We start from the raw sequence: 55884 nt of genomic DNA on the forward strand, positions 1-55884 counted from the left end.
CAGTGCGGAGCCGGAGTCCACATACGCATAGCCCTGTGTCTTCAGGTCTTCGACCAGATTGCGCTCGTCGGTGCGGCGGCTGCTGGCATACACCGACTTGGGCAGGTAGTTGCGCCAGCCGCCACCGAGCATCACATCAATGCCGTTCTTCAGGCGCGGGTTGAACTCGGGGTAGCCCGGCACGGACTGTTCGGCAATGGTGTTGTAGGCATTGCGGTTGCAGACGTGGGCGTAGGTGGTGGCAGGCGTGGCATGGCCCAGACGGGTGTTGGAGACCACGCCGGTGGAGCGGCCCTTGTCGATGGACAGCTCCAGCAGGGTTTCGGCTGCCTGGCCATTGCCTGTCGGACAGGTGGTGTCCTCGCCGCTGATGTACTGCGAGCCATCAGGGGCATAGGCCAGGGTTTCTGCGGACATGGAGATGACTTCGTTGTTCATCTTCACGCCGGTCATGTAGGCGGCCATCGACGGGGCACTGTCGGTGGTCTGGCCGTCGCGCGAGAAGGTCTTGATGCGACCGGCATGGCCCAGGTTCTGCATCGCCAGCTTGGCGCGTTCGGGCGATTCCAGGCTGGCTCCGTTGGCGAGTTCCTTCTCGCCCTTGTAGATGCGCGAGGCGGTGATGGTGACCGGCCCCATGCCGTCGCCCAGGAAGAAGATCACGTTTTTGGCGGTGGCGGTGTTCTGTGCCAGGCTGCCGGTGGCCGTGCCCAGCAGGGCCAGGCCCAGTGCCAGTGCCACGGAGGTCTTGCGGGTGTTGGTGTTCATGTCGAAATTCCTTGGTGTGTGAAGGTGTTGGCGGTTCACTTCAGGTCGATGGCGGTCTTGACCAGGCCGAACACGTCGGTGTTGGTCAGCGTGCCACGGAAGTTGTCCGCACCCAGGCCCTTGGCTCCCAGGAACACATCGCCGCCACCGTGGGTTTCCACTTGCAGCGGAATCACGGCTTCTTGCAGGTAATTGGGGTTTTCCATGTCGGCGGCGGTGAGCGGCGCGCGTGCATCAGGGCGATTCGGGCCGTTGCCGAAGCCCAGAATCGTGTAGCTGTTGCCGCTGATGTCCTTGGACTCGCTGCCATTGACGTAGTTGTTCACCAGGCCCAGCACACCGGGCTTGCCCGGCTCGGTCTTGCCGGTGCGCGCGGCATAGCCGTTCATTTGCAGGGTGTGGTCATGGTCGGCAGTCACCACCACCAGGGTGTTTTGCAGGCCGGGGTCGATGGTTTCCAGCTTGGCCAATGCGGTCTTGATGGCTTCGTCAAAGGCCACGGTGTCCTGCAATGCCCGGCGGGCATTGGTGGCGTGCAGCGCGTGGTCAATGCGCCCGCCTTCCACCATCAGGAAAAAGCCCTTTTTCTGGGCCGCCAGCACGTCGATGGCCTTGGCGGTCATCTCGGCAATGCTGGGTTCCTTGGTCGGGTCGCGGTCCAGGTCGTAGCTCATGTCGCTCTGTGTGAACAGGCCCACGACCTTGCGGCCATCGGTGGGCAACTGGTCGAAACCGGCACGGTCGGTGGTGACCGTGTAGTTGGCTTTCTTCAGCTCTTCGAGCAACTGGCGTTTGTCGTTGCGGTGGCCGCCTTCTTCCTTGGGCACGAAGTTGCGGATGCCACCACCCAGCACCACGTCGATGCCGTCGGCCAGCTTGGCGTTGTAGCCCTGGCCACCGGGCACGAGGGCTGCGGCAATCGTGTTGTAGGCATCACGGTGGCACACATGGGCGTAGGCGGTTGCCGGGGTGGCATGGGTCACGCGGGTGGTGGTGACGATGCCGGTGCCGTAACCGGCGGCTTTCATCTGCTCCAGCAGGGTATCGACGGGCTGACCATTGCCGGTAGCCGGGCAGGTGCTGTCGCTGTCCTGTACATAGGCCTTGCCCTGGGCATCGACCGCGCTGGTGTCGGCGGACATGGAGATGACCTCGTTGTTCATCTTCACGCCGGTCATGTAGGCGGCCATCGACGGGGCACTGTCCGTGACCTGACCGTCGCGCGAATAGGTGTGGACGAAGGCGGTTTCCGGCAGGGTGTCGATGGTCAGTTCACCGTCTTCGCCTACGGCGTAGATGCGCGCAGCGGTCAGTGTGGTGATGCCCATGCCATCGCCCAGGAAGAACACCACGTTTTTCTGTGGGGCAGGGGTGCTGGCATGGTCGTCGTTGCTGCCGCAGGCGGTCAGTGCGATGGCCGCACCCAGCAAGGTGGGGTAAAACAGTTTCTTGTGCATTGGAACTCCAGTAATTGAGTTGATGGCAAGGGAAACTCCCTCATCAAAACGGACTGGAATTTAAAAAATACCAATGACAGGGCCATGACAGAGGCTGCGGGAAAATCCCCGATTGGGGTTATCTCCCATCCATGCGGTGTATTTTGTGAACGATTTTTTTGGATTATTTTTGATAATGAAAAATCAAATATTGGGGTGTCGTATTATTGATTTTTGAAGATCGTTAATATCCTGCACTATTTCATTTTCGGTTCTGGCCCAGCGCAACGGGCAGCAAGACCAGAATGCCGGTGAAGAAAAAGGCCATGCCGGTCGAGAAAGCCACAGAGTGTTTCTCCACTTCGACATAGCCATCCCCAAAGATGGACGAGAGAATCGAGTAGCAGGCCATCACGCCACCGATGCCCGCACAGAGCAAGGCGTTCGAGACGGCTGGGTGTGGGGAGCGCAGGGCCGCCAGCAGCAGCAGGGGGGCCGCCGCGAACACTGCGATGAAGCCCCAAAGGGAACTGTGGGGGTTCCAGTCGTGGAATCGCTTCAGCATGTAGGACGTGGAGGTCTGCTGTGCCAGGGCCAGCGTGGCAGCATCGACAACGGCCCCCTTTTCCTGATAGCCCAGGTTTTCCGGGTAAAACGGGTACAGCTCCCGCATTCCCTTGACGAAGGGCCGCCAGAATGTGCCGGGGTCAGTGGCAAACAGCGGCAACAGTTTGGCCCGGCTGACGTGGGCGATTTCCGGGCAGACATCCCGGATGGATATTTCGGTCGCATACCAGTTGAAGCCAATCGCCTGTTCGCATCGTTCGGGCAGATTCAGTATCTTCAGTGCCTGCTTTTTGTCCTGGGCTTCGGGCAGCACCGTCCACATGAAGGTGTTGGTCTTGTTCGCATAGCTGATGCCGGAATTGTTTTTGGCCGAGATATTCGAGTATTCGGTATAAATGAACGGCAGCAGCACGGCCAGACCGAGCAGGGAGGTCGCAAACTTCCATTTCCGGTACTGGAAGTGGTACACGGCCGCGCCCAGCACGGCCAGAAAACAGGCCAGCGGCATGTATTGCTGCTTGGCCAGGCCCAGTGCCACGATGGATGCCATGAACAGCAGCCACCAGCGCGGCCCGGAAAATCGCTCGTGGCTGTTGATGCTCAGCAGCACGCCCACACTGAAGAACGCTAACATCAACACCTGAAACTCCAGATAGAGGGTATTGACGTAGAGCAGGTTGTAGAAATCGCTGAACACCAGCAGGAAGGCGATCGACAGCAGCCAGCGGGTGGGGAGCAGGTTGCGCTTGAGCAGGAAAATCGCCATGGCAAAAATCGCCAGAATCTTGATGGCCGACACATAGCGAATATCCAGCGGGCTGCCCAGGCGGGTGGTCAGTGCGGCCAGATGGACAAATGAATTGCCTGTCGAGCGCAGGCAGAGGTCCTTGCGCCTTTCGCCATCATTGACGAATGATTTGACGAAGGACTCGTGATTGCCGTCGAATTTTTCCTTGCCCTCGTACTGAATCCAGATTCCAGTGCAACTGGACTGGCGGATGAAATCCCAGTTGTTGCCATAGCCCATGGCGGACGAGCCAAAGACCACAAAAAAGACTTTCCATGCCACCGCCGCAAAGGCAAGCACGAAAAATACCTGGAATATCTTGGGATGCAGCGATTTCATGCCGGTTCGGATTCAGATATTGGTTTTGTGGAACAGAAAGCGCGGCATCAGCTTGATGACCGCCATGATGAACCGCCACTTGGCCGGGGTGTACCGCACGGGGGTGCCGTGGTCGATGGCTTGCAGAATGTCGGCGGCCACCTGTTCCACGGGAGCCAGTGCCGGGCCTTTGCCCTGGAGGTGCGCGGTCATCGGCGTTTGCGTGGGGCCGGGCTTGATGAGCACCACCTTGATGGCGGTGGCTGCGAAGCGGTGCTGCATGCCCTCGGCATAGCGGCTGACCAGCCCCTTGGCGGCACCGTAGCTGTAGTTGGACTTGCGCCCCCGGTCGCCTGCCACGGAGCCGATGATGGCCAGCGTGCCCTGCTGCTGTTTTTCCAGGTGCAGGGCAAAGGCTTCGGCAAACAGCACGGGCGATACGCCATTGATCTGGAGGGCCGCATTGCAGATTGCCAGATCGGTCTGGCATTGCTGCTGCTCGGGCAGTGTGCCGTGCGCGATCAGCACAATGTCGATGCGACCCCCGGAGGCAATCGCATGGGCCGCATCGCCAATGGCCTGGGGGTCCAGAAAATCGCAGGTGCGCACTTCCACCTCGGATTGGGGGCTGCGCACGCGCAGGTCGTTGGCAATGCGTTCGAGTTTGCCGCTGTCGCGGCCCAGCAGCACCAGTTGTACCGGTGCGCGCTGCACCCACAGGCGGGCACAGTGTTCGGCCATGGCAGAGCTTGCGCCGACGATGACGATTCTTTGGGGGGAATTCATGGAAGCTTTCTTCAGTCGATGAGTCTGCGCGAGAGGCTGGAGCCGATGCCGGGGTCGCGCAGGGGCAGAAATTCGGGCAGGCGCGGGTAGCCCGTCTGGAACAGGGCGCGGGACATGCGCGCATCCTTGGCCGGGTAAATGCGACCCCCGGCTTCGCGCACGATGGCATCCAGCCGCTCCAGCAGGGCCAGGGTCGGGGTATCGTGATTGGGAAAGTCCAGTGCCAGGGTGGTGGCACCGGGCAGTGGAAAGCCCAGCATGCCCAGCGAGGCTTGCGGGCCGAAGGTCTTGAGCACAGCCAGGAAGGAGCCGCTGCCGCTGCGGGCAATCTCCTGCAACATGGCGTGGGTGGCCGCTTGGGCGTGTGCGGCGGGAATGGCACTCTGGTACTGGTAGAAGCCCTTGGGGCCGTACATGCGGTTCCATTCCAGCAGGCCATCGAGCGGGTAGGAGTATTGCTCGTAGTGAACGATGCCGATGTCCGCCCGCGCCTTGCGGGCATTCAGGCGGTAGTACATCTCGTTGAAGGGTTTCAGCGACAGCCCATTGACCAGCGAAAACGGCGGGGTGAAGGGCAACCGGCGTTCCCTGGGGTGGGGCAGTGGCACATCGGGGCGTGCCTGTTGCAGTGGCCGCGCGCGCATGAACAGGCCACGCTGCTGGCTGGAGAGGCAGTCGATCCAGGATACGGTGTGTTCCCAGTCCTGTTCGGAGTCATGGGCCAGCCGGAAGAATTCGTCCAGCCCGGCATAGGGAACCGTCTGCGCTTGCAGCCACGGCCCGGCCACGCGCCGCAGGCGAATGGTCGCTTCGGTGATGACCCCCGTCAGCCCCATGCCGCCGACGGTGGCCGCAAACCATTGCGGCGTGCGCTCCCGGCTGCATTCCAGCACCTGCCCATCGGTGCGCACCAGGGTGAAAGATTGCACATGGTGGCCGAAAGAACCCTGAACGTGGTGGTTCTTGCCGTGTACGTCATTGGCAATCGCGCCGCCCACGGTGACGATCTGGGTACCGGGCGTGACGGGCAGCATCCAGCCCTGCGGGACGAACACGCGCTGAATGTCGCGCAGCAGCACACCAGCTTCACAGCGCAGGTCGCCGGTGGCGGCATCGAAGGCCACGAAGCGATTCATCCCGCTGGTCTGCCACAGGGTGCCGTGCGGATTGAGGCCCACATCGCCGTAACTGCGCCCCATGCCGAAGGCCAGACCCGGCAGGGAGCTGTGGCCGATGTACCGGGATGCAGTGGCGGGGTCGTCCAGAGCCACACACTGGTGCGGCATCGCCCACAGGCGGCCCCAGGAGGTGACGCTCTGTACCTGTGCTGCCATGTCACGCTCTTTCATGGTGTATTGGTTCCCAGAATGAGATGTCCGATGACATAGGTTGCATCCCCGCCTTCGGCCACGATGCGCAGGCGGTCAGCCACCGGAGTGCCGGCGGGCACTGACAGTCGGTGGCGTGCCATGCCAGCAGTGTAGGCCGGTTCCATGCGTGCCACGACATGCCATCGGCCAGCCGATTCCACCAGGATGGTATAGCGGTCGTTGTTGTCGAAACTGACGTCGATGCTTTGGAACGCCTGTGGCTGCTCCAGCAGCACGTCGAGGCTGTGCTCGAACCGGTGGTTGCCCGGCGCGTTGTGCGGTGTGCCGTCTTCCACGATGTGGGTCAGATCGCTCAGGTGCAGTGAATCGCTGGCGGGCAACTGCGGGATGTAGCCATGCACATATTCATGGAAATCCGGCTGCTTTCTGGCGGAAGTGTGGATGTTCCAGATTTCCCGCAGGCGTGACATGTCGTTCAGCGGCGCGCGGGTGATGGTGCGGATGGGTTCGTAGAAATCCCGCATGGCAGGCTCGTCGAGCAGGTTCTGGTTGGCCTGAATGCTCTGCATATACCCCGTGGGAACCTGCCGATTGAAATGGCCGATGCGCCAATGGGGATTGAACTGGGCGGGAATGCGCGACAGCAGAGGGTCTGACAGGGCACAGATGTCGATGAAATGCGTGCCCGGCTCGCGGATGCCGCTGAAGCCCAGTCCACCGCAGATCAGCTTGACTTCCTGGGGTGTAGCCGGGCGTTCGTGGCTTTGGGGATAGTGGCGGGTCATTTCCGTCAGGGCGGCAAAGTTTTTCTGGAATCCCAGCAGTCCATACAGGTGGTAGTAGTGGCCGCGTTCGTCGGTAATGCCGTTGGCATCGATGCCGCCATTGGAATAATCTGAATTGCTTCGCAACGTGGATTGCTCCACGCCCAGCAGCCCCAGCCCCAGAATGGCCGCGAGCAGGCCAGCGGTTTGCGCCTGGGTGAGGCGGCACTGAATCAGAATCATCAGGGCTGCGAAAAAGGGCACGGTGAGAAAGCGGCCTTCCATGAAGTCGCCCCCAATGCTGGCCACATAGAACAGGTAGAGCACGATGCCCAGTGCCAGCAACTTTCTGTCGAGCGATTGCCACAGGCCAATGCACACGCCGCAGAAGATGACGAACAGCGTCAGCGGATCCCGGTCGAGGCTGTGGAGCAGATAGGTGATGCCCTGCGCAAAGCGTTCATCCAGGGCAATGCCAGCGCCCAGCTTGGCATACGCGGTATTGGGGAATGGAAAGCCGTAGTAATACATGGAGAACAGCGTCCAGACCACGACTGGCATGCCCCCGGCCACCACGGCCAGCCAGAATGGCCTGCCTGCCCACAGGTGGCGCAGCAGCAGGGCCGTGCCCAGCGGAGCCAACATCACCAGCAGGTCAGGGCGGTTCAGGTAGAGCAGCGAGCAGCCAGTGAAGAACATGGCGGCATGGCGGAAATCGGGCTGCTGCCAGGACCGCAGGAAGAACAGGTAGCACGCCAACACCAGCAGGTGGGAGAGTGGGTTCTCCAGCCCGGAGGTGGAGTAATCGATGAACGCCCGCGAGAGAATCAGGCAGGCGGCGGCCACTGCCACTGCACCTGCGCTGGCATTCAGACGGGTCAGCAACGCCCATGCGGCTGCCAGCGACACACCGATGGACAGCACGAATGTGGCCACGAACACATTCTTGAAAACCAGCGCGCACAGCGACAGCAGCAGGAACCAGACGGGGTGCGTGTAGGCCTGAACCCGCTCATCCATGTTGAAGCGCGCACCGTGCCCGTGCAGGAAGTTCAGCACCGTGCGCAGTGTGATGGCGGCATCGTCCGAAATCCAGGCGGTGCGCAGTACCACCAGAAGATAAACCCCGAGGGCCACGAGCAGCAGCAGGTATTTCTCCGGATGGGCCTTGCTGGCCCGGCCGTCATTTCTGTCGGAAAACATACTTCTTGTCGAGGTGGTACTTGATCCAGTAGCCGATCGCCAGACCGATCACGCCGCCCAGATAGCGCATTTCCTTGCTCTCGAATGCCAGATGAAAGCCCCACTCGAAGCCCCAGAAGATGGCTGTGGTGAGCAGGCCCATGATGGTGTAGAGCACGAAGGTCTGGCCATCGTGGGCGGCATTGTGGGCGCGGAAGTGGAAGATGTAGCGTTTGTCCAGCAGGTACTTGACCACCAGACCCACTGCTGTGCCCACCAGTATGGACAGCGGCACGGCGTAGGGGCCGCTGTACAGGCGCAGCAGCCCATCCTGCGCGCCGATATTCGTGACCGTGGCAATCAGTGCGAGAATCGCATAGGTAATGGCGAGCTTCATCTCTTGAAGGCGATGCCGCGCACTGGACAGAACTGCAAAGCACCAAAGGAATAAAAGAATGGATGATACCCGCAACCGCACGGTTGCCACGCAAACGAGAGGGATGCTCCAGCTGATGCGTCCCCGGCAATGGGTGAAGAATGGTTTTGTGTTGGCTCCGCTGGTGTTTTCCGGCCTGTTTCTGGATGCGCAATCCATTGGCAATGCCCTGCTGGCCATGGTGCTGTTCTGCGTGGCATCCTCGGCCACCTACATCGTCAATGACCTCAAGGACATCGAGGCCGACCGCCGCCACCCGAAAAAGTCCCGCAGCAGGCCGCTGGCATCCGGCGCGGTGAGCGTGCCGGTGGCCTTGGCGGGGCTGGTGGTGTTGTACGCCATCCTGATTGTGGGCTGGTTCCACATGCCGCAGGTGGTGATTGTCATCCTGGGCTACCTGCTGATGAACCTGGCCTACACCTTCGTGCTCAAGCACCAGCCGGTACTCGATATCTTCACGATTGCGATTGGCTTTGTATTGCGCGTCTATGCCGGTGCCATGGCCCTGACCATGCCGGTCTCGGGTTGGATGTTCATCACCACGCTGTGTCTCGCGCTGTATCTGGCCGCCGTCAAGCGTCGCCAGGAACTGGTCTCCAGCGGTTCGGATGGACGCAAGGTGCTGGAGCGTTATTCGGTGTCGCTGGTGGATCGCTATGCCGAGATGTCGGCCACCGGCGCGCTGGTGTTCTACAGCATGTTCGTCATGGAGGCGCGGCCCGAGCTGGTGCTGACCGTGCCGCTGGTGCTGTTTGGCCTGTTTCGCTACTGGTATGTGGTGGAAAAGCTCGATGGCGGCGAGTCTCCCACCGATGTACTGCTGTCCGATTGGCAATTGCTGCTGACCGTGCTGCTGTGGGTGCTGGCCTGTGCCTGGGCGATTGTCTCGACAATGGCGTGAAGCCAAGCAGCACAAATAGCAGAAAGCAGATCATGGATTTATCCTACGCCATCACTCCATTCGCGGCCTGGCTGGTTGCCGGCATCAGCAAGTTCGCCATCAACAGCCTCAAGGCGGGAAAACCAGCCTTCGGGCTGATTGGCTATGGTGGCATGCCCAGCAACCACAGTGCCATTGTCAGCAGCATGGCGGCCTTGATTGCCCTGCGCGAGGGCATCGATCACCCGGCCTTTGGCGTGGCCCTGACACTGGCGTTCATCGTCATGCTCGATGCCAACAGCCTGCGCCGCCAGGTGGGCAAACATGCCGAAGCGATCAACCGCTTGCAAACCCATACAGTCAGTGCGGGCCAGTCCACCGCCCAGCCGCTGCGCGAACGCATGGGACATAGCCGCTGGGAGATTCTCGCGGGTGTGGGTGTGGGGGTGCTGGTGGCCTGGGTGGTGCATGCCGTGACAGGCTGACGGTTCGGTTCAGTATGTCCCAGTCGCCCGGAAACGCCTGCGCAGCCAGGCGATGGGCGGGCCGACCAGGGGCAGCTTCTGGAACAGTTCTTCGGCAGCATCCCAGTAGTCGCGGTGGCAGCAGACGCGGCCATCGGCGGCAAAACCGAAGCGGGTTGCGCCTTCGATGCAGTAGTCGTGGCCACGCAGACCGAAATGAAACCGCCAGGTGACGAAGGCTGTGGCCCCGGCCAGTTGCTGTTCGGTGATGACGAAACGCGGCTGCTCGCTGGCGGCGAACATGTGAGCGAAGATGGCGCGAATGGCCGCCTGCCCCTGCACGTCGTGGAACGGGTCTCTGAACCGGGCATCGGGGGTGTAGCACTGCACCAGGGCATCCAGGTTCGTGGGTGCGAGGGTGGCATAACAGGCCAGCAGTTCGGGCAGTCGCGGAGCAGTCATGGTGCGAAGGAAGTCGGGGTTCAGGGTTTCAGGGCACGGGCCAGAATGGCGAAACGCCAGCGATAGGGCAGGTATTGCAGCAAGCGCAACCAGCCGGTGAAGCGACGCGGAAAGCTGATTTCAAACCTGCCACGCGCCATGCCGGCCAGAATGGCCTGTGCAGCCTGTTGCGGGGTTTGCAGGGCGGGCATGGCAAAGGTGTTGCGTGCCGTCAGGCGGGTGCGCACAAAGCCGGGATTGACCAGGTATACGCCCAGTCCGCGTGGGCGCAGTTCGCAGTACAGCAGTTCCGCCAGATTGATGAGCGCGGCCTTGCTGGGGCCGTACACGGTGGCACCGGGCAGCCCCAGGTAGCCTGCCACGCTCGCCAGAATCACCAGCCCACCATGCCCCTGTTGCAGCAGGCTGGGCAACACCTGTTGCAGGCCATAGTAGATGCTGGCGACATTGGTCTCCAGGGTCTGGCGGGTCTGGTGCGGCTCCAGCTCCCAACTGCGTTCGGGGCGGTAGCTGGCGGCACAGAAGATCACGCAGTCCGCTGCGCCTTTCCAGTGCCGCAGCAACTGCTCGTGGCAGTCCTGCCAGGCAGCGGGGTCGGTGGCTTCCAGCGGCAGCACCAGGGCTTGCGGGTGCGAGCCTGCGCTGGCCTGCAAGCCGGCACGGGAGCGGGCACTCAATGCCACCTGTGCTCCCTGCTCCAGCAGCGCCTGTGCCAGTGCCGCGCCGATGCCGCTGGACGCGCCGATGATCCAGACCTTGCGGCCTGCCCAGTGGGAGATGCGGGGGTTGAGTGGTTGGAACATGGCAGGTCTTTCAGGGCGTGGGGCTTAGAGGGGCTGTTGATCGTGTTTTTCCTGTAGGGCCAGCGGATGCAGGCTCCACAGTGCCCACAGCTTGCAGGCACAGGGCAGGCCGGCATACAGCCAGCCCAGCCACAGGGTGCGGCTTTCCGTGTCGTTGCCGGGCTGGTAGCCCAGTGCGGCCAGCAGCGGCAGCGCGAGTGCAGAACTGGCCAATGCCAGCTTGCCCAGCAGGTGGCTGAGGCCGTAGTAACTGCCAGGCTGGGCATGGGCCGGAATGCGGCGTGCCAACAGTACCGGCGGCAGCACCAGATCGGCCCCCAGCGACCAGCCGGTGAGCAGGCACACCAGGGCGAAGACCCAGGCCGTGTCTGGCCCCAGCCATGGGGTGATGGCAAACCCCAGCACTGCCATCCGCATGCCGCTCTGCCATGCCCGCACCATGCCGTGCCGCCGTGCGAGTCGGTTCCACCAGGGCAGGCTGGCGGCTGCCGCCAGGAAGTACATGGCCAGAAATGCGCCCGCCCAGCCCGCAGCCTGAAGCCGGTCTTCAATGAAGAACAGCACCAGCGTGGCGGGCAACGCCGCCGACAGCGCGTTGAGAAAGTACGGCAGCAGCATGTGCCGGAACGGGGCATGGCTCCAGGCACGCCGCCAGCCCGTATTGCGGGCCTGCGCCATGGAATGCCACGGCGGTGCATGGCGCAGCAACAGCCACAGGCCCAGGCCCAGCAACAGCGCGAACAGCAGGGCATAGCCCGGCAAGGCCCATGCCTGGGTGTGCTGTTGCACCAGCCACACGCCCAGGGTGCTGGCGCAGACGACTCCCGCCAGGCCCAGCCCTTCGCGCCAGGCGGCGGCGCGCTGTTGCAGTGCGCGGGCGGCTGCGGTGGCCAGGGATGCCTGTGGCTGTGACCAGCCTTCGGCATCTGGCGCGTGAGGCGACGCCAGAGAGGCCGTGTCAGGGCCAGGGCCAAGGCGTGCGCCCCAGCACAGGTGGGCAATGTGCAGCACGCTGTGGGCCGTGCAGGCCAGTATCAGCATCGCACCCAGCCAGAGTGCCAGCCCGCCGGTGGGCAGTGCAGGGGGCAGCCACAGGCCGGCAAACGAGACGGCCAGCAGGGTGGCGGCCAGCCACAGTGCGACGGGCAGTTGCCGCCTTTGCGCCCAGGTGCCGATCCAGCGACCCAGCCACGGGTCTTGCACGGTGTCCACCAGTCGGGCCAGAAACAGCACCGCACCGGTCAGTGCAAGCGGCAGGCCCAGCGAACCGCTGTAGTGGCTGGGTGCTTGCAGGTACACCGGCATGGCCGCCATTGCCAATGGCCAGCCCAGCAGCCCATAGGCTGCCATGTGCCTGCCCTGTACTGCCAGGGAAGGGGGCGCGGCAGTCATGCCACCAGTCCCAGCAACTGGCGGCGCAGTGCCGCATCGCGGGTGCGCGAGTGCAGCCAGATGGCGAAGAAAGCCTGCGCAAAGTGGGCATCGGGGATGTCGGCCAGGTGGCGGTGCCGGCTGTAGAAACGGCAGCCCTGACCGGGCAGGTGCAGGCCACAGAGCTGGTCGCCCGGCTGCACATCCTGCCAGGCCTGTTGCATGGCCGCTTGCCAGGCCAGTCGCTGGCTGGCAGTGGAGGGCGGCTCGCCAATGCGGGCGATTTCCTCCAGGCTGGCATCGACGAACTGATCGCGCCGAATGCGCCGGTGGTAGTCCAGGGCCAGCACGAAGCGATGATCTTGCCACGGGGCAGTGGTCATGGCCGGGCTGTGCTTGGGCCAGTCTGCATCCACCCACAACCGCGCGGTGTAGAGGCGCAGCCCCAGCCAGCGAAAATCTCCCTGCCCCAGCAGGCGGGCATGGGGCAGGGCCTCGTGCCAGGCAGGAGCGACCTGGGCCGGGCCATTGGCGAGTGCGGGCAGTGCCGCATGCCACAGAGGCAGGGACGAGAGCGAGAGCAGCAGGGTGCGGCGTTGCATGGGCGGGTCTCCAGGGAGTGGGGGAGCGCGTTCACAATCTCTGTGCGTATCCGCTGGGCGGAAACTATCAGGCCGTGGCAGTACCAGTGGTGCAGGCCGCCCTGTCAGGCTTGCAGCACGAAGTGGCATACATCGGTGCGGCCTTCGTCGAAGCCCGCTTCGCAATAGCACAGGTACAGCAGCCACAGGCGCAGAAACGATTCATCAAACCCCTGGGCGGCAATGGCATCGCGTTGTTGCACAAAAGCGGCGCGCCAGCGTCGCAGGGTCTGGGCATAGTCGGCCCCGAAGGCATGGGTGTGCAGGTGCTGCAAGCCCTGCCACTGCGCGGCCTCCACCAGGCGTTGCGGGCTGGGCAGCATGCCGCCGGGAAAAATGAACTCGCGGATGAAGTCGCTGCTTTCGCGGTAGCGCGCAAAATGCCGCTCATCGATGGTGATGGACTGCACCACCGCCTTGCCACCCGGTCGCAACCGCTGGCGCAGGGTCTGGAAATAGCCCGGCCAGTAGGCCTGCCCGACGGCCTCGAACATCTCGATGGAGACAATCGCATCGTACTGGCCTTGCAATTGGCGGTAGTCGCACAGCTCCAGTCGCGCCAGATCGTCCAGCCCATCGGCACGCAGGCGTTGCTGTGCCCATTGCAGTTGCGCTGGCGAAATGGTCACGCCATGCACGGCAATGCCCTGGCGCGCTGCATGGTGCGCAAAACCACCCCAGCCGCAGCCGATTTCCAGCACGCGCTGGCCGGGCTGCAAATCCAGCAGATCGATGATGCGCTGGTACTTGGCCGCCTGTGCCTGTGCCAGTGGGCGGCTGTGGTCGCCATCGAAGCAGGCGGCAGAATAGGTCATCGACTCATCCAGCCAGAGCCGGTAAAAGGCGTTGCCCAGATCGTAGTGGGCGTGGATGTTCTTGCGACTGCCTGTGCGCGAATTCGGGCGCAGGCGGTGTTGCAGCCAGAACCAGCTGCGGGCCAGCCAGGTGCCGAACAGGGCCTGTTGCAGCACCGCATCGTTGCGGATGGCCAGGCGCAGCAGGGCCGTGGGATCGGGGCTGTCGATCTGGCCGTCGCGCCAGGCATGGGCCAGGCCAATGTCCCCGGCCGAGAGAATCTGCCCGCAGGCGCGCCAGTCGTGCAGGTGCAGTTCCGCACACAGTCGATCGGCTCCGGAAGAGCCGAATTCCAGCCAGCGGCCATCGGGGGTGCGCAGACGCAGATGCCCGTGCTGCAAACGCTCCAGCAGCGAGAGGAATACCCGCGCAGCGGCAGGAATGCGCCGCGTGGCGGCAATGGCAGAGGGGGGCAAAGTCTGGGTGCGGGTCACGGCAGTTCCTTCGATGGGGCGGTGGCAATGGTTTCGGTCTGGCTCAGCAACTGCGCAGGCGGTGCGGGTTTGCGCAGGAATGGCACTTTTCGCAGCCACAGGCGCAGGGCTTGCCAGTGAATGCGTGCCACCACCCCCAGCGTCAGCAAGGGCTGGCGCAGCAGGCAGCGGCGCAGGTTGGTGGCCGTGAAAGGCAGGCAGCGGCCTCCAATGCTGGTGCGCATCAGCAGGCCCTGGGCATCGTGGTAATGGATGCTGGCAAAGCGTGTCGAGCCGCTGTCCCGAAAACGGAACCGGTAGTGCCCTTCCACCGGGCAGAACGGCGACACATGAAACACCTTGCGGCATTGCAATTCGCTGTGCGCGGTGATGGCAGTGCCGTCGCTGGTGTGCAGCAGGTACAGATGGTGCTCGCCGAATGTGTTGTTCACCTCTGCCAGCACCGAGCGCAGCGCACCCTGGGCATCGTGGCAATGCCAGAAGCTCACCGGGTTGAAGCCATGGCCGAAGACGCGCGGAAACGTTTGCAGGTGCACGGCAGCCCCGTCGTGCGGGCGGCCCGCACTGTGCAGCAATTGCCGAATCCATGCCAGCAGATCGCCGCCATCGCGCGCGCCGTGGTCGGCTGTGCGCAGGCTCAGGGGCCGCCAGCGGTCGATGCCGAACCAGCGGCCTTGCAGCTCGTCCAGACGCGCCAGATTCAGCCGCAGGCAAAACACCGGGTAGTGAAAGCGGTGCAGGCAGGGGCGCAGGCGTTCGTGCACCACCGTGCCGACAATGATCTCGGCGGCAGACTGCATCGTCATGGCCTGCCCCAATGCGGCAACACCCCGAAGTCACGCGCCACCTGCAAGGCCGAGCGCAGACCATCTTCGTGAAAGCCATAGCCTGCCCAGGCTCCCGCAAACCAAGTGCGGCGTTGCCCCTGCAAATCGGGCAGGCGTTGCTGTGCGGCAATGGCGGCGGCATCGAAGACCGGGTGCGCGTAGTGGTGCGTGGCCAGCACCGTATCGGGGCGGGGTGCTGTGATCGGATTGAGTGTCACCACCACAGGCGTCTGGAATGGCAGCGGTTGCAGGCGGTTGATGAGGTAGCTCACGCACACGGGCCGCTGACCGTCGGCATTCTGGCAGCCCAGGTAATTCCAGGCGGACTGCACCGCCCGGCGTTGCGGCAGCAAGGCCGCATCGGTGTGCAGCACAGCGGTATTGGGCTGGTATTGCACCGCACCCAGCACCTGCCGCTCCAGCGCGCTGGCATCGGACAGCAGTGCCAGCGAATCGGGGGCGTGGCTGGCCAGCACCACCGCATCGAACACCTCGGAGCCTGCCGCAGTCTGCACCATCACGCCTTGCGCCTGCCGCTGCACGCTCTGAACCGGGCAGGCCGTGCGCACATCGGCCAGGCTGGCGGCAATGCGCTGCACATAGCTGCGCCCGCCGCCTGCCACCGTGAACCACTGGGGCCGGTCGTTTACCTGCAACAGCGCGTGGTTGGTGCAAAAGCGCACAAAGGTGGCGGCTGGAAACGCCAGAATGGCAGCGGGCGTACTCGACCAGATCGCCGCTGCCATCGGCAACAGGTAATCGTCCCGGAAGGCCCTGCCATAGCCACCCTGTTGCAGCAACTCACCCAGCGAAAGGCTGCTTGCGCCACCGCCTTGCTCCAGCCACTGCACGGCTTCGCGGTGAAAACGCAGAATATCGCGCAACATGCTCCAGAAACGCGGCGAAAACACATTGCGCCGCTGCGCAAACACCGTATTCAGATTCGTGCCAGCCCATTCCAGCCGCCCGCCATCCAGCGACACGCCAAACGACATCTGGCTGGCTACGCTGGCCACGCCCAGTTCGGCCAACAGGGCCAGCAAATTCGGATAAGTGCGTTCGTTGAACACCAGAAAGCCCGTATCCACCGGGGCCGTGCGGCCCTCCAGCGTCACATCCACCGTGTGCGTGTGCCCGCCCAGCCGGTGCTCGGCCTCGAACAGGGTGACGCGGTGCTGGCGCGCCAGCAGATAGGCTGTGGCCAGACCGGCAATGCCTGCGCCGACCACCGCGACACGCTGGCCAGGAGGCAGAACAGGGGCCGCGCCGGGGGCAGCGGAAGTGGATGCAGCAGGGTTCATGCGCAATCGTGCTCAAACAAAGGTGGAAATAAAACCGTGAATGCAGTAAATTTACTCATTCGGAAAATAGTTTACTACACAGTAGCATACCTACCAATGAGTATTTTTGCCAAATTGAGCTTCAAGGACCAAGCCTTTCGCCTGCGCGAAGATGCCATCCTGGATGCCACCACCCAGCTTTTCGCCAGCAAAGGCTTTGACCTGATGACCATGGACGATGTCGCACTGGCCGTCGGCATCTCCAAGCCCAGCCTGTACAAGCACTTCAAATCCAAGGAGGAACTGGCCGGAGCTGCCATGCTGCGCCTGCTGCAAGAAGCGCAGGCCTTTCTGGATGGCCTGGATGCCGCCCTCAGCCCGCTGCAACAACTCAGTGCCCTGCTGGAGTGGGCCATGCGGGTGCGCCTGGATGGCGGCCTGCCATTCCTGCCTTCCACCAGTGCCCATGTGCGCGACATGCTCACGCGCAACCTGCGCTACGTTGCCGCTGCCCTGCAACTGAACATGCGGTTGAAGAAAATCGTCCAGGCCGGCAAGAAAGCCGGGCAACTGCGCCACGACCTGCCCGACGATGTCATCCTCTACAGCTACTACGCACGCACCTGCGACCCGGCAGTCGAATACCTGCGCCTGTACGCCAAAATGCCCGATGAGGACATCATCGGGCACATGCTCAGCGTTTGCTTCGAGGGCATTCGGGCTTGAAGCCACTCCATGCCAATGACCTTCGATTGCCTCTGGCCTATGCCGGTTTCGGACGGCTTATGGCACGGTCTGCATGTGGTTGGAAAACCCCGTTTCCGTTTCGCAACGCCAGGTGGCCCAGAGTTTGTGGCTGGGAGTGTCGCCGCCTTCATCCAGCTCCAGGGCCAGCCAGTTGCGTGCAGCCAGAACGTAGCGACTGTGCCCTGGAAACCGCATCATCTCGATGCGGTACTGTGCATCCTGCTGTGCCTTGGCCGCCGTGCTCTCCAGCATGCGCAGAAACAGGCGTTCGAGCACATTCATCAACGAAGGATGCACCACCCCGGATGAGGTGAACTGCTGGATCGGCCCTGTGGTTGCCGCTGCCGCTGCATCCTGGTGCGAGGCCAGCCCCCAGGCGGCCACATGCACGTCGCCAGACAGAATCGACACGCGCAGTTTCCGGGTCTGGGCGGTGCCGAACAGCACATCCAGCAGGCGTTTGCGCTCGCCTTCATGGTCATCGTGTGCCCAGTGGTCTTTCAGGTCGTCGGCATTGCTGTCGAGCACATGATCCTGCCCGAAAGTGTCCAGCCAGCCTTCGGCCAGCCCCAGCTTCGGATGCACCACCGGCACGGAAGACATGAACAGCAGATGCCGGGTGGCCGTTGTGGCGGAGGCAGGACTGTTCAGCCAACGCTTGAGGGCACTCCAGCTCTCTGGCCCCAGAATCTGCGTGCGGGAGCGTTCGGTGCGCAGATCGGCCACCACCAGCGCGACAGCCCCCATCCGAAACGCCGAGGTGAAGCCAGGCTGCCCATCCAGCAGCGGCAGTGCCCGTGGGTCATGGCGCAGAACGGTGTTCCATGCCAGCGGCCGGTACAGCGGGTCCTGCACCGAAAATCCAGCGGGTGTGGCCTCCTCCAATGCAGGCAGGTCTGACAGGGCATGCTGCATCTGGAATACCCAGAAAGCCCGCCGTGCATGGCGAAACAGCGTCTGGAACAACGGGCTTTGCTGCATTTCGCAACTGTAGGAACCCCAGCCGTCGAAGATGTCGTGATCGTCCCACATCATGATAGTGGGAATGCGTGCCAGCGCATCGGCCCCGTCGCGGTTGGGCTTGCCGACACCCCAGGCACGGCGTTTGCGGCCCAGCCAGCGGCTGCTGTAGAGGCTGAAGTAATAGTGCTCGATCTGCCCCTCCAGCTCCTTGTTCACGCGAAAGCCCAGTTGCTCCTGGCGCGACAGCCCCACCCACGCCTTCAGGCGTGGAATATCTTCCCAGATGGAATCGAAATAAATCTGGTCACCGCCCATCAGCAGCAAGTGAAAGCGTTGCAGCCCGCGCTCGTGGATGCGTGTCTCGTGCCAGAGCTGTTCCCGATCCAGCAGGGGCGTTTGCTGGCCTCGCAACTCCTTGTCGTGGCTGATGAGAAGGTCTTCCCAGACGGAATTTTCCGGGCGTACCAGTTTGCGCATGCCACTGGGATCGGAAAAACCATTGCACGACACATAGGCCAGCCGTGGCGTGGCCCCCAGGGCCGGTACGGTGAACGACCACTCGATGCCACCTTGCGGCACCCCAAAGCGCACGCGCCGCTCCTGTGCCTGGAGCGGGCAACTCAGGTCGTAGCGCAGAAAACGCTGGTTGCGGTGCAGCAGCAGTTCGCGCGGAACCGGGCAGGCACGCGATTCCACCTGCATGGTAGGTATCGAAGCATGGGCATCAATCCCCACCAAAGCCGTAACCTGCCAGTCCTTGCCGTCGCCACTGATCCCCCGAAACGACAGAACGGGGCCAACGAGAAACGCATGGTTTGCCATGAAATCTGCTCCTTTTCAATCGGCAAATTCTGCGGCAAAAAACCAGCCAGCAGCACGGAATTTCGGGGGGAAAACCCGTGTTCGCTCCTGCCAGCCGATGCACTACGAAGCCGACTTGATCTTCATCTTCTCGAAGCGTTTCTGGTACTCGGTAATGCGGTCTTTCATCACCACACTCAGCGGCTGAATATCCAGCGTCACCCTGCGCAGCAAGGCTGTATCCAGTGGTTTGCATCCGTCCAGAAAGGCCAGCTCGATGGCCTCTTTCACCACCGATTCAATGTCTGCGCCTGAATAGCCTTCGGTGGCCTGGGCCATCGCGCCCAGATCAATGCCGGAATGCAGTTTTCTGCGCTTTTCCAGATGCACGCGGAAAATCGCCTCGCGCTCCACGGCATTCGGAAAATCCACATAGAAAATCTCGTCGAACCGCCCCTTGCGCAGCAATTCCGGCGGCAGGGCCGAAATATCATTGGCCGTTGCCACCACGAACACCTGCTTGGTCTTCTCCTGCATCCAGGTGAGGAAGTAGCCAAACAGCCGCGTCGTCACTTCCGAGCCACCGCCACTGCCGCCGCTGCCTGCTCCCACAAAGGCTTTTTCCACCTCATCGACCCACAGCACACAGGGGCTGACCGCTTCGGCCACTTGCAGGGCGCGGCGCATATTGTTTTCGCTCTCGCCCACATATTTGCCCATCAGTGAACCCATGTCCATCTTCAGCAGCGGCAGGGCAAACTGCGCTGCCGTGGCCTTGGCCGTCAGTGATTTGCCACAGCCCGGCATCCCCACAATCAGCACCCCCTTGGGCGACTCCACGCCAAAGGCACGCGCCTGCGCCCAGTTCTCCAGAATGCCCGATTTCTGCCGCAGCCAGGGCTTGATCTTCTCCAGCCCGCCAATGTTGTCCAGCGTTTCCGTGACCGTCACCATCTCCAGAATGCCGCTCTTGCGGATGATCTGGCGTTTTTCCTCCTGCACCAGTGGAATATCGTCCAGGTCAATCGAGCCATCGTTTTGATAGCCCCGGTTGAGCAATTGGCCGATCTCGTATTGCGTCAGCCCCTGCAAGGCCAGGGCCAGTCTGGTGATGTGTTCGGGTGGCAGCGTCAGTTCATAGGCTTGCAGGTAGCGGCCGATCAGGTCGCGGATTTCCGCCTCGTCGGGCAATGGCAATTCAAAAATGGTGATGAAAGTCTCCAGTTCCGGCGGAATGAAGGCCTGTGAAGACACCAGAAAAATCGTGGTCGTGGCGTTCTGGTCTTCCAGGATGCGTGCAATCAGGGCACGCAAGCGTGCCACCGCCAGCGCATCGGCTGTGCCAGAGGCATCGCGCAAGGCTAGGTGCGCATCGCGCAGCACAATGAACTGGTTGTCCAGCTCGTCGGCCAGCAACACATTCAGCGCGGCTGCCAAGTTACACCATTCGGTTTGCGGCTGGCGGGTGTGAAAGTCCGTGAAGCCGCTGGCAAGATTCCATTCCACAATCGGGCGTTCTTGTCCGTCGGATTCGGCCAGCTCCTGAATCAGCTCGTTGGCATCGGTTTCTTCCTGCGTGACCAGATAAATGGCGGGGTACAGGGATTCGACCTGGGCGTGTAGCAGGTCTTGGATAGGTGTTTTCATGGCTATAGACCTCCAAAATAGCCCCTTAGTGAAGGAGGAATAAAATCGGTTGGAATTTTATATTTTTCAATGCCTGGGGTTTTTGTGATGTTTTTTGATATTATTTCATCAAGATTTTTTGTGGATTGTATATATGAGTGCCTGTTGCTTAATGGGTTTCCGAAAATTTGATTTTTGTTTATTTTGTTTATTTCTGAATTTATTGAACTATATATTTCGTAAAACAAATCGCTGGCTTCTATTTTGGCTCTAACAATTTCTTCATTGCTTATGTCGTTGCATGTGCTTAATAAGTTTTCGAGATGGGTTTTAATTTTTATTTTGGATGGGTAGAGTTTGTTTTTTATTTCTTGTGAATTGTGTGATGAAATAGTGTTTTTTGAAGTGTCTTTGAGTGAGTTAATGATGGTTTGGGCGGTGGATGGCTTCATCTCAATCGAGAAAATATCACAAATTTCAAGCAAGTGATCTGCTTCGGTGATCGGTTGAATGGCATCTATTTTCTTGTTGTAATCTAAAAGATTCCTGCTTTTGAGCCATCTGCTGAGTTGGCCGTTATTGTGCAGCCCCAGAATTTCCAATGTCATATTCTGGCGTAATTCTTCTAGGTTACGTACTCTCTTGCCGTTGATGGGTAGATTGAATTTAATGGTTTTTATTTTTCTCATTCTGTTTCTCCAAAATGTAACTCAGGAAACCTGTTTAAGCTATCATGGTACGATTCATTGGGGTTTTTTAGGATTTGGATGATGGAATCTATAAATTTTTCGTTACTCTGGTTTTTTGAAGGCAATAGTTCCTGAATAAGAGTCCCAAGATAATTTTCATTGTCTTGATTGAATTCATTTTTGCTAATGATGATTATGAATTTTATGCGGTGTTTTAGTAAGTCATGGTTGCATTTTAGCAAATAATTTTCTGATGATTTTTTATTGAATTCAAGCTCGATTTCTTTTATATTTTTGTCAATTTTCGATTGGATTTCGATAATCTCCATTTCGATTGCATCATTGTTTAAAATATTTTCAATTTCTTTAATTGGTGTTGTGTAATTATTTAATGACTTTTCTGCAATATCAAGATTGATTTTTAGATTGAAATAATTGCTAACCGCAACTAACCTACTGGCAGCCTCGGGATGGTTGAGGGTGGAGATGAAATGAAAAATTTCGGATTTCTGAATACTTTGTAGCCAATACTCTAACAGACCATTATCGATGTATTCCAGAATCTGCGCGGTCATGTGTTCGCGCAACTCATCCAGCGACCCTACCTCCGTATGGCCCATTGGAAGTTTGAATTGAAGATAATTCATATTGTTTTTTTAAAAACCAAAAAAACTTGCAATGCTTTTGCCCACTGATTTCACTGCGCCCACTGTTTTCCTTACAACGTTGCCGGCAACATTTTTTATTGCCTCCATCCCTTTCTGGATGGCTTTGCGTACCGGCGTTTGGGCAATGCGCGCGAGTGTGGAGCCAATTGCCTTGCCGATTATTTGACCAGCCATGATTCCAACCGGATTTCCTCCAGTGAAAAAACCGGCAATGACTGCACCGACTGATCCACCCAAGCGACCGCAGAATATTTCTGCAGCACCAATGGCGGCACTGGTAGCGGTATCGGTGATAACGTTCATCGCGGTTGTAGGATTCAGTTTCCCGGTGCCTGCTGCATGAATGATGCGCACATTTTCGGTTCCGGTAAAGCTGTGCCGCGAAAACCATTCGGGGCCGATTTTTCCGGTTTCCCGCTCTTTCTGGAATTCCTCGCCCAGCAGCCCCTTGCGGGCGGCTATGTCTGTGGCAGTCGCCAGCGTGGCTTGCAGGCCGGTGGTTTCGTTCAGCGGTAATTTGCCTTGCAGATAATCGTCCACCAGTTGGCTGGCCTTGGGCGACTGTTGCAGCAGTTCCGGGTCATGTACGAGGGTTTGCACCTGTTGCAGCAGGCTTTGCGCGGCCTGGTGTTGCTGGCTTTGTTCCAGTTCCTGCGCCACTTGCAGGCGGGTGATGCGATTCCACTCCAGTTTGGCCGGTTGGCTGGCCTGGTTTGCATTGGCTTGCAGTGCTTGATCGCTGAACAGTGTGGTGGCTGCCGCTACTTCCACGGGCGATGCGCCTGTTTTGACTGCAATTTCTTCGATTTTCTCGGCCAGCCAGCTTGCCCGGCTCTTTTTCTGCTGCTGGTGTTGCTGCAACTCGCTGCGCAACTGGTGGCTGCGGCCAATGTGTGCGACAAAGTCGCTGGCCAGGCTGTGGGCGGCCTGTGGTGCAAGTTGGCCTTCCTGCTCCAGCGAATGGGCCAGCCAGTCGGTAAGCGGTTGGGTTCCGTCGCGTTCGGCATAGCGCAGGATGGAATGGGAGAGCAGCTCCATCAATGCCTGTTGTTCCTGCTGCGGGGCATGGGTGGATGGTGAATTAGGATTCATTGGAGTTTCCTTGAGAGCGGGAGAGAAAAATCCATCTTACCCCACACCATCGACAGGTTATGTCGCAGTTGAACGGGGTCGATTTTTTATGCGTTATTTCGGCCTAGGCATCCACCCCCACAGCGTCATGCCGGGAAGCTTCAAGGCTGCTGCAACCCTTGCATCAAGGCTTCGAGTGTTTCGCTGGTTTCCAGCCACTGCATTTCTGCTTCTTCCAGTGCGGTTTGCAGGGTCTTGATCTGTTTGCCAGATTCGGCCCATTCTGCCGGGCTGGTGTCGGCTCCCAGGCTGGCTTCGAGGGCGGTTTTTTCGGCCTCCCAGTCGGCCATTTGTTTTTCCAGCTTGTCGAGCTGTTTTTTCAGGGGGCGGGTTTTTTCGGCCAGTTGTTGCCGCTGGGCGGCTTCCTGCTTGCGCTGTTCCTTGTGGGAGAGGGCGGCAGTCGGGGAGCTGGATGGCTGGGTCTGTTGGTTTGGTGCGGCATCGGCCAGGGCGGCGCGCTGTTCGCGCTGGTAGTCCTGCACATACTTCTGGTAGTCGTCCAGGTCGCCATCGAATGGCTGCACCTTGCCTTCGCTGACCAGCCAGAACACGTCGCTGACGGCCCGCAGCAGGGCGCGGTCGTGGCTGACGAGCATGACGGTTCCATCGAAGCCGTTGAGTGCCATGCCCAGGGCTTCGCGGGTGACGAGGTCGAGGTGGTTGGTGGGTTCGTCGAGCAGCAGCAGGTTGGGGCGTTGCCACACCAGCATGGCCAGCACGAGGCGGGCTTTTTCGCCACCGCTCATGGAGCCGACGGGTTGCGCGGCCATGTCGCCGCCGAACTGGAAGCTGCCGAGGAAGTTGCGCAGGTCTTGCTCACGGGTGGGGTTGGGGGCATCGGCTCCGTATCCCCGCGCCATGCGGATGAAATGCTCCAGCGGGTTGTCGCCCGGCTCCAGCACGTCGAGTTCCTGCTGGGCGAAGTAGCCGATGGACAGGCCCTTGCCCTGGGTCATTTCGCCCGAGAGCAGCGGGATGTCGCCCACCACGGATTTGATGAACGTGGATTTGCCCTGGCCGTTCGCACCCAGTATGCCGATGCGCTGGCCCGCCAGCACAGAGGTGCTGACGTGGCGCAGGATGGTGTGGCTTTCGCCGCCGTGTTTGGTCTGGTAGCCCATGCTGGCGTTTTTGATGGAGAGCATGGGGTTGGGCAGTTGCAGCGGCTGGGCGAATTCAAAGCTGAATTCGGCTTCGGCCAGCACGGGCGCGACGCGCTCCATGCGCTCCAGTGCCTTGACGCGGCTTTGCGCCTGCCGTGCCTTGGTGGCCTGTGCCTTGAAGCGGTCGATGAATTTTTGCAGGTGGGCGATTTTGTCCTGCTGGCGCGTGAAGGCTGCCTGTTGCTGGCTGAGCAGCAGGGCGCGCTGTTCCTCAAAGTAGCTGTAGTTGCCGCCGTAGCGGGTGATGCTCTGGTGCTCCAGGTGCAGTGTGACCTGGGTGACGGCATCCAGGAACTCGCGGTCGTGGCTGATGACGATGAGAGTGCCGGGGTAGCGTTTGAGCCAGCCTTCCAGCCAGACGAGGGCATCGAGGTCCAGGTGGTTGGTGGGTTCGTCGAGCAGCAGCAGGTCGCTGGGGCACATGAGCGCGCGCGCCAGTTGCAGGCGCATGCGCCAGCCGCCCGAGAAGCTATTGACCGGGCGTTCGAGTTCGTCGGGGGCGAAGCCCAGCCCCAGTATCAGGGCCTGCGCGCGAGATACAGCATCGTAGGCTCCGGCATCGGCCAGTTCGGTATGGGTTTGCGCAATGGCCATGCCGTCGCCACTGGCTTCGGCTTGTTGAAGTTTGTCCTGCAAGGTGACCAGGCGGGTGTCGCCGCTGACGACGAAGTGGGTGGCGGTGTCGTCGGTTTCGGGCATGTTCTGCGCCACCTGTGCCAGTTGCCAGTGGGCGGGCAGGGTGAATTCGCCGCCGTCTTCGTGCAGGCTGCCGTTGAGCAGGGCAAACAGCGTCGATTTGCCCGCGCCGTTGCGCCCGACCAGCGCGACGTTTTCGCCGGGGTTGATGGTCAGGCTGGTGTGGTCCAGCAGCACTTTGATGCCACGGCGCAGGGTGATGTTTTTCAGCGTAATCATGGGGCTGGATTATCGCTGTTGTCTGCCATTGCAGCAGCTTTGAACCTCCCTGCCATTGTCATTCCGGCGAAGGCAGGAATGACGGGAGTGTCAGAGGTGAGGTTATGCCAGCGCAGCTTCAGCGGCAGCGTAGTCGGGTTCCTCGGCGATTTCCGGCACGAGCTGGCTGTGCAGCACCTGGTTGTTTTCATCGAGCACGATGACGGCGCGGGCGGCCAGTCCGCGCAGTGGGCCGGAGGCAATGGCTACGCCGTAGTCGCTGGCAAAGTCGGGGTTGCGGAAGGCGGAAAGGGTTTTGACGTTTTCCAGGCCTTCGGCACCGCAGAAGCGCGCCTGGGCAAAGGGCAGGTCGGCCGAGATGCAGAGCACCACGGTGTTGGCCAACTCGCTGGCGTGCTGATTGAAGGTGCGCACGGAAGTGGCGCAAGTGGGCGTGTCGATGCTGGGGAAGATGTTCAGCACCTTGCGCTGACCGGCGAAGCCGTCGAGGCCGACTTCGGCCAGATCGGTGCCGACGAGGGTGAAGGCCGGGGCGGTCTGGCCAGGTTGGGGAAGCTGGCCAGCGACTTCGACGGGGTTGCCTTTGAGGGTGATTTGCGCCATGGGGGTGTCTCCTGATGGTGGGGAAAGGGGGATGCCTGCCGGAATCTGCAAGCCGGTGCAGTATAGGCTATCGCCCCTGTCCTGGGTGGAGGCTCAGGGCATTGCCCAGCAGGCGTGAGGTGATGTCCACGATTTCGATCATGCGGTCGTAGGGCATGCGGGTGGGGCCGATGACTCCCAGTGTGCCGACGATCTGGCCGTCGATGGAGTAGGGCGCGGTGACGACCGAAAGCTCGCTCACGGGCACGCGCTGGCTCTCGCCACCGATGTAGATTTGAATGCCTTGCGCCGTGCCGGTGACTTCCAGCAGTTGCAGAATCTGGGTTTTCTGCTCGAACAGGTCGAAGGCGCGGCGGATGCTGTCCATGTCGCGCGAGAAGTCGGTGACGGCCAGCAGGTTGCGTTCGCCTGCAATGACGACCTGCTGTTCGCTGGCGGCGTCGGCAGCCTGTTCCTGGGGCTGGATGTTCATGGCCGCTTGCATCAGCTCAGCCACTTCGGTGCGCAGGCGGTTGATTTCGCTGCGCAGTTTTTCGCGCACCTGTTCCATGCCCAGCCCGATGTAGTGGGCGTTGAGGTAGTTGCTGGCCTGGGTGAGCTGGTCTTGCGAGAAGTCGGCGGCGGTCAGGACGATCTTGTTCTGCACGTTGCCATCGGGCGAGACCAGAATCACCAGCACGCGCTTTTCGGAGAGGCGCAGAAATTCGATGTGATGGAAAACGGTGCTTTTCTGCGGTGCGATCACCACACCGACGAATTGCGACAGGCTGGAGAGCATCTGCGCGGCATTGGCAATGACTTTCTGCGGCTGGTCGGGGGCCAGAGCCGGTGCAGAGGCTGGTGCAGATGCCGGGGCGTGCAGGCGGCTGTGCTGCACGGTCATCATGCTGTCCACGAAGAGGCGATAGCCCCTGGGTGTGGGAATGCGCCCGGCGGAGGTGTGCGGGCTGGCGACCAGACCGAGTTCTTCGAGGTCGGCCATGACATTGCGGATGGTGGCCGCCGAGAGTTCCAGCCCGGATGAGCGTGCCAGTGTGCGCGAACCGACCGGCTGACCGTCTTCGATGTAACGCTCGATCAGGGTGGTGAGTAGGTGTTTGGCGCGATCATCCAGCATGGCGTGGATTCTAAGGCAGCCGCACTTGCGTTCATCCACTTTGAATCGTTCCCGCGCTCCTCTCATGGCGTGCCGCTGGAGCGGCAGCGGAGGCGTTCCCACGCAGGAGCGCAGGAACGATCCAACAGGTGTGGTTCCCCTACAGCGAAGGCTCCTGCCGCGCAGCGGGTGGGGTTTTGCGGCGGCGTGTGGGCCACCAGACCAGAATGCCCAGCGCGATCAACGCCAGCAAGGCCCAGCGGGGCAGTTGCAGCAGCAGGCGGCTGAGCAGTTGTTGCAGGTTGCCTTTCCAGACGATCTTGCTGGCGCGGGCACTGTATTTGACGAAGCGCAGGGTTCCCATGTCGTCCAGTACGCGCAGCCCGCGTTGGCCGTAGGTGGCGGCCAGTTGAATGCTGCTTTTGTCCAGGCGGTGCAGTTGGGTACCAGCCTGCAAGGCCGTGTCGCCGCCGATGCGGTAGAGCGTGGCCCCGTGCGGGGCGAAGTGATCGGCAAACCGTGCCATGCGGTGCAGCGAGGCGGCATCGGTGCTGTGGCGCAACAGGCGCAGTCCACCGGGGGTCTTGCCCAGGGTCTGGACGCTCTGGAAAATCTCGCCGACTTCATCCAGGTTGCGGGTGCTGGCGGCATTTCTGCTGGCGCGTACCAGCGTGGCTCCCAGCCACGGCGGCAGGCTGTCGGCACGGCGCAGGGCCTTGAGGGTGACGATACCCTGCTTGGCGGCGGTACTGCCTGCCAGTGCCGGGCTGGCCGCTCCCGCGCTGGCAACCGTGCCTGCACCGCTGAGCAGTTGCGCACCGGTGGCGGCCACGCCCAGCGCGGACAGTGCCACGATGACCGGGTCGGTTTCCTCGTCGCGCAGATAGCGGCTGGCCTGCACGGCCAGATCGCGCAAGTCGCCAATCACCATCAGGTCGCTGAGCACGCTGGCAATCTGCCCGGCGGTTTCGTCGCTGCTGCCTTCGATCATGCCTTGCCAGACTTTGCCCGCCTGATAGTGCCAGGCACGGCGTTCGGTGTCGATCTGCTGCCACAGGGCCTGCGCCTGCGGGTCGTGCTGTACGTAGTCGTGTTCCATGAAAAAGCCCAGGTATTCGGCGGCTTCGGCATAGCGTTTTTCGGCCAGCAGTGCGTGGGTCTGGGGCAGGGGGTCGATGCGCTGCAAGGCCAGCACCCGCAACTGGCCCTGCTGCCACAGCACGAGTGCCGACAGCAGGGCCAGTGCGGTCACGAGAAGTCGGAAGATCAGTCGGTACATGGATGGATTGTTGTCAAAAAGTCAATGGTTTTTCGATAATCTTCGCATTTGCGGCAATTCAAATATCAAATACAGTGTGAAACTGAAAAGCCACTGAAGACAGACCCTTGGCATTTATTTGGAAGTATGCTTGCCGGTTTGGTTCAGGCTTGCCGATTGGATTTTGAACTTGTTTTGACAAAAAGGGATTGCTGATGACGAACGCAGTAGAGCGCACCACGGTGCATGGTTTGCAAGTGGCCACGGTGCTGAAGAATTTTGTGGACGAACAGGTGCTGCCGGGCACGGGCATTGACAGCGCGGCCTTCTGGCAAGGCTTCGATGCGGTGGTGGCCGAGTTCGCGCCACGCAATATCGCCCTGCTGGCCGAGCGCGACCGCATCCAGCTGGAAATGGACCAATGGCACAAGGCCAATCCCGGCCCGATTCAGGATGTCGCCGCCTATCGCCAGTTTCTGGAAGGCATTGGCTACATCGTGCCCGACCCCGGCGCATTGAAGGTCACTACCGGCAATGTGGACGATGAGCTGGCGATTCAGGCCGGCCCGCAACTGGTCGTGCCGATTCTGAATGCCCGCTACGCGCTCAATGCCGCCAATGCCCGCTGGGGTTCGCTGTACGACGCGCTGTATGGCACGGATGCGATTGCCGAGGACGATGGCGCAACCCGTGGTGCAGGCTACAACCCGGTGCGCGGCGCGAAGGTGATTGCCTATGCCCGCCAGTTTCTGGACACAGCGGCCCCGCTGGCGGCTGGCTCCCACGCCGGTGCCACCGCTTACGCCGTGGCCGACGGGGCCTTGCAGGTCACGCTCAAGGATGGTTCGCGCACAGGCCTGCAAAAGCCTGGGCAGTTCGTCGGCCACCAGGGCGAAGCCGCCAATCCGTCGGTGGTGCTGCTGGTGAACAACGGCATTCACATCGAGATCGTGATCGACCGCAGCACCGCCATCGGCAAGGGTGATGCCGCCGGAGTCAGCGATGTGGTGTTGGAAGCGGCCTTGTCCACGATTCTCGATCTGGAAGATTCCGTCGCTGCCGTGGATGCCGAAGACAAGGTGCTGGGCTACAGCAACTGGCTGGGCATCCTCAAGGGCACACTGACCGAGGAAGTCGCCAAGGGCAACAAGACCATCACCCGCCGCCTCAACGCCGACCGCCAGTACACCGGAGCCAACGGCCAGCCTGTGACGCTGCATGGCCGCTCACTGCTGTTCGTGCGCAATGTCGGGCACTTGATGACCAACCCCGCCATCCTGTACGGCACGGCTCAGGAAGTGCGCGAAGTGCCCGAAGGCATCATGGACGCGCTCATCACCACGGCCATTGCCCTGCACGACCTGCAAGGCCACGGGGCCGATGGCATTCGCAACTCGCGCAAAGGCTCCATCTACATCGTCAAGCCCAAGCAGCATGGCCCGGCGGAAGTCGCTTTCTCCAACGACCTGTTCGCGGCCGTCGAGAAGGTGCTGGGCCTGCCGGAAAACACCGTCAAGCTGGGCATCATGGACGAGGAACGCCGCACCAGCGTGAACCTCAAGGCGGCCATTGCCGCTGCCGCTGCGCGTGTGGCCTTCATCAACACCGGTTTTCTGGATCGCACCGGCGACGAAATCCACACCGCCATCCATGCTGGCCCGGTGTTCCGCAAGGGCGACATCAAGAACAGCGCGTGGATCAAGGCCTACGAGAAAAGCAATGTGCTGGTGGGCCTGACCGCTGGCCTGCGTGGCAAGGCACAGATCGGCAAGGGCATGTGGGCCATGCCCGACCTGATGGCCGAAATGCTCAAGCAGAAAATCGGCCACCCGCAGGCCGGAGCCAACACCGCCTGGGTTCCCTCGCCCACCGCCGCCACCCTGCACGCGCTGCACTACCACCAGGTGGACGTGAAGGCCGTGCAGCAGGAACTGGAGCAAACCGATGCCGACGCGCAGCGCGATGCCATTCTGGGTGATCTGTTGCAGATTCCCGTCGTGGCCGAAGCCAAGTGGACGGACGAAGAAAAGCAGCAGGAACTGGACAACAACGTGCAGGGCATCCTCGGCTATGTGGTGCGCTGGATCGACCAGGGCGTGGGCTGCTCCAAGGTGCCCGACATCAACAATATCGGCCTGATGGAAGACCGCGCCACACTGCGCATCTCCAGCCAGCACATTGCCAACTGGCTGCTGCATGGTGTCGTGACCGAAGCCCAGGTGCGCGCGACCTTCGAGCGCATGGCAGCGGTGGTGGATGCACAGAACGCAGGCGACCCACTGTACCAGCCGATGGCAGGCCACTTCGATACCTCCTACGCCTACCGCGCCGCCAGCGATCTGGTATTCAAGGGAGCCGAACAGCCCAGCGGCTACACCGAGCCGCTGCTGCACGGCTGGCGACTCAAGTTCAAGGCCGGAGCCTGATTCCGGGCCTGAAGGCGGACACTACGGTTGCCCCCACGGCATGACGGCATTGGGTGGCTTGCGCCGCAATGACGGTGCTGTGGGCGGTCAGTGCTGGTTCAGATCGATGCGGTAAATGGCACGGTTGGCATCCTGCGGGTCGTTGCCTTCCAGGTGGATGTTCTGCAATCCGGCAGCCTGGGCCACTGGCAGTGCGTCCTTGGCGGAGCGCAACAGCACCGTTCGATGTACTGGCGCACGATGGAGATCGGGGCACTGCCGCAAGACGAGGCGAAGTATGATGGATGTATGCAACAACTTCAAGCCTTCCAATACGAACTGCGGCCCGATGGCCGACAAGAGCGGCAAATGCGCCGCTTTGCTGGCTCATGCCGGTTCGTCTTCAACAAGGCATTGGCGTTGCAGAAAGAACGCTACGAGCAAGGGGAAAAAAAGCTCGGCTATGCGGGCCTGTGCAAGCTGCTTACTGAGTGGCGCAACAGCCCGGAAACGTCATGGCTGGCGGATGCGCCGGTTCATCCGCTGCAACAAACGCTCAAAGACCTGGAGCGGGCCTATGGCAATTTCTTCGCCAAGCGGGCGCACTTCCCGTGCTTCAAGAAGAAGGGCCAGAGAGACAGCTTCCGTTACCCGGATGCCAAGCAGATCAAGCTGGACGCGGGCAATGGCAGAATCTTTCTGCCCAAGCTCGGCTGGCTGCGCTTTCGGCAAAGCCGCGACGTGCTGGGTACGGTGAAGAACGTCACTGTGAGCCAGTCTTGCGGCAAGTGGTTCGTGAGCATCCAGACCGAGCGAGAGGTAGAACAGCCGATTCCCAAGGCAAGCAGTGTCGTGGGCATCGACATGGGAGTGATCCGCTTTGCCACCTTCAGCGATGGCAGCTACCTTGAACCGCTGGCGAGCTTCAGGCAGCACGAAGCGGCCTTGCGCAAAGCGCAGCGTTGCATGAGCCGCAAGAAGAAATTCAGCAACAACTGGAAGAAGGCCAAGGCCCGTGTCCAGAAAATTCATTCCCGCATCGGCAACGCCCGCCGCGACTACCTGCACAAGGCCACGACAGCCATCAGCCAAAACCACGCGATGGTAGTCATCGAGGACTTGCAGGTGCGCAACATGAGCAAAAGTGCCAAGGGCAATGCAGACAAACCGGGCAAGAGCGTCAAGGCCAAGTCTGGCCTGAACAAGTCCATCCTCGATCAGGGCTGGTTCGAGTTCAGGCGGCAATTGGAGTACAAGCTCCAGTGGTCGGGCGGGATGTTGGTGGCCGTGCCACCGAAGAACACCAGCAGAACCTGCCCGCAATGCGGCTGCATCAGCAAAGACAACCGGCAGACGCAGGCACGGTTTGCGTGTGTGGAATGTGGTTACGAGGAAAACGCCGACGTGGTCGGCGCGATCAATGTATTAAGGGCGGGACACGCCCGGATAGCCTGTGGAGAGGATGTCAGCCGTGCCAAGCCTGCAAAGGCAAGACGCGCAGCCTCGGTGAAGCAGGAACCCGCCGAAGCGACTCAACCCAGCCAAATGCTGGTTTGAGTGCAGTAGGAATCACCTGCCTTTAGGCGGGGGAGGATGTCAAGCAGGCGTGACAGAGCCTATCGCCGCGTCATTCCGGTGAAGGCCGGAATGACAGTAGGTGGTGACTACGCACCCGCGTGAGCGAAAAGACTCAGACCACGCCTTGTGCCACCATTGCATCGGCGACCTTGACGAAACCGGCAATATTGGCTCCGTCAATGTAGCTGATGCTGCCATCGGGACGGCGGCCATACTCCACGCAGGACTTGTGGATGCCGCGCATGATTTCGTGCAGGCGTTGATCGACTTCGTGGCGCGGCCAGGACAGACGGGCTGCATTCTGGCTCATTTCCAGGCCGGATGTGGCCACACCGCCCGCATTGCTGGCCTTGCCGGGTGCATACAGCACGCCCGCGCTCTCGAATGCCTTGGCCGCTTCGATGGTGGAAGGCATGTTCGCACCTTCTGCCACGCAGACCACGCCATTCTTGATGAGCATCTTCGCGTCATTGACATCCAGCTCGTTCTGGGTGGCGCATGGCAGGGCCACATCTGCCGGAATGCTCCAGGGGGTACGGCCTTCCAGGAACTGTGCGCCCACCTTGGTGGCGTAGTCCTTCACACGACCGTATTTCACGTTCTTGATGTCTTGCAGAATGGCCAGCTTCTCGTGGGTGAAGCCGCTGCTGTCGGAAACCGTCACCACCTTCGCGCCCAGCATCAGGGCCTTCTCGACCGCGTACTGCGCCACGTTGCCCGAGCCGGAAACCGACACGGTCATGCCTTGCAGCGAGTTCTTGCGCTCGCTGAGCATTTCCTCGGCAAAGTACACGGTGCCGTAGCCGGTCGCTTCCGGGCGAATCAGCGAACCGCCGAACGACAGGCCCTTGCCGGTGAAGATGCAGTCGGCGCGGTTGGTCAGCTTCTTGGTCATGCCGACCATGTAGCCAATCTCGCGGCCACCCACGCCGATGTCACCGGCGGGCACATCGGTGTCGGAACCCACATGGCGGAACAGCTCGGTGACGAACGCCTGACAGAAGCGCATGATCTCGCCGGTGCTCTTGCCCTTGGGGTCGAAGTCCGAACCGCCCTTGCCACCGCCCATCGGCAAGGTGGTCAGGGCATTCTTGAAGGTCTGCTCGAAGGCCAGGAACTTCAGCACCGACAGGTTCACCGAGGGGTGGAAGCGAATGCCGCCCTTGTAGGGGCCAATGGCCATGCTGTGCTGAATACGGAAACCGCGATTGACCTGCACCTTGCCTTCATCGTTCACCCAGGAGACGCGGAAGATCACCACACGGTCGGGTTCCACCAGGCGTTCGAGCAAGCCCTGACCGGCATAGCGCGGAGTGCGGGCAATGAAGGGCCACAGGCTGTCGATCACCTCCGTCACGGCCTGCAAGAATTCTGGTTGGTTGGGGTTGCGCGCAGCAACGTCGTTCAGGAAATGGGCGAGAGATGGTTCAGCCATGATGAGTGAAGGTGCAGAAAAAGAACAGTTCCCGGTTGGTCTCACAGCCACAGCAGGACATGGATTGCTGCCGTCTGACAACGTTTTTCTGCGGGCAGTTGCAAGCTGCCAACCGGCCATTTTGGGGCGTTTTCCTGGAGGGAATCCCGGAAAACCAGCGATTATTGCGCCATTTTCATGCACGAAGGCGAAAAAAATCCCCCATGTGGGGGATGCGTTTTGCAATCTTGGTGCATTGCACCATGATGGTGCAATTTCAGCCTGCCATGCCTGAAAACTCAGACACGCTTGCGGTATTCGCCAGTGCGGGTATCGATTTCGATGCGGTCGCCCTGGTTCACGAACAGGGGCACGGACACCTCGAAGCCGGTGGCAATCTTGGCAGGCTTGAGCACCTTGCCGGAAGTGTCGCCCTTCACGCCAGGCTCGGTCCAGGTGATTTCGCGCTCCAGCCCGGTGGGCAGTTCCACGGAAATGGCCTTGCCGTCATAGAACACCACTTCGGATTCCATGCCGTCTTCCAGGTAGTTGAGCGCGTCGCCCATGTTGCCTGCCTCGATCTCGTACTGGTTGTACTCGGCATCCATCCAGACGTACATCGGGTCGGCAAAGTAGGAGTAGGTGCAATCCTTCTTTTCCAGAATCACGTTGTCGATCTTGTCATCGGCCTTGAAGACGACTTCCGTGCCCATGTTGGACAGCAGGGCCTTGAGCTTCATGCGCACGGTGGCTGCGCCACGGCCGCCACGGGCGTATTCGGTTTTCAGGACGATCATCGGATCCTTGCCGTGCATGATGACGTTGCCGGCGCGGATTTCTTGAGCAATTTTCATAATGGAATGACTGGTGTTGAGGTTTCGCCGTGGCCAGAATCTGCGAAAACCCGACCGGAACCAGCGAAAAGAGGGCGCAGAACCAACCCGAAAGGCGGCTGCTGCGCAAAACGTGACAGTGGCCAGTAGCCACCCAACTGCGCATTCTAACCGCTGGCTGGGCCTGATCCACTATTTTCTGGAATGTTGGGGAAAGAGCCTGCATGGCTGCAATGGCAGCCGCCTTGAGCGTTTCCGCTATCGTGATGCCGGACTTGACTCCGATTTGCACCATTCGTGAAGTTACTCCAAACCGTCATTCCGGCGCAGGCCGGAATCCAGTCATTTGGCAATACCGGTGCTTTTTCAACGGTCGTCACTGGATTGCGGCCTGCGCCGGAATGACGGCCGTTTGGGTATCAAGGGCTGTTGGAATAGCCATGTGGGCAGCCGCCGTGCGCCCAGCCCGGCAGACGCTGCATGGACTCCAGCTACACTATGTAACCACCGTCTGCCCGCCCCGAATGCCCCCGCCCACATGCCGCACACATCCCCCGCATCCCCTCTGCTGCCCCCGGAACTCTCCCAACTGCTGGTGATTGCGGGGCCTACCGCTTCCGGCAAGACCGCGCTGGCCCTTGCGCTGGCGCAGTCCCTGCAAGCCGAGGGAATTGCCACCGAGATCATCAGCGTCGATTCCGCGCTGGTCTATTGCGGCATGGACATTGGCACGGCCAAGCCTTCGGCCCTGGAGCAGGCGCAGCTTCCCCACCACCTCATCGATATTCGCACCCCGCAGCAGAGCTACAGTGCCGCCGAATTCCGGCAGGATGCACTGGAGCTGGTGCGGCAGATTCGTGCGCGGGGCGCACTGCCGCTGCTGGTGGGCGGCACCATGCTGTATATCCACGCATTGCTGCATGGCCTGGATGCACTGCCCCAGGCCGATGCCGCCATTCGCGCCCGTTTGCAGCAGCAGGCGGCAGAGCAGGGCTGGCCGGCCCTGCACGCATGGCTGGCGCAGGTGGATGCGGCCACGGCAGCGCGTCTGGCCCCCAACGACAGCCAGCGCGTCGGGCGTGCGCTGGAAGTCTGGCTGGCGACCGGCACGCCGCTGTCGGCCCTGCACACCCGCCAGCAGGACGATGCCCAGCATGCCGCGCGGCAGGCGTGGATGGCCAGCCACCTGATCGCGCTGGAGCCGCATTCCCGCGCCTGGCTGCACGAGCGCATTGCCCGGCGTTTTGACCTGATGCTGCAAGCGGGTTTTCTGGAAGAAGTGCAGCATCTGCGCCAGATGCCGGGCATGAATGCCGACCTGCCAGCCATGCGCAGTGTGGGCTACCGGCAGGCCTGGCAGATGTTCGATGGCGAATTCCCGGTGCAGGAGTTGCCAGAGCGGGCCATTGCCGCCACCCGCCAACTGGCCAAACGCCAGATCACCTGGCTGCGCAGCATGTCCAGCCGCTGCATCGTGCCCTGCGACGAAGCCGGCATGGAAACCCGCGCCATCGGCACTTTGCGCGACAAGGTGCTGAGAACCATGCAGCATCCCGCCATGCCAACCGCACTTGACACCCCAACGGCCGTCATTCCGGCGCAGGCCGCAATCCAGTGACGACGTTGAGAAAAACACGGGTATTGCCCAATGGCACATGGTGTGACTGGATTGCGGCCTGCGCCGGAATGACGGGGTGGGAGGGTTTCACCATCACGCCAACTGGGCGAGAGAAACACCATACCACCAAAGTGCCATGGCTTGGTTCTGGCGAACCGTTCAGTTTCGGCCCGAATTCATCATGGCGGTGGACAGAAAATTCCGTGCGTCGGAACGCGCAGCGGCATCGCTGCTTTTCTGCACGGATGCCTGGTATTGCACCAGCGCAATGGTGGCCAGAATGCCGATGATGGCCATGGCAATCAACAACTCGATCAGGCTGAATCCGCGCGTGGGGTGTGATGGCATGGTGGGTGGGCGGTGATGGCCGGTTGCCTGGGCAAGATGAAAAAAACCGCCATGCTCCTTGCAGAGGTGGCGGTTGGGGGATGGGGTGGACGCTCCTGCATCTGTGCCCCATGGGGGGTCGCTGGAGCGACCGGGGAGGCGTTCCTACGCGGGAGCGTAGGAACGATCAAACGATTCAAATTTATGGTGCTGGATTTACAGCAGCATTTGTCTTACATCCACCAATTTTGGTTACGTCAGCACCATTAGCTCCTACTACAGCCCCTGCTGCTTCTGTAGCTGTATAAGACGGGCCACTGCCTACAGCAGTACCGCAGATGGTTACTGCACCGCCTTCACTGCTTCCAGTGAATACGTTTTTCAAGCCACGCGAACTGGTTGCTGCTACTGCAATGGCATGGTCAGATTCATCAACTGCCAAAGCCACATATGCAGAAGCCATAAAATCGAAACTGGACACAACATATTTGGCAGCGGGTGTTCCTGCTGTATATGTGTATTTGGTTGCTGCTGTCTGAGCACCATTCGCACCAGTAATTGTTGCTTCTGCAAAAGCAGAGCTTCCTGCAATCAATCCAGCGACGAGGAAAGCAATTTTAATTGTTTTCATGGTTTTTCCTTTATTTGACAGAATTGGCAACAGCAGAGGTCAGGAAGTTTTTCGAATCAGAGTGAGCTGATTTATCCTGTGCTTTCTTTTGGTAAGTGCTGTACTGCGGAATCGCAATCGCAGCCAAAATACCAATAATCGCCACGACAATCATCAGTTCGATCAGGGTGAAACCCTTTTGCAGAGATGCTTTCATTCTTCAACTCCTTGTGAATAAACAGGCAGTTGATGCCTGGACAGGGAGTTATTTGCAAACACTATGCCATGCCGAAAATCGGCAAAATGGCTGCCAATTTGGCTGAAAATATCCGTCGTGTCGCGGTTTGGGCGCGACATGGCGGTTTTTTGTCGGGGGATGGTGGCGACAAGGGCAGCATGTCGCCCGAATGCCGCGCCATGATGGGGTGGCGCGAGGCAACGATTCAAATCGCACAGGGGGAACTGGATTTCGGCCTTCGCCGGAATGACGGTTCTGATTGTTCCTACACAGGAGCGATCCCAATGGCCGTCATGCCGGGCTTGACCCGGCATCCAGTTGCGCCGTAACCGCTTGGCAAGCAAGGTGTCATTGCAAGCGTTGTACTGGAGGCCGGATCAAGTCCGGCATGACGGCGTTGGGTGCTTTGGCTCAGGCTGTCTCATGAACAGGCGGTGGCTACGCCGCCCTCCCTATAGGCAGGCTTACAATCCGAGCATGACCTTGAACCATGCCGATTCCTCCCACCCCATCAGCCTGAACACTGCGGCCTTGCTGACGGGGCGCAGTGTCCGTACCTGGCAGCGTTGCATTGCCGAGGGGCAAATTCCGCGCCTGCCGGACAACCGCCAGCAGGCTGCGGGCGCGTTGATTCCGTTCGAGGCGGTGCGCCCGTGGATAGGGCGGCAGGACTGGTTGCAGGAGGAGGTGGATTTGCTGGTACAGGCCGATCAGGGCGTGGCCCATGCACAGGCAGAAATCGGTGCGTGGTTTGCCCTGGCGGCCTTGCAGCAGGCCCCCCAATCATTGCACTCGCCCAGCGGGGGGGGGGGCGATATTATACCGGCTTTTCACTTTCTTTCGCAGGCGGCAGAACAGGGTGAAGCCGATGCCATGCACTGGCTGGGCCTGCTGTATCTGGCCGGTTTCGGGGAGGGCGATGGCCACGCGCTGGCGTTGATGTGGATTGCCAGGGCAGCGGCACATGGGCATGTGATTGCGAAGGTGCAGTTGGAGGGGCTGTTGCCTGGGGGCGAGGCGGTGCAGGGGTGATCGGTGGTCGGGGCCAAACCGCTGAAACCGCTGGCCCTACAATGCGGATTCACCACTGAACAGAAAGCTAGCCATGCACTTTTCCTTCCGGTCTTTGCGTTCTCTGGCCTTGGCGATTGCCGGGGCTGGGGCCATCACCCTGTCGGCCCATGCGGCGTTGGCCGTGGGGGCAGAGGCTCCCGATTTTTCGACCACGGCGGCCAAGGCGGGTCAGCCGTTTGCATTCGCCTTGCGTGATGCGCTGGCCCAGGGGCCGGTGGTGCTGTACTTCTTCCCGAAAGCCTTTACCAAGGGGTGCACGCTGGAGGCCAATGCCTTTGCCCAAGCGAATGCGCAGTTCGTGGCACAGGGGGCCACGGTGGTGGGCATGTCGCACGATGACATCGAGACCCTTCAGCGTTTTTCTTCCGAAGCCTGCCGTGATGAGTTTGCAGTGGCATCCGACCCGGATGCACAGACCATCCGCGCCTACGATGCCCAATCGGCAGCGCGCCCGGAGTCGGCCCAGCGCATTTCGTATGTGATCGACCGCCATGGCCGGATTGCCTTCGTCCACAGTGGCAGCGACCCTCTGGAGCATGTGGCGCAAACGCTCGCGGCGGTGCAGGCACTGGCCGCCGGGCGTTGAACGCTGCCGAAGCGGGCTTCAGATTCTGCGCCCGGCCTTGAACAGGATGTAGCCCGCGCACAGGCCCGCCAGCAGGATGACCCATGCCAGCACCGGGGCGACCATGTCGATGGCAGAGCCATGCGGTGGAAAGGCAAAGAACAGCATCCGAAACTTGAGAAAGAACACGCCACAGGCCAGCCACACGGCAGGCCCAAGGGCGCGCTTGAAAAAACCTGGTGCAAACAGGGCCAGCAGGGGAGTGAGCACCACCAGCAGCAGAATCAGCGTTTTCAGCATGGGGCGGTTTTCAGGGCGATGGCACGGTGAAACGCCATTGCGAGTGGGACAGGGGCGCGGTGTCGCACGTTTGCAGGAACAGCGCGCGCCAGCGGTGGGTGGCTTCAAATGTGGAGTCGGATGCGGTGCTGACGGTCAGGCACAGCCCGGAGCCTGCCAGTTCGATGCGGCCATCGGTGCGGTGCACAAAGCGTTGCAGCGTTTCGGCTTCCAGGAACGGGGAGCGTTCGCCACAGCCGCGCGGCATGAGTGCGGCACCGGGCAGGGCGCGCCGGTTGATGCCTGCTGCGGTGGCGCAGACGTTGTAGGCGGGAAAGCGGATGCGGCCATTGGACTCGAACACCACGGCTTCGTCGGCATACAGGCCGGGCTTGCAGTTGTGTGCACTCAATGGCATGTCGAACCGGATGTGCCTGCCCGAGCCGAGAATGTCCAGGCAGTAGCCGTCCTGGGGACGATCCAGGTCGTTCACCAGCCGCAAATGTCCGGGGGCGGTGGTGTCGTCGGCAGTGGCGGGTTCGGCTAGGGCAGAGGCAGAGGCATTGGCCAGGGCCAGCAGACCCAGGGTGGTCAGGCGGCAGGCAAGATGGAGCAGGGGCATGGCAGATGGGGCAGGCGGTGGCGGGAGTTCCGAATATACGCCTACTGTACGCGCTTGGTGAATTGCCCCCGCTGTGTCATGGATCGTTCCTGCGCGGGAGCGCAGGAACGATCCATTCGTGTCGGTTTCGCAAGCTGCCATGCCATTCAAGTCAGGGTTATCCACAATATGTGTGGATAAGCTTGTGGGCAAGCCTGTTTTCTGCAAGAGCTTGCCCAGTGGGCGGATTGACCTGCCTAATAAACAGTCAGGAGCCTGCCATGGCGGGGTTCTATGGGAACACCAGTTGCTGTGCCAGCAGGGTGCTGGCTTCTGCGCCCGTCAGTTGCGAGTGCAGGAATGGCACTTCCAGCGGGGTCAGGCTGTCGGCATGGCCTTGCCACAGGCTGGCCTGTAGATGGGGCTTGCTGGCGTGGTCCTTGCCTGCGCGAATGTGCGTGAGTGTGCCGGGGTAGTGGCGGTGGTGGTGCTGGCGGATGAGGCGGTTGGTGTCGGTGACGACGCGCACCACGCCAGTCAGTGCGGCATCGGGCAGGTGGCCCAGTGCGGTGTCGCCCGTGCGCAGGAAGGCGATGACTTTCTCTTGCGTGTCCAGTTCCGGATGGCCTTCGGGGTCGTAGCCTGCAATGGCCAGCAGGGCGCGCAGGGCCTGGATGGGTGTGGGTTCTGGCTCGGCCCGCCAGACTTCGGCGGGGTAGGAGTCGAGCATGGCGACGAGGCCGACGCGGTGGCCGGTGTGGGCCAGTTCGACGGCCATGGCCTGGGCAATGATGCCGCCGACCGACCAGCCGAGCAGGTGCACGGGGCCATCGGGCTGGATGTCCCGCACGCGCTGTGCGTACTGGCGCGCCAGTGCGTCGATGCTGTCGGGCAGGGCATTGGCGGGGTCAAGGGCGGGCGATTGCAGGCCATAGACGCTGCGCGCGCCTTGCGGCGACAGGGCCAGTGCCCGCGCCAGATGGCGGTAGCCCCAGCAGATGCCGCCCGCCGGGTGGATGACGAACAGCGGGGCCTGGCTGGCATCGGCACTGGCGAGTTGGATGACGGGGGCGAGGCCGCTGTCGAAGCTGACTTTTTCGTCGTCGATGAGGGCTGCCAGTGCGCCGATGGCCGGGTGGGCGAACAGGCTGCCCAGGCCGGGATTGCGCTGCCATTCTTCCTGGATGCGCAGCAGCAGTTGCACGGCGGAAAGGGAGTCGCCGCCGAGGCTGAAGAAGTCGCTGTCGGCATCGATGCGGTTCACGGGCTGTTGCAGCAGTTCGGCGAACAGGGTTGCGAGTGTGCGCTCGGTGGCAGTGTGCAGCGGGCGGCCCGCCACGGCATCGAACCGGGGGGCGGGCAGGGCACGGCGGTCGAGTTTGCCATTGCTGGTGACGGGCCAGTCGTTCAGTTCGACGATGGCACTGGGGACCATGTAATCGGGCACATGGCTGGCAATGTGCTGGCGCAGGGCGTGGGCATCGTAGCCCTGGCCCGGCTGCACATAGGCCACGAGTTTCCTGTCGCCCGCGCGGTCTTCGCGCACGATGACGCCGCCGCGCTCGATCATGCCGCTGCCCTGCATGGCGGCTTCGATTTCGCCCAGTTCGATGCGCAGGCCGCGCAGTTTCACCTGGTGGTCGCTGCGGCCGATGTACTCCACCGCGCCATCGGGTCGCCAGCGGGCGATGTCGCCGGTCTTGTAGATGCGCTCGCCCGGCAGGTGCGGGTCGGGCAGGAAGGCGGCACGGGTGAGGTCATCGCGGCCCAGGTAGCCGCGTGCCAGTTGTACGCCGCCCAGGTAGAGGTCGCCCGCCACGCCGGGGGGCAGGGCGCGCAGTTGCGCATCGAGCACATACAGGCGGGTGTTCCAGACCGGCAGGCCAATGGGCACGGGGCGCGAATGGTCGCTGGCACTGGCGGGCCAGTAGCTGACATCGACGGCGGCTTCGGTGGGGCCGTAGAGGTTGTGCAGTTCGCTGTGCAGGGTGGTGTGCAGACGGTCGCGCAGGTCGGCGGGCAGTTCTTCGCCGCTGGTGAAGATACGCTGCATGCGAATGCCGCGTGCAGAGGGTTCGGCCAGAAATGCCGCGAGCATGGAGGGCACGAAATGGCAGGTGCTGATGCGCTGCTGGCGGATGATGCGGGCCAGCCAGGCCGGGTCGCGGTGCGCGTCGGGCGAGGCGACCACGAGGGTGCAGCCGCTCAGGAAGGGCAGGAAGAACTCCCACACCGAGACATCGAAGGTGGCCGGGGTTTTTTGCAAGATGCGGTCGCTGGCATCGAAGCCATAGTGCTGACGCATCCACTCCAGCCGGTTCACGATGGACTGGTGCTCGATCATCACGCCCTTGGGTTCGCCGGTGGAGCCGGATGTGTAGATGACGTAGGCGAGATGGTGGGGGGCGGGCGCACCGGGCAGGCTGGCGGTGCTGGCCGGTTGCGTGGGCCAGTCGGCAGGGGCTAGTTGCGGCAGGTGCGCGGGCAGCAGATGGCCGTCATGGCCGTGGATGAGTGCGCACAGGGGCTGTGCCAGTTGCACCACCCGCGCCAGCCGTTCGGGCGGGTTCTGCAAGTCCAGCGGCAGGTAGGCTCCTCCGGCGCGGATGACGGCGAGCAGGGCGATCACCAGCTCCAGCGAGCGCGGCAGCGCGACGGCCACCAGGGTGTCATGGCCCACGCCGCGCTGTTGCAGGGCGTGCGCCAGTGCGCGGCTGCGCTGCTCCAGTTCGGCGTAGCTGAGCACCTGACCATCGAATTCCAGCGCGGGGGCATCGGGGGTGTAGCGCATTTGCGCTTCGATCAACGCCACCAGCGTGGTATGCGGCACGGGGTGGGCGGTGGCATTGACATCGAACAGGTAGCGTTGGGCTTCGGCGGTGGTGGCCAGCGGGATGTCGTCCACGGTGTGGGCGTTCAGGGCTGCGGCCACGAAGGCTTCGATGCGCTGCAAATGCGCCTGTACGGTGGGCCGGTCGTAGAGGTTCGGGTTGGCCTCGATTTCCAGTTCCAGCGCGTCGGTGGCATTGCCGCGAAAGCCGATGGTGATGTCGTCGATGGGGCCGGTGCCGAGGATTTCCAGCCGTGCTTGCAGGCCGGGCAGGTGGATGGGCTGGTAGAAGGGTTGCACGTTGATGAGCGCGCCATACAGACGGCGGTTGCCGCCCAGCAAGCCCAGGTCGCGGCGCAACTGCTCGCTGCGGTAACGCCCGTGGCGGCGCGCGCGGGTCTGGGCGCGGGCCATGTTGTGCAGATGCTCCGTGAGGGCTTGCCCGGCCGGGGCGGCCACGCGCAGGGGCAGCACGTTCATCACCATTGCAGGCACACGGGCACTGGCACTGCCCAGCCGCCCCATGTAGGGCACGCCCACGATGGTTTCTTCCACACCCGCCACGCGCTGGCAGTAGAGGGCGGTGATGGCGGTGAGCACGTCCGGCCAGGGAATGTCCACCCGCGCGGCAAAGGCCAGCAGGGCTTCGCGCCAGGCGGCAGGCAGTGGCTGGCGCAGGTGGTGGCAGGTGTGCGCGCTGCTGGCCTTGCCGCTTTGCTGCTGGGCCATTCCGGCCACTTCGGTGGGGGTCTGGAAGAGTTCCTGCCAGTAGGCGGCATCCTTGCGGCGTTTGTCGCTGGCGCGGTAAGCCGCGTCTTCCTGCATCACGGCATCCAGTGCGCCCAAGGCTGCGGCAGGCGTGGCGGATGGGGCCGTTTCGCCATCGGGCGAGGGCAGGGCCTGGGCGTACAGGGCGGCCACGCGGCTTTCCCACAGGGCCATGCCGTAGCCGTCGGCACAGAGGTGGTGGGCACGCTGGTACCAGACGGCGTGGTTTTCTGCCAGCAGGTACAGGCATTGGCGCGCCAGCGCGTCGCGGGTGGGATTCAGCGGCGTTTGCATGTCGGCCTGCATGGCGGTCTGTGCGGCCTGTACCGGGTCGGCCAGGTGGCGCAGGTCGATGACTTCCAGCCGTGGCACAAAGCCTGGCTCCAGCCGCTGCGCCACACCGCTGGCGGTGTCGCGGAAGTGCAGGCCCAGCGATTGCGCTTCTTCGGCAGCCTGGTTGGCGGCCTGCTCGAAGGCGGCCTGATGCAGCGGCCCTTGCAACCACAGCGCGTGGCCGGTGTTGAAGCTGGGGTTCTGTGGGTCGAGCTGCTGCGCGTACCACAGGCCGGACTGGGCTTCGGTCAGGGGCCAGAAAACGGGGCGAGGCTGGGAGACGGGGGCTGCTGGGGGCATGGCGTGCAAGAGGGCAAAGAAGCGGGAGCCGGAATGGACGAGCGCACTGGCGTGCGGTGCGCGGCTTTGTGGCGAGAGGCGGTCTGTTTAGAACAAGTTTACGGTCTCAGTGCCATGCGGTTCAGTCAAGAAAAGCACCCGTCATTCCCGCGAAAGCGGGAATCCAGTAGCACAACGTATCCGATGGAAAAGCAAGGTGTTCTTTGGGTATGTCGTCACTGGATTCCGGGTCAGGCCCGGAATGACGATGCCACTGGTACGGCATCGCCCTGAAATCGTGAACGCGTTCTTATGCCTGCATCTGCGCCAGACGCTGTTCTACGACAGACCACCAGCCTTGCAGCGTGGTGTGTTCGGCGATTTCCGAAAAGTCCAGTCCGATGCCGCTCTCGTTCCAGCGCACCAGCAGGTTGAGCACGCGCATGGAGTCCAGCCCGAGATCCATCAGGTTGTCGTCCAGGGCGATGTCTTCGGGTTGTTCATGCACCATGCGGGCAATGTCGGCACGCATTTGTTCCAGCGTGAGGGGCGAGGCGGGGGAGATGGTCATGGGCAGGGCACTGCAAGAAATGAAAGCCGCCTATTGTGCCAGAACAACAGGAATAACTTTCATTCAATACTGAGGTCGTGCAGGCCATAGTGCCCGTGCTGGCGGTCGCTGAAAAACCGCTCCAGCGTGATTTGTGTGGTGCGGAATGCAAGCTCCGACCAGGGGATGTCGGCCTCGGCAAACAGGCGGGCTTCCTGGGTTTCGGGGCCGGGGTGCATGTCCGGGCTGCGCATGTCGGCCCGATAGAACAGATGCACCTGCCCCACCCGTGGCAGGCTGATGATGGAGAACAAGGCCCCCATGTCGATCTGCACACCCGCTTCTTCGTCGGTTTCACGCGCCGCGCCCTGGGTGGTGGTCTCGTCCAGCTCCATGAAACCGGCTGGCAGCGTCCACTTGCCCATGCGCGGTTCGATATTGCGCTTGCACAGCAGCACCTTGCCCTCCCAGACAGGGATGGTGCCTACCACGTTCAGCGGGTTGAGATACTGGATGCTGTGGCAGGCAGGGCAGACGGCGCGGATGCGGGAGTCGCCATCGTCGGGAACGCGATGCTCCACGGCATGGCCGCAGACGCGGCAGTAGTTGATGGTGTGGCGGGGCTGCATGGTCAGGAGCGGGGCTGTGATTGAAAGGGATGTTACTGCACCTGCACGCGCAGTTCGGGCAGGCCGTCGATCTGTGCCTGCATGACATCGCCTGCCACCACCGGGCCTACTCCGGCGGGTGTGCCGGTGAAGATCAGGTCGCCGGGCTGGAGCGTCCAGCCATTCGAGATGTGCGCGATCACCTCGGCCAGCTTCCAGATCAGCTCCTCGGTGCTGCCCTGTTGTTTTTCCGAGCCATTGACCAGCAGGCGCACCGAGGCGTTTTCGATGCCGGGCACGGCTTGCCTGGGCAGGATGGGGCCGATCGGGGCACTCTGGTCGAAGCCCTTGGCCAGCGACCAGGGACGGCCTGCTTTCTTCAGGCTGGCCTGAATGTCGCGGCGTGTCATGTCCAGCCCTACGGCGTAGCCAAAGACATGCTCCTGTGCCTGCTCGGGCGCAATGTGCTGGCCGCCCTGGCCGATGGCAATCACCAGTTCCACTTCATGGTGCAGGTCTTGCGTCAGGCTGGGGTAGACGATCTGGCCGGTGCTGCCTTCCGGCACGAACACGATGCTGTCGGCTGGCTTCATGAAGAAGAACGGGGCTTCGCGGCCACTGGAGCCCATTTCCTGCGCATGTTTGGCGTAGTTCTGCCCCACGCAGTAGATGCGATGCACCGGAAACAGTTGCTCGCTGGAGTGAATACCGATGGCGGCGGGGGCGGCAGGGGGAAACAGGTAGGAAGGCATGGCAGTGAAAGGCAAATCGGGTCAATGAACGGGCAAAACGCCCTACTATACATGGATCGCCCTGACGCTGCGGCCATGTTCATATTCCGCATTCCTGTCATCCTTCATTTGTTTTTTTCATCGCCCCATGCACCATCTTCTGCCCGAATGGCCCGCCCCTTCATTTGTCAAAAGCCTGTTCACGCTGCGTGGTGGCGGGGTCAGCCAGCCACCGTTCGATTCGCTGAACCTGGGCGACCATGTGGGTGACATGGCCCAAGCCGTGCAGGCCAATCGCCATCGCCTGCACATGCAGGTGCAGAAGCTGTCGCCGGGAGCGGGGCGGGCCGTGTTCTTGCAGCAGGTGCATGGTGATGCCGTGGTGCATCTACGGGCAGATACCCCCGATGCCACCGTTGCCGATGCTGCGCTGGCCACTGCGCCGGGTGTGGTCTGCACCATCATGGTGGCCGACTGCCTGCCGGTGCTGCTGGCGCACCGTCGCCTGCCGCTGGTGGCCGCTGCCCATGCAGGCTGGCGTGGATTGGCGGGTGTGCAGGGGCAGGGTGTTTTGGAAAGTACCTGGGCAGCGTGGCAACAGGCAGCATCGACACTGAAACCTGCTGGCGCAGGCGAGCAGACTGCCCTGGCAGCGGATACGCTGGTCTGGCTGGGGCCGTGCATCGGGCCGCAGGCATTCGAGGTGGGCGAGGCCGTGCATCAGGCCTTTGCCGATGCGCCCGCATGTTTTCAGCCCATTGTCGGCCAGAGCGGCAAATGGCTGGCCGATTTGCCCGGACTGGCACGGCAGCGGCTGCACGCAATGGGACTGCGGCACATTCATGGCAATGATGGCAGCCCCTCGTGGTGTACCCACAGCAACCCGCAATGGTACTTCTCGCATCGCCGGGATGCAGTGCAAAAAGGCGGCAGCGGACGCATGGCCGCCTGCATCTGGCTGGAAGATTCCCCTGCTTCTCCAGCATTGGCTGGGTAAACCAAGAGATAGATGGATTAGCCCTTGCCTTTGCCTTTTTCGCCTGGACATTTCGTGTATAAAGACAGCATAAACATCGCACTGCGGTACTGAGGCTGGATGCAGCCCATGTGCAACAGACGTGCCAGCAGCGGTGGCAACCAAGACATGGATTGATTCAGAGAAGGAGACGCAACACCATGGCATTCAAATCCACAACGCCCGACTGGCAGCAGTTTCAGCAAGCCGCCTGGCAGCAATGGAACCAGTTCATCCAGCAAAATCCCGTCACTGCCGCATCGGGATTCACGCAGGCCACATCCAACCCGTTTGAAGCCTTTGCCGAGGCCGTCAAGGGCCAGCTTCAGGGCGCAGGCAATACCGCGTTGCCCAGCATTCAGATTCCCCCCGAAAAATTGCAGGCCCTGCAACAGGAATACCTGACACAGGTGACGGATCTTTCGCGCAAGGAGGTCGAAGACCTCAAGAGCCTGTTCAAGGGCGACCGGCGGTTTGCCGGTGAAGTCTGGAGCCAGAACAAATTTTCGGCGCAGACGGTCGCGCTCTACCAGATCAATACCGAAACCCTGCGCAAGATGGTGGCTCTGGTGGAAACCGATGCCAAGACCCGCGCCCGCCTGGAATTCGCCGTAGAACAATGGCTGGCGGCGGCAGCTCCAGCCAACTTCATGGCTTCCAACCCCGAAGCCCAGCTTCAGGCCATCCAGTCCAAGGGCGAGAGCATTGCCCGCAGCCTGCAAAACATTCTGCAGGACGTGCGCCGTGGTCACATTTCCATGACCGACGAAACCCAGTTCGAGGTGGGGCGCAATATTGCCATCACCCACGGTTCGGTGGTGTTCGAAAACGAGTTTTTCCAACTGATCGAATACACGCCCACCACCGACAAGGTGCACGAAAAGCCCTTGCTGCTGGTACCGCCCTGCATCAACAAATACTACATTCTGGATTTGCAACCCGGTAATTCCTTCGTCGAATATGCCGTCGCACAGGGTTTCCGCACCTTCATCGTCAGTTGGCGCAATGCCGACCAGTCGCTGTCCGAAGCGACCTGGGACGACTACATCCAGAATGCCGCTATCCGTGCCATCGAGGCTGTGCAGGACATCACCGGCGCGCCGACCATCAATGCACTGGGCTTCTGCGTGGGTGGCACCATTCTTTCGACCGCACTGGCCGTGCTGGCCGCGCGCAACAAGTTCCCGGTGGACAGTGCCACGCTGCTGACCACGCTGGTCGATTTCAGCGATACAGGTATTCTCGATATCTTCATCGACGAGAACATGGTGCGCTTCCGCGAACTGCAAATGGGCAAGAAGGGCCTGTTGCCTGGTCAGGATCTGGCCACCACCTTCAGCTTCCTGCGCCCCAACGAACTGGTCTGGAACTATGTGGTGGGCAACTACCTCAAGGGCGAAACCCCACCGCCATTCGACCTGCTGTACTGGAACAGCGACGGCACCAACCTGCCTGGCCCGTTCTACGCTTGGTATCTGCGCAACACCTATCTGGAGAACAACCTCATCAAGCCCGGCAAGCTCACCATTGCCGGACAGAAGGTGGACTTCAACAAGATTCAGGCCTCGATGTACATCTACGGCTCGCGTGAAGACCACATTGTTCCGATCACCGGCTCCTACGCCAGTACCCAGGTGTTCCAGGGCAAGAAACGCTTTGTCATGGGTGCGTCCGGGCATATTGCCGGGGTCATCAACCCACCGGCACGCAAGAAGCGCAACTACTGGGTGGGCAAGGCCGACGCTTTCCCGCAGGATGTGAATGAATGGATCGAAGCCGCGACCTCGGTGCCGGGAAGCTGGTGGCCGGACTGGTCGGACTGGCTCAAGGCCGAGTCTGGCGAGCTGGTCGATGCCCCCAAGAAACCTGGCAAGGCGGGTAAGTATGCGGTGATCGAACCCGCTCCAGGCCGCTACGTCAAACAGCGCGCGTGACACAACGGTGACATACCGATGGGTTAGATTCCGTCTCGCCCATTTCGCTGAGGATTGTTTCAGGAAAGAAGGTAACAGCAATCGACGATGAGGCAAGGCTCCCCGCCTTGCAAACCGGCCTAGAGGCCACTAAGGAAGGTCTGCAAAACCCGTTGCGCCGCCTGCATCCCCTTGGCGGGTGCGGGCTTACCGCAAGAGTTTTGCAGACCTTCCCTAAACAAAACTTGAAAAGGAGACAATTCCATGAGCAATCAAAAAGTAGCTTACGTCACGGGAGGAATGGGGGGCATTGGCACCTCTATCTGCCAACGCTTGCACCAGGAAGGCTTCACGGTCATTGCCGGGTGCGGCCCCCAGCGGGACTTCCAGAGCTGGCTGGACGAACAGAAAGCCCTGGGCTTCACGTTTCATGCTTCCGTCGGCAATGTGGCCGATTGGGATTCCACGACCGAGGCTTTCGAGAAAGTCAAGGCGGAACACGGTTCCATCGACGTGCTGGTGAACAATGCCGGCATTACCCGCGACAAGATGTTTGTCAAGATGTCGCCGGAAGACTGGCGTGCCGTCATTGAAACCAACCTGAACTCCATGTTCAACGTCACCAAGCAGGTGGTCGCGGACATGGTGGGCAAGGGCTGGGGCCGCATTGTCAATATCAGCTCGGTCAATGGCGCGAAAGGCCAGGCAGGGCAGACCAACTATTCGGCTGCCAAGGCCGGGATGCACGGCTTCACGATGGCTCTGGCGCAGGAGTTGGCCAACAAGGGCGTGACGGTGAACACGGTCAGCCCCGGTTACATTGGCACCGATATGGTCAAGGCCATCCGCGAGGATGTACTGGAAAAGATCGTGGCGACCATTCCGGTCAAACGCCTCGGCAGCCCCAGCGAGATCGCCTCCATCATTGCCTGGCTGGCTTCGGAAGAAGGCGGCTACTCCACCGGAGCCGATTTCTCGGTGAATGGTGGCCTGCACATGCACTGATTCCGGTATCGGTCATTTCCTGAAAAACGCCAGCCTCCTTGGGACGCTGGCGTTTTTTATTCGGGTTGCCGTCATGGCTTCTGGATGGCATCGCCTGTGGTGCTGGCATGGCGTGCATCGTCGTCCACATGCAGGTAAATGGCTGTGGTTTCGATGGAGACATGGCGCAGATTGCGCTGGATGAAGCGAATGTCGTTGCCCGCATCGGCCTGGTGCGTGGCCGATGTGTGCCGCAGCCAGTGGGTGGAGGCACTGCGCAGTTTGGCCGCTGCCACCGGGTTGCTGGCCTCCAGCGTGCCCGCCAAGTCCAGAAACACCTTTTTCACCAGCAGGTAGATGACGGCTGGAGTCAGGGTGCGGTCTGGATTGCCGGTGATCGACAGCACCAGTGGCGATGAATCCAGTCGATTGGGCACCGTGGGCAGGCCATAAAACTGCCGATAGCGTACCCAGTCGGCCATGAGCTGGGCACTCACGGGCACATCGCCCACCCGCCCCCCTTTACCCTGAACCCGCAGCCACCAGTTGCCCCGGCGTTGGAGCAGGTCGCTGGTTTGGGCATCGGCGGCTTCCGACACCCGCAGGGATGCACCATACAGCAGCCGGAACAGCCAGCGCAGGCGTTCGTAATGTTGGCACTCGCGGGTGGTTTCGCGCGGCAGGTTGTCGATGAAATCCAGCACAGCCTGCCATAGCTCCTGCTCCAGGTAGCGTTCCACACCCACTTTGTCAGTGGCGTTGCGGCTGGACTTGCGGCGGCGCAGAGCCAGTGGATTGCCACGCAGATAACCGGCTGCCACCAGATAGCCGAACAGGCCGGACAGAATCCCCATGGCCTGGCCAATGCTGCGTGGCGAGAGCGGGCCGTCGAACAGGCGGCGGTCTGCTCCGGTGCGGGGCAGCAGCGGGTTGATCCAGTCGCCATGTGGTTGTGCCAGAAATGCTTCGTAGGCCAGCAGGTCTTCGCGGGTGAGGCTGGAAAAAGGCTTGCCCAGACTGTGGTTGGCCCACAGCAGCAGGCGCACGGCTTCCTTGCGGTAGCTGCGCAGGGTGTGCGGGGAATCGGCGTATTCGGCCAGCCACAGCCGAATGGCTTCCACATCGGTGTTGGCGGCAATCTGCCGGAAACCTCCGCTGGCACGGTTGGAGCCTTGGCTTCCGTCCAGTGCCGGGGAAAAAAACGATTCTGGCAGGGCCTGCCTTGGCAAGGTCAGATCGTTTGCAGGCATGGCCATTTCACGTTCACGCCGTGCTGGTGCTGCGCTTGACAGCCAGCAGGCCGACACCGATGGCCATCAGCAGACCACCGAAAATGCGGTTCTGCCACAGTTGTGCCCGTGCTGTGCGCAGCCAGTTGCGCAGCAGCTTGCCACTGGCGGCATAGCCGTGCATCACAGTGCCATCCACCAGCGACAGCGTAGTGCCCAGAATCAGCAATTGCAGCCAGACATTGCCTTGTTCAGGGTGGATGAACGGCGGCAATACCGCCACCATGAACAGAATGCCCTTGGGGTTGGTGGCATTGGTGACAAAGCCGCTGATGAACCGGCTGCGCCATGCCTGTGCCTGCGGGTGTGCACTGGGATTGGCCTGGATTTCTGCGGCGGTTGCGAGGGCGGAAGGTGCCGAGGTCGGGCTGAAGAACTGTCGCAGGCCCAGGAAAATCAGGTAGCCTGCACCCAGCAGCTTGATGGCCATGAAGGCGGTTTCAGAAGCCACCAGAATCGAGCCGACGCCGGCACCGGCAATCACGAACAGCAGCCACAGGCCGCATTGCAAGCCCAGAATGGTGACACTGGTCTTGCGTACGCCGTATTGCAGGCCATGGCTCATGGAGAGCACGGCACTGGAGCCGGGGGAAAGTGCGATGGCCCAACTGGCCAGGAAGAAGGCCAGCCATAACTTGAAGTCCATTTTTTCGATCTGCCTGTGGATGGGGGTATGGATGCGTTGCGGCAAAAAATTCCGTGGCAAGCAAGACGTGTCGATTGCGACTGCTGTTATGCTTGAAGCCCTTTATTTTCGTGCTTGCCCATTCGGTCGGCGAGAGTGTACGCCTGCCAGCGGGCATTTTTTTGTTTCAGGAAGGTCTGCAAGACGCTTGTGGTATGCAGCGCAAGGCGGATTTTGCAGACTTTCCTTCAGCCATCCACCGCCATGTTCAATCCCTCCCAGGAAGATGTCCGTCGATTCTTCTGTGCCGTCTATGCCAAGTCCCGTGCGGGCGAACCGATGGAAGCCATCGAGACACTGGCCAGTCTCTGGATCGAGGAGCATCCCGAATACCATGCCGATCTGGCCGATGTCGAGGCGGCGGTAGCGCGGCAGTACGATGCCAGTGTGGATGGGCGCAGCAACCCTTTTCTGCACCTGTCCATGCACCTGTCCATCAGCGAGCAATGCAGTATCGACCAGCCGCGTGGCATTCGGCAAGCCGTGGAATTGCTGGCTGCACGTCTGGATTCATTGCATGAAGCCCACCATGCCGTGATGGACTGCCTGCAAGCCATGCTGTGGGACAGCCAGCAGAACCAGCAACCGCCCGATGGCAATGCCTATGTGGCCTGTGTGCAGCGCAAGGCTACGCGGCGGGGCTGAGAACTTCGCAAAAGACTGCCTTGTCAGTATGCCTTGGCAGCGATTGGGGCGAAGCGGTGGGGTTGCACGTCGCCGTTCTGGGCGCGGTGGCGCAGGGCGTGGTCCATGACGACCAGGGCCAGCAGGGCTTCGGCAATCGGGGCGGCGCGGATGCCCACGCAGGGGTCGTGGCGGCCCTTGGTGACGACATCGACGGGCTGGCCGTCCACGTCGATGGACTGGCGTGGCGTGGTGATGGAGCTGGTGGGCTTGATGGCAATGCGCACGTCGATGTTCTGGCCGGTGCTGATGCCACCGGCAATACCGCCCGCATTGTTGCTGGTGAAGCCCTGGGGGGTCAGCGAGTCGCCATGCTCCGAGCCGAGCTGGCGGGCACTGGCAAAGCCCGCACCGATTTCCACGCCCTTGACGGCGTTCAGCCCCATCATGACGTGGGCGATGTCGGCATCAAGCTTGTCGTACATCGGTTCGCCCAGTCCGACGGGTACGCCGGTGGCAATGATGCGGATGACCGCGCCGCAGGAGTTGCCGCTGCGGCGCAGGGCATCCATGTATTCTTCCAGTTCGTTGGTGTTTTCCACCGGCGCGAAAAAGGGGTTCTGGCCGATGTAGTCGATGGACTGGAACGGGATGTCGATGGAGCCAAGCTGGGTCATGAAGCCCCGGAACACGGTGCCGTATTTCTCGGTGAGCCATTTCTTGGCAACGGCCCCGGCAGCGACGGTGGGCGCGGTCAGGCGGGCCGAGGAGCGGCCACCACCGCGTGGGTCGCGGATGCCGTATTTGTGCCAGTAGGCGTAGTCGGCGTGGCCGGGGCGGAACTGGCGGGTGATTTCGCCGTAGTCCTTGCTGCGCTGGTCGGTGTTGCGGATGAGCAGCGCAATGGGGGTGCCGGTGGTCTTGCCTTCGTAGATGCCGGAGAGGATTTCCACGGCATCAGGTTCGCGCCGCTGGGTGACGAAGCGGCTGGTGCCGGGGCGGCGGCGATCCAGTTCCTGCTGGATGTCGGCCTCGTTCAGTTCCATGCCGGGCGGGCAGCCGTCGATGACGCAGCCGATGGCCGGGCCGTGGGATTCACCGAAGTTGGTGACGCGAAAAAGGGTTCCAAGGGTACTTGCGCTCATGGGAGTGGATTATGGGGGCAATTCGGGAATGGGGGGAAGAGGGCGGCAGGCCGGTGCGTGCCGCTGCGGCATTCAGGTGGTTTTCATGATGCGGTAGCCGGTGAGTTTCTCGTGTTCGCGCAGGGCGTAGCGGTCGGTCATGCCTGCAATGAAGTCCGCGACGGTACGGGCGGTTTCGGTGGGGTTGCTGCCGGGGCGCACGCGCCGGGCGTAGCTGGGTTTCATGCGTTCGGGTTGTTCCAGGTAGGCGTGGAACAGTTCGCGGATGACCTGCTGTGCCAGCGTGGTGGTGCGCACGACTTTGTCGTGGCGGTAGAGTTCGCGGTACAGCAGGCTTTTGAGTTCACGGGCCTGTTGCTGGGCGGTGTCGCTGAAGCGGATCAGCGGGGGCAGGGTGCGGGCGGCATCGGCTGAGGCAGGCTGGTGCTGTGCCAGCAGGGCGCGGCTGTGTTCGATGACATCGTATATCTGCACGCTGAGCATGTGGCGGATGGTTTCGTACAGCCAGCGTTGCGGGTCGTCGCGCAGGCCGGGATGCTGGCGCACCAGGGCCTGGTGGTGTTCGCGAAACAGCGTGGATGCCTGCAACTGCTCGACGGTGAGCAGGCCGGAGCGCACGCCGTCGTCCACGTCGTGGCAGTTGTAGGCGATGGAGTCGGCGAGGTTGCACAGTTGCGCTTCGAGGCTGGGCGATTGTCCGTTGAGAAAACGCGCGGCAATGCCGTTGGGGTCCTGGGCTTCGATGCGGCGGGCATTGGCTGCCGAGCAGTGCTTGAGGATGCCCTCGCGCGATTCAAAGCTGAGGTTGAGGCCGTCGAATGCGGCATAGCGTTGCTCCAGCAGATCGACGACGCGCAGGCTTTGCAGGTTGTGCTCGAAGCCGCCAAATGCCTTCATGCACTCGTTGAGCGCGTCCTGCCCGGCATGGCCGAAGGGGGTGTGCCCCAGATCGTGCGCCAGCGAGATGGTTTCCACCAGGTCTTCGTTCAGCCCCAGCGGGCGGGCAATCGAACGTGCCACCTGGGCCACTTCCAGCGAGTGGGTCAGGCGGGTGCGGAACATGTCGCCCTCGTGGTTCAGGAACACCTGGGTTTTGTACACCAGCCTTCGGAACGCGGAGGAGTGCACGATGCGGTCGCGGTCGCGCTGAAAATCCGTGCGCGTGGGGGGCACGGGTTCGGGGATGCGCCTGCCACGGCTCTGGCGCGGGTCGCTGGCGTAGGGAGCCAGCGGGGCGATGCCGTAGGTGCAGGTGGCGGGTGGAGTGGGCGATGGTGTGGTGGGCATGTGCCCGATTATGCGTGCCCCAACGCGGGGGCGAATCTAAATGGTGACACGCCCTATCGCATCCAGCAGCGGGATGACGGTGGCATCATCGACTTTTTCGGTGATGGCCTTGCCCGGTTCCTTCAGCACCACATAGCGGATGGCCCCGCCCTGGGATTTCTTGTCCACGCGCATCAGCTCCAGATAGCGGGCGGTGTTGCGTTGTGGGTCGATGCGGGGCGATTGCACGGGCAGACCGGCCTGTTGCAGCAACTGAACCAGGCGGCGGGTGAAGCTGTCATCGGGCAGGTGGCCGAGAAGGTGCGAGAGGCGGCTGGCCTGCACCATGCCAGCGGCGACGGCGTGGCCGTGCAGCCATGCGCCATAGCCCATGCCGGCTTCGATGGCGTGGCCGAAGGTATGACCGAAGTTGAGGATTTCGCGCAGGCCCGATTCGGTTTCGTCGGCACTGACGACGGCGGCCTTGATTTCGCAACTGCGGCGGATGGCATGGCGCAGGGCATCGGGCTGCTGGGCGCGCAGGTCGGCGACGTGCTGCTCCAGCCAGGCGAAGAACGCCATGTCGTAAATGGGGCCGTATTTGATGACTTCGGCCAGGCCCGCGCTGAGCTGCTCGGGCGGCAGGGTCTGGAGGGTGTCGATGTCGCAGACCACCAGCCGGGGCTGGTAGAACGCGCCGATCATGTTCTTGCCCAGCGGGTGGTTGATGGCGGTCTTGCCGCCCACCGAGGAATCCACCTGGGCCAGCAGCGTGGTGGGAACCTGCACGAAGGGCACGCCGCGCATGTAGCTGGCAGCGGCAAAGCCGGTCATGTCGCCGATGACACCGCCGCCCAGCGCGAACAGCACGGCCTTGCGGTCTGCGCCGTGGCCCAGCAGGGCATCGAAGATCAGGTTGAGGGTTTGCCAGTCCTTGTACTGTTCGCCGTCGGGCAGCACGACTTCGTGGATGACCGGGTAGTGCGCTTGCAGGCGTTCGCGCAGTGCCTGGGCATACAGCGGGGCGACGGTGGTGTTGGTGACGATGAGCGCGCTGGTTCCCTTGGGGAAGTGTTGCTGGGCTTGCTGCCAGAGACTGGGGCCGTGGCCGATCAGAATCGGGTAGCTGCGCTCGCCCAGCTCAATGTGAACGTGGTCGATGGCGGGGGTGATGGAACGGGTAGGGCTGGTGGATGACATGGTGTGTGCCTGGGTTCAATCGGGGAAATCGCAAAGTCGCAAAGTCGGGAAGCCATGCAGGGGCTGCAAA

The 55884-nt window shown here is 61.7% G+C and carries 53 protein-coding genes and 2 pseudogenes (1 of these 55 cut by a window edge); 14 read left to right on the forward strand and 41 right to left on the reverse strand.

From position 1 onward, the window contains the following. The 7 genes from BUE21_RS04195 to BUE21_RS04225 all read right to left on the reverse strand — a co-directional run. Positions 1 to 768, reverse strand: partial view of an alkaline phosphatase gene (locus BUE21_RS04195; protein ID WP_073354997.1) — the 5' portion only. 744 nt of this gene lie to the left of the window's left edge; only the first 768 of its 1512 coding nucleotides appear in the window; it begins with the start codon at positions 766 to 768; its stop codon lies off the left edge, out of view. A gap of 35 nt (positions 769 to 803) precedes the next feature. Beyond that, complete coding sequence (locus tag BUE21_RS04200) at positions 804 to 2225, reverse strand: alkaline phosphatase (RefSeq protein ID WP_073355000.1); 1422 nt, start codon at positions 2223 to 2225, stop codon at positions 804 to 806. Between the two features lie 241 nt (positions 2226 to 2466). After that, positions 2467 to 3897: a glycan biosynthesis hexose transferase WsfD gene (gene wsfD, locus BUE21_RS04205; protein ID WP_073355003.1), complete on the reverse strand. Its 1431-nt coding sequence runs from the start codon at positions 3895 to 3897 to the stop codon at positions 2467 to 2469. Positions 3898 to 3909: 12 nt separating this feature from the next. Next, positions 3910 to 4662: an SDR family NAD(P)-dependent oxidoreductase gene (locus BUE21_RS04210; RefSeq protein ID WP_073355006.1), complete on the reverse strand. Its 753-nt coding sequence runs from the start codon at positions 4660 to 4662 to the stop codon at positions 3910 to 3912. An 11-nt stretch (positions 4663 to 4673) separates the two neighbouring features. Continuing rightward, complete coding sequence (locus BUE21_RS04215; protein ID WP_234971045.1) at positions 4674 to 6011, reverse strand: FAD-binding oxidoreductase; 1338 nt, start codon at positions 6009 to 6011, stop codon at positions 4674 to 4676. Then, positions 6008 to 7960, reverse strand: coding sequence for a hypothetical protein (locus BUE21_RS04220; RefSeq protein ID WP_073355009.1), 1953 nt, complete (start codon positions 7958 to 7960; stop codon positions 6008 to 6010). The genes BUE21_RS04215 and BUE21_RS04220 overlap by 4 nt, the downstream gene beginning before the upstream one ends. Continuing rightward, on the reverse strand, positions 7941 to 8336 hold the full coding sequence (locus BUE21_RS04225; RefSeq protein ID WP_073355012.1) for a GtrA family protein: 396 nt from the start codon (positions 8334 to 8336) through the stop codon (positions 7941 to 7943). Before BUE21_RS04225 ends, BUE21_RS04220 begins: the two co-directional genes overlap by 20 nt. Positions 8337 to 8358: 22 nt before the next feature. Here BUE21_RS04225 and BUE21_RS04230 point away from each other — a divergent pair, with 22 nt between their 5' ends. Both BUE21_RS04230 and BUE21_RS04235 read left to right on the forward strand, forming a co-directional pair. After that, the gene (locus tag BUE21_RS04230; RefSeq protein ID WP_268767821.1) at positions 8359 to 9276 is read left to right on the forward strand and encodes a decaprenyl-phosphate phosphoribosyltransferase; all 918 of its coding nucleotides are present in this window, start codon (positions 8359 to 8361) and stop codon (positions 9274 to 9276) included. Between the two features lie 32 nt (positions 9277 to 9308). Further along, positions 9309 to 9740: a divergent PAP2 family protein gene (locus tag BUE21_RS04235; RefSeq protein ID WP_073355146.1), complete on the forward strand. Its 432-nt coding sequence runs from the start codon at positions 9309 to 9311 to the stop codon at positions 9738 to 9740. A 9-nt stretch (positions 9741 to 9749) separates the two neighbouring features. Here the strand turns inward: BUE21_RS04235 and BUE21_RS04240 are convergent, their stop codons facing one another. The 7 genes from BUE21_RS04240 to BUE21_RS04270 form a co-directional block, all read right to left on the reverse strand. Continuing rightward, positions 9750 to 10181, reverse strand: a complete 432-nt coding sequence (locus BUE21_RS04240) for a nuclear transport factor 2 family protein (protein ID WP_073355018.1) — start codon at positions 10179 to 10181, stop codon at positions 9750 to 9752. A 20-nt stretch (positions 10182 to 10201) separates the two neighbouring features. After that, positions 10202 to 10984 carry an SDR family NAD(P)-dependent oxidoreductase gene (locus BUE21_RS04245; RefSeq protein ID WP_073355021.1) on the reverse strand — a complete coding sequence of 261 codons (783 nt, stop codon included), beginning with the start codon at positions 10982 to 10984 and terminating at the stop codon, positions 10202 to 10204. 24 nt (positions 10985 to 11008) lie between these two features. Beyond that, entirely contained in the window at positions 11009 to 12376 is a 1368-nt protein-coding gene (locus BUE21_RS04250) for an MFS transporter (protein ID WP_073355023.1), read from the reverse strand. Then, positions 12373 to 12957, reverse strand: a complete 585-nt coding sequence (locus BUE21_RS04255) for a chalcone isomerase family protein (RefSeq protein ID WP_073355026.1) — start codon at positions 12955 to 12957, stop codon at positions 12373 to 12375. Before BUE21_RS04255 ends, BUE21_RS04250 begins: the two co-directional genes overlap by 4 nt. 104 nt (positions 12958 to 13061) lie before the next feature. Further along, on the reverse strand, positions 13062 to 14285 hold the full coding sequence (locus BUE21_RS04260; RefSeq protein ID WP_073355028.1) for an SAM-dependent methyltransferase: 1224 nt from the start codon (positions 14283 to 14285) through the stop codon (positions 13062 to 13064). Continuing rightward, a complete protein-coding gene (locus BUE21_RS04265) occupies positions 14282 to 15085 on the reverse strand; it encodes a DUF1365 domain-containing protein (RefSeq protein ID WP_073355031.1) in 804 nt (267 codons plus the stop codon). Before BUE21_RS04265 ends, BUE21_RS04260 begins: the two co-directional genes overlap by 4 nt. Positions 15086 to 15087: 2 nt before the next feature. Continuing rightward, the gene (locus BUE21_RS04270; protein ID WP_073355034.1) at positions 15088 to 16413 is read right to left on the reverse strand and encodes an NAD(P)/FAD-dependent oxidoreductase; all 1326 of its coding nucleotides are present in this window, start codon (positions 16411 to 16413) and stop codon (positions 15088 to 15090) included. Between the two features lie 96 nt (positions 16414 to 16509). Between BUE21_RS04270 and BUE21_RS04275 the strand changes: the two genes are divergently transcribed. After that, positions 16510 to 17118 carry a TetR/AcrR family transcriptional regulator gene (locus BUE21_RS04275; RefSeq protein ID WP_073355036.1) on the forward strand — a complete coding sequence of 203 codons (609 nt, stop codon included), beginning with the start codon at positions 16510 to 16512 and terminating at the stop codon, positions 17116 to 17118. A gap of 57 nt (positions 17119 to 17175) precedes the next feature. Here the strand turns inward: BUE21_RS04275 and BUE21_RS04280 are convergent, their stop codons facing one another. The 9 genes from BUE21_RS04280 to BUE21_RS04315 form a co-directional block, all read right to left on the reverse strand. Next, positions 17176 to 18924, reverse strand: coding sequence for an alkaline phosphatase D family protein (locus BUE21_RS04280; RefSeq protein WP_073355038.1), 1749 nt, complete (start codon positions 18922 to 18924; stop codon positions 17176 to 17178). 102 nt (positions 18925 to 19026) lie between these two features. Beyond that, entirely contained in the window at positions 19027 to 20550 is a 1524-nt protein-coding gene (locus tag BUE21_RS04285; protein ID WP_073355040.1) for an AAA family ATPase, read from the reverse strand. Positions 20551 to 20552: 2 nt separating this feature from the next. Next, positions 20553 to 21218, reverse strand: a complete 666-nt coding sequence (locus BUE21_RS14385; RefSeq protein WP_143164410.1) for a hypothetical protein — start codon at positions 21216 to 21218, stop codon at positions 20553 to 20555. Next, positions 21215 to 21865: a hypothetical protein gene (locus BUE21_RS04290; protein WP_073355043.1), complete on the reverse strand. Its 651-nt coding sequence runs from the start codon at positions 21863 to 21865 to the stop codon at positions 21215 to 21217. Before BUE21_RS04290 ends, BUE21_RS14385 begins: the two co-directional genes overlap by 4 nt. A gap of 9 nt (positions 21866 to 21874) precedes the next feature. Continuing rightward, positions 21875 to 22978 (reverse strand): hypothetical protein, encoded by a 1104-nt coding sequence (locus tag BUE21_RS04295; RefSeq protein WP_073355044.1) that lies wholly within the window; start codon positions 22976 to 22978, stop codon positions 21875 to 21877. Between the two features lie 140 nt (positions 22979 to 23118). Next, positions 23119 to 25095, reverse strand: coding sequence for a ribosomal protection-like ABC-F family protein (abc-f, locus tag BUE21_RS04300; RefSeq protein WP_073355047.1), 1977 nt, complete (start codon positions 25093 to 25095; stop codon positions 23119 to 23121). A gap of 102 nt (positions 25096 to 25197) precedes the next feature. Further along, a complete protein-coding gene (gene tpx / locus BUE21_RS04305) occupies positions 25198 to 25698 on the reverse strand; it encodes a thiol peroxidase (protein WP_073355050.1) in 501 nt (166 codons plus the stop codon). Between the two features lie 67 nt (positions 25699 to 25765). Next, the gene (gene hrcA, locus BUE21_RS04310; RefSeq protein WP_073355053.1) at positions 25766 to 26815 is read right to left on the reverse strand and encodes a heat-inducible transcriptional repressor HrcA; all 1050 of its coding nucleotides are present in this window, start codon (positions 26813 to 26815) and stop codon (positions 25766 to 25768) included. Positions 26816 to 26954: 139 nt separating this feature from the next. Beyond that, a complete protein-coding gene (locus tag BUE21_RS04315) occupies positions 26955 to 28073 on the reverse strand; it encodes a hypothetical protein (protein ID WP_073355054.1) in 1119 nt (372 codons plus the stop codon). 194 nt (positions 28074 to 28267) lie between these two features. Between BUE21_RS04315 and BUE21_RS04320 the strand changes: the two genes are divergently transcribed. Further along, the gene (locus BUE21_RS04320) at positions 28268 to 30478 is read left to right on the forward strand and encodes a malate synthase G (RefSeq protein ID WP_073355057.1); all 2211 of its coding nucleotides are present in this window, start codon (positions 28268 to 28270) and stop codon (positions 30476 to 30478) included. Between the two features lie 87 nt (positions 30479 to 30565). On the opposite strand, the gene BUE21_RS15095 is transcribed toward BUE21_RS04320, so the two are convergent. Together BUE21_RS15095 and BUE21_RS04325 are read right to left on the reverse strand one after the other, a co-directional pair. Then, complete coding sequence (locus BUE21_RS15095) at positions 30566 to 30697, reverse strand: hypothetical protein (protein WP_268767820.1); 132 nt, start codon at positions 30695 to 30697, stop codon at positions 30566 to 30568. Continuing rightward, positions 30697 to 30762: pseudogene (locus tag BUE21_RS04325) on the reverse strand (IS200/IS605 family transposase); the annotation flags it as partial. The pseudogene BUE21_RS04325 and the gene BUE21_RS15095, both read right to left, overlap by 1 nt. A 4-nt stretch (positions 30763 to 30766) precedes the next feature. On the opposite strand from BUE21_RS04325, the gene BUE21_RS04330 reads away from it, so the two are divergent. Beyond that, positions 30767 to 32014, forward strand: coding sequence for an RNA-guided endonuclease InsQ/TnpB family protein (locus BUE21_RS04330; RefSeq protein ID WP_073355148.1), 1248 nt, complete (start codon positions 30767 to 30769; stop codon positions 32012 to 32014). A gap of 133 nt (positions 32015 to 32147) precedes the next feature. Here the strand turns inward: BUE21_RS04330 and gdhA are convergent, their stop codons facing one another. Next, positions 32148 to 33470, reverse strand: coding sequence for an NADP-specific glutamate dehydrogenase (gene gdhA, locus BUE21_RS04335; protein ID WP_073355061.1), 1323 nt, complete (start codon positions 33468 to 33470; stop codon positions 32148 to 32150). Between the two features lies 1 nt (position 33471). Between gdhA and BUE21_RS14390 the strand changes: the two genes are divergently transcribed. Beyond that, complete coding sequence (locus BUE21_RS14390) at positions 33472 to 33744, forward strand: hypothetical protein (RefSeq protein WP_143164412.1); 273 nt, start codon at positions 33472 to 33474, stop codon at positions 33742 to 33744. A gap of 4 nt (positions 33745 to 33748) precedes the next feature. On the opposite strand, the gene efp is transcribed toward BUE21_RS14390, so the two are convergent. Then, positions 33749 to 34303 (reverse strand): elongation factor P, encoded by a 555-nt coding sequence (gene efp, locus BUE21_RS04340; protein ID WP_073355064.1) that lies wholly within the window; start codon positions 34301 to 34303, stop codon positions 33749 to 33751. 517 nt (positions 34304 to 34820) lie between these two features. Between efp and miaA the strand changes: the two genes are divergently transcribed. Continuing rightward, a complete protein-coding gene (miaA, locus tag BUE21_RS04345) occupies positions 34821 to 35900 on the forward strand; it encodes a tRNA (adenosine(37)-N6)-dimethylallyltransferase MiaA (RefSeq protein ID WP_073355065.1) in 1080 nt (359 codons plus the stop codon). A 159-nt stretch (positions 35901 to 36059) separates the two neighbouring features. Here miaA and BUE21_RS15135 read toward each other — a convergent pair whose 3' ends face one another. From BUE21_RS15135 to BUE21_RS14790, 3 genes and pseudogenes are all read right to left on the reverse strand, one after another. Then, a complete protein-coding gene (locus BUE21_RS15135; protein WP_073355068.1) occupies positions 36060 to 36248 on the reverse strand; it encodes a type IV pilin protein in 189 nt (62 codons plus the stop codon). A 181-nt stretch (positions 36249 to 36429) separates the two neighbouring features. After that, complete coding sequence (locus BUE21_RS14395; RefSeq protein WP_143164413.1) at positions 36430 to 36858, reverse strand: hypothetical protein; 429 nt, start codon at positions 36856 to 36858, stop codon at positions 36430 to 36432. A 76-nt stretch (positions 36859 to 36934) separates the two neighbouring features. Then, positions 36935 to 37054: pseudogene (locus BUE21_RS14790) on the reverse strand (prepilin-type N-terminal cleavage/methylation domain-containing protein); the annotation flags it as partial. Between the two features lie 68 nt (positions 37055 to 37122). Between BUE21_RS14790 and BUE21_RS04365 the strand changes: the two are divergent. The 3 genes from BUE21_RS04365 (at position 37123) to BUE21_RS04375 (ending at position 38735) form a co-directional block, all read left to right on the forward strand. After that, positions 37123 to 37404, forward strand: a complete 282-nt coding sequence (locus BUE21_RS04365) for a hypothetical protein (RefSeq protein ID WP_073355075.1) — start codon at positions 37123 to 37125, stop codon at positions 37402 to 37404. Between the two features lie 148 nt (positions 37405 to 37552). Beyond that, positions 37553 to 38107 (forward strand): SEL1-like repeat protein, encoded by a 555-nt coding sequence (locus tag BUE21_RS04370; protein ID WP_073355076.1) that lies wholly within the window; start codon positions 37553 to 37555, stop codon positions 38105 to 38107. A 73-nt stretch (positions 38108 to 38180) separates the two neighbouring features. Further along, positions 38181 to 38735, forward strand: coding sequence for a peroxiredoxin (locus BUE21_RS04375; protein WP_084522842.1), 555 nt, complete (start codon positions 38181 to 38183; stop codon positions 38733 to 38735). A gap of 18 nt (positions 38736 to 38753) precedes the next feature. Here the strand turns inward: BUE21_RS04375 and BUE21_RS04380 are convergent, their stop codons facing one another. From BUE21_RS04380 to BUE21_RS04405, 6 genes are all read right to left on the reverse strand, one after another. Continuing rightward, entirely contained in the window at positions 38754 to 39014 is a 261-nt protein-coding gene (locus tag BUE21_RS04380; RefSeq protein ID WP_073355079.1) for a hypothetical protein, read from the reverse strand. 10 nt (positions 39015 to 39024) lie between these two features. Further along, positions 39025 to 39615, reverse strand: a complete 591-nt coding sequence (locus BUE21_RS04385) for an RICIN domain-containing protein (protein WP_073355082.1) — start codon at positions 39613 to 39615, stop codon at positions 39025 to 39027. A 271-nt stretch (positions 39616 to 39886) separates the two neighbouring features. Next, positions 39887 to 43825 carry a non-ribosomal peptide synthetase gene (locus BUE21_RS04390; RefSeq protein ID WP_073355084.1) on the reverse strand — a complete coding sequence of 1313 codons (3939 nt, stop codon included), beginning with the start codon at positions 43823 to 43825 and terminating at the stop codon, positions 39887 to 39889. Positions 43826 to 44114: 289 nt separating this feature from the next. Then, positions 44115 to 44375, reverse strand: coding sequence for a phosphopantetheine-binding protein (locus BUE21_RS04395; RefSeq protein ID WP_073355086.1), 261 nt, complete (start codon positions 44373 to 44375; stop codon positions 44115 to 44117). Between the two features lie 59 nt (positions 44376 to 44434). Further along, a complete protein-coding gene (locus tag BUE21_RS04400; protein ID WP_073355087.1) occupies positions 44435 to 44983 on the reverse strand; it encodes an NUDIX hydrolase in 549 nt (182 codons plus the stop codon). Positions 44984 to 45015: 32 nt separating this feature from the next. Next, on the reverse strand, positions 45016 to 45714 hold the full coding sequence (locus BUE21_RS04405; RefSeq protein WP_073355090.1) for a fumarylacetoacetate hydrolase family protein: 699 nt from the start codon (positions 45712 to 45714) through the stop codon (positions 45016 to 45018). A gap of 127 nt (positions 45715 to 45841) precedes the next feature. Between BUE21_RS04405 and pgeF the strand changes: the two genes are divergently transcribed. The 3 genes from pgeF to phbB all read left to right on the forward strand — a co-directional run bounded on the left by pgeF (position 45842) and on the right by phbB (position 49626). After that, the gene (pgeF, locus tag BUE21_RS04410) at positions 45842 to 46690 is read left to right on the forward strand and encodes a peptidoglycan editing factor PgeF (RefSeq protein WP_073355093.1); all 849 of its coding nucleotides are present in this window, start codon (positions 45842 to 45844) and stop codon (positions 46688 to 46690) included. Positions 46691 to 46869: 179 nt separating this feature from the next. Continuing rightward, positions 46870 to 48642, forward strand: coding sequence for a PHA/PHB synthase family protein (locus BUE21_RS04415; RefSeq protein ID WP_073355096.1), 1773 nt, complete (start codon positions 46870 to 46872; stop codon positions 48640 to 48642). Positions 48643 to 48885: 243 nt separating this feature from the next. After that, positions 48886 to 49626, forward strand: coding sequence for an acetoacetyl-CoA reductase (gene phbB / locus BUE21_RS04420; RefSeq protein ID WP_073355098.1), 741 nt, complete (start codon positions 48886 to 48888; stop codon positions 49624 to 49626). Between the two features lie 71 nt (positions 49627 to 49697). Here the strand turns inward: phbB and BUE21_RS04425 are convergent, their stop codons facing one another. After that, on the reverse strand, positions 49698 to 50861 hold the full coding sequence (locus tag BUE21_RS04425) for a tyrosine-type recombinase/integrase (RefSeq protein WP_073355101.1): 1164 nt from the start codon (positions 50859 to 50861) through the stop codon (positions 49698 to 49700). 7 nt (positions 50862 to 50868) lie between these two features. Next, complete coding sequence (locus BUE21_RS04430; protein WP_073355153.1) at positions 50869 to 51540, reverse strand: LysE family translocator; 672 nt, start codon at positions 51538 to 51540, stop codon at positions 50869 to 50871. A 243-nt stretch (positions 51541 to 51783) separates the two neighbouring features. Here BUE21_RS04430 and BUE21_RS04435 point away from each other — a divergent pair, with 243 nt between their 5' ends. After that, positions 51784 to 52224 carry a DUF1841 family protein gene (locus BUE21_RS04435; protein ID WP_073355104.1) on the forward strand — a complete coding sequence of 147 codons (441 nt, stop codon included), beginning with the start codon at positions 51784 to 51786 and terminating at the stop codon, positions 52222 to 52224. A gap of 23 nt (positions 52225 to 52247) precedes the next feature. On the opposite strand, the gene aroC is transcribed toward BUE21_RS04435, so the two are convergent. The 3 genes from aroC to aroB form a co-directional block, all read right to left on the reverse strand. Then, a complete protein-coding gene (gene aroC / locus BUE21_RS04440) occupies positions 52248 to 53348 on the reverse strand; it encodes a chorismate synthase (RefSeq protein ID WP_073355107.1) in 1101 nt (366 codons plus the stop codon). 72 nt (positions 53349 to 53420) lie between these two features. Next, positions 53421 to 54635, reverse strand: a complete 1215-nt coding sequence (locus tag BUE21_RS04445; RefSeq protein WP_073355108.1) for a deoxyguanosinetriphosphate triphosphohydrolase — start codon at positions 54633 to 54635, stop codon at positions 53421 to 53423. Positions 54636 to 54671: 36 nt separating this feature from the next. Continuing rightward, on the reverse strand, positions 54672 to 55814 hold the full coding sequence (gene aroB, locus BUE21_RS04450) for a 3-dehydroquinate synthase (RefSeq protein WP_073355110.1): 1143 nt from the start codon (positions 55812 to 55814) through the stop codon (positions 54672 to 54674). Positions 55815 to 55884: the final 70 nt, after the last annotated feature.

Source organism: Lampropedia hyalina DSM 16112 (assembly GCF_900129055.1).
Lineage (GTDB): Bacteria > Pseudomonadota > Gammaproteobacteria > Burkholderiales > Burkholderiaceae_C > Lampropedia > Lampropedia hyalina.

Bases quoted from the DNA above. Each gene is read 5' to 3' on its own strand.
- BUE21_RS04435 (WP_073355104.1), top strand. From the start codon at position 51,784: ATGTTCAATCCCTCCCAGGAAGATGTCCGTCGATTCTTCTGTGCCGTC.
- BUE21_RS04395 (WP_073355086.1), bottom strand. From the start codon at position 44,375: ATGACCATCTCCCCCGCCTCGCCCCTCACGCTGGAACAAATGCGTGCC.
- BUE21_RS04400 (WP_073355087.1), bottom strand. From the start codon at position 44,983: ATGCAGCCCCGCCACACCATCAACTACTGCCGCGTCTGCGGCCATGCC.
- BUE21_RS04320 (WP_073355057.1), top strand. From the start codon at position 28,268: ATGACGAACGCAGTAGAGCGCACCACGGTGCATGGTTTGCAAGTGGCC.
- gdhA (WP_073355061.1), bottom strand. From the start codon at position 33,470: ATGGCTGAACCATCTCTCGCCCATTTCCTGAACGACGTTGCTGCGCGC.
- BUE21_RS04380 (WP_073355079.1), bottom strand. From the start codon at position 39,014: ATGCTGAAAACGCTGATTCTGCTGCTGGTGGTGCTCACTCCCCTGCTG.
- BUE21_RS04390 (WP_073355084.1), bottom strand. From the start codon at position 43,825: ATGCCCCCAGCAGCCCCCGTCTCCCAGCCTCGCCCCGTTTTCTGGCCC.
- BUE21_RS04285 (WP_073355040.1), bottom strand. From the start codon at position 20,550: ATGAAAACACCTATCCAAGACCTGCTACACGCCCAGGTCGAATCCCTG.
- BUE21_RS04245 (WP_073355021.1), bottom strand. From the start codon at position 10,984: ATGTTCCAACCACTCAACCCCCGCATCTCCCACTGGGCAGGCCGCAAG.
- BUE21_RS04225 (WP_073355012.1), bottom strand. From the start codon at position 8,336: ATGAAGCTCGCCATTACCTATGCGATTCTCGCACTGATTGCCACGGTC.
- BUE21_RS04215 (WP_234971045.1), bottom strand. From the start codon at position 6,011: ATGAAAGAGCGTGACATGGCAGCACAGGTACAGAGCGTCACCTCCTGG.
- hrcA (WP_073355053.1), bottom strand. From the start codon at position 26,815: ATGCTGGATGATCGCGCCAAACACCTACTCACCACCCTGATCGAGCGT.
- BUE21_RS04370 (WP_073355076.1), top strand. From the start codon at position 37,553: ATGACCTTGAACCATGCCGATTCCTCCCACCCCATCAGCCTGAACACT.
- BUE21_RS04200 (WP_073355000.1), bottom strand. From the start codon at position 2,225: ATGCACAAGAAACTGTTTTACCCCACCTTGCTGGGTGCGGCCATCGCA.
- BUE21_RS04290 (WP_073355043.1), bottom strand. From the start codon at position 21,865: ATGAATTATCTTCAATTCAAACTTCCAATGGGCCATACGGAGGTAGGG.
- BUE21_RS04265 (WP_073355031.1), bottom strand. From the start codon at position 15,085: ATGCAGTCTGCCGCCGAGATCATTGTCGGCACGGTGGTGCACGAACGC.
- BUE21_RS04365 (WP_073355075.1), top strand. From the start codon at position 37,123: ATGCCGAAAATCGGCAAAATGGCTGCCAATTTGGCTGAAAATATCCGT.
- BUE21_RS04315 (WP_073355054.1), bottom strand. From the start codon at position 28,073: ATGTACCGACTGATCTTCCGACTTCTCGTGACCGCACTGGCCCTGCTG.
- BUE21_RS04375 (WP_084522842.1), top strand. From the start codon at position 38,181: ATGCACTTTTCCTTCCGGTCTTTGCGTTCTCTGGCCTTGGCGATTGCC.
- BUE21_RS04445 (WP_073355108.1), bottom strand. From the start codon at position 54,635: ATGCCCACCACACCATCGCCCACTCCACCCGCCACCTGCACCTACGGC.
- tpx (WP_073355050.1), bottom strand. From the start codon at position 25,698: ATGGCGCAAATCACCCTCAAAGGCAACCCCGTCGAAGTCGCTGGCCAG.
- BUE21_RS04255 (WP_073355026.1), bottom strand. From the start codon at position 12,957: ATGCAACGCCGCACCCTGCTGCTCTCGCTCTCGTCCCTGCCTCTGTGG.
- BUE21_RS14395 (WP_143164413.1), bottom strand. From the start codon at position 36,858: ATGAAAACAATTAAAATTGCTTTCCTCGTCGCTGGATTGATTGCAGGA.
- BUE21_RS04270 (WP_073355034.1), bottom strand. From the start codon at position 16,413: ATGAACCCTGCTGCATCCACTTCCGCTGCCCCCGGCGCGGCCCCTGTT.
- BUE21_RS04210 (WP_073355006.1), bottom strand. From the start codon at position 4,662: ATGAATTCCCCCCAAAGAATCGTCATCGTCGGCGCAAGCTCTGCCATG.
- aroC (WP_073355107.1), bottom strand. From the start codon at position 53,348: ATGAGCGCAAGTACCCTTGGAACCCTTTTTCGCGTCACCAACTTCGGT.
- miaA (WP_073355065.1), top strand. From the start codon at position 34,821: ATGCCGCACACATCCCCCGCATCCCCTCTGCTGCCCCCGGAACTCTCC.
- BUE21_RS04295 (WP_073355044.1), bottom strand. From the start codon at position 22,978: ATGAATCCTAATTCACCATCCACCCATGCCCCGCAGCAGGAACAACAG.
- efp (WP_073355064.1), bottom strand. From the start codon at position 34,303: ATGAAAATTGCTCAAGAAATCCGCGCCGGCAACGTCATCATGCACGGC.
- BUE21_RS04405 (WP_073355090.1), bottom strand. From the start codon at position 45,714: ATGCCTTCCTACCTGTTTCCCCCTGCCGCCCCCGCCGCCATCGGTATT.
- BUE21_RS04430 (WP_073355153.1), bottom strand. From the start codon at position 51,540: ATGGACTTCAAGTTATGGCTGGCCTTCTTCCTGGCCAGTTGGGCCATC.
- BUE21_RS04280 (WP_073355038.1), bottom strand. From the start codon at position 18,924: ATGGCAAACCATGCGTTTCTCGTTGGCCCCGTTCTGTCGTTTCGGGGG.
- phbB (WP_073355098.1), top strand. From the start codon at position 48,886: ATGAGCAATCAAAAAGTAGCTTACGTCACGGGAGGAATGGGGGGCATT.
- BUE21_RS04385 (WP_073355082.1), bottom strand. From the start codon at position 39,615: ATGCCCCTGCTCCATCTTGCCTGCCGCCTGACCACCCTGGGTCTGCTG.
- BUE21_RS04235 (WP_073355146.1), top strand. From the start codon at position 9,309: ATGGATTTATCCTACGCCATCACTCCATTCGCGGCCTGGCTGGTTGCC.
- BUE21_RS04240 (WP_073355018.1), bottom strand. From the start codon at position 10,181: ATGACTGCTCCGCGACTGCCCGAACTGCTGGCCTGTTATGCCACCCTC.
- BUE21_RS15135 (WP_073355068.1), bottom strand. From the start codon at position 36,248: ATGCCATCACACCCCACGCGCGGATTCAGCCTGATCGAGTTGTTGATT.
- pgeF (WP_073355093.1), top strand. From the start codon at position 45,842: ATGCACCATCTTCTGCCCGAATGGCCCGCCCCTTCATTTGTCAAAAGC.
- BUE21_RS14385 (WP_143164410.1), bottom strand. From the start codon at position 21,218: ATGAGAAAAATAAAAACCATTAAATTCAATCTACCCATCAACGGCAAG.
- BUE21_RS14390 (WP_143164412.1), top strand. From the start codon at position 33,472: ATGAGTGAAGGTGCAGAAAAAGAACAGTTCCCGGTTGGTCTCACAGCC.
- BUE21_RS04415 (WP_073355096.1), top strand. From the start codon at position 46,870: ATGGCATTCAAATCCACAACGCCCGACTGGCAGCAGTTTCAGCAAGCC.
- BUE21_RS04330 (WP_073355148.1), top strand. From the start codon at position 30,767: ATGCAACAACTTCAAGCCTTCCAATACGAACTGCGGCCCGATGGCCGA.
- aroB (WP_073355110.1), bottom strand. From the start codon at position 55,814: ATGTCATCCACCAGCCCTACCCGTTCCATCACCCCCGCCATCGACCAC.
- BUE21_RS04275 (WP_073355036.1), top strand. From the start codon at position 16,510: ATGAGTATTTTTGCCAAATTGAGCTTCAAGGACCAAGCCTTTCGCCTG.
- wsfD (WP_073355003.1), bottom strand. From the start codon at position 3,897: ATGAAATCGCTGCATCCCAAGATATTCCAGGTATTTTTCGTGCTTGCC.
- BUE21_RS04220 (WP_073355009.1), bottom strand. From the start codon at position 7,960: ATGTTTTCCGACAGAAATGACGGCCGGGCCAGCAAGGCCCATCCGGAG.
- abc-f (WP_073355047.1), bottom strand. From the start codon at position 25,095: ATGATTACGCTGAAAAACATCACCCTGCGCCGTGGCATCAAAGTGCTG.
- BUE21_RS04250 (WP_073355023.1), bottom strand. From the start codon at position 12,376: ATGACTGCCGCGCCCCCTTCCCTGGCAGTACAGGGCAGGCACATGGCA.
- BUE21_RS04425 (WP_073355101.1), bottom strand. From the start codon at position 50,861: ATGGCCATGCCTGCAAACGATCTGACCTTGCCAAGGCAGGCCCTGCCA.